Source organism: Thermodesulfobium sp., assembly GCF_053498235.1.
The window spans coordinates 1-57,671 of sequence record NZ_JBRCUV010000026.1 but is presented as its reverse complement, the minus strand read 5'-3'; the positions used below and the strand labels follow the sequence as shown (position 1 = coordinate 57,671).

The 57,671-nt window shown below is 34.6% G+C and carries 63 protein-coding genes and 1 other RNA gene (1 of these 64 running past the window's edge); 38 read left to right on the top strand and 26 right to left on the bottom strand.

The annotated features are described in order from the left end of the window. From trpB to trpE, 6 genes are all read right to left on the bottom strand, one after another. Positions 1–643, bottom strand: the 5' portion of a protein-coding gene (trpB, locus tag ACWIUX_RS03125) for a tryptophan synthase subunit beta (RefSeq protein ID WP_448589281.1). It extends 539 nt beyond the left edge of the window; only the first 643 of its 1,182 coding nucleotides appear in the window; it begins with the start codon at positions 641–643; its stop codon lies off the left edge, out of view. Between the two features lie 32 nt (positions 644–675). Further along, the gene (locus ACWIUX_RS03120; RefSeq protein WP_448589270.1) at positions 676–1,269 is read right to left on the bottom strand and encodes a phosphoribosylanthranilate isomerase; all 594 of its coding nucleotides are present in this window, start codon (positions 1,267–1,269) and stop codon (positions 676–678) included. 30 nt (positions 1,270–1,299) lie between these two features. Continuing rightward, positions 1,300–2,112 carry an indole-3-glycerol phosphate synthase TrpC gene (locus ACWIUX_RS03115; RefSeq protein ID WP_448589269.1) on the bottom strand — a complete coding sequence of 271 codons (813 nt, stop codon included), beginning with the start codon at positions 2,110–2,112 and terminating at the stop codon, positions 1,300–1,302. Further along, positions 2,109–3,140 (bottom strand): anthranilate phosphoribosyltransferase, encoded by a 1,032-nt coding sequence (trpD, locus tag ACWIUX_RS03110; RefSeq protein ID WP_448589268.1) that lies wholly within the window; start codon positions 3,138–3,140, stop codon positions 2,109–2,111. The genes ACWIUX_RS03115 and trpD overlap by 4 nt, the downstream gene beginning before the upstream one ends. 87 nt (positions 3,141–3,227) lie before the next feature. Further along, on the bottom strand, positions 3,228–3,815 hold the full coding sequence (locus ACWIUX_RS03105; protein ID WP_448589267.1) for an anthranilate synthase component II: 588 nt from the start codon (positions 3,813–3,815) through the stop codon (positions 3,228–3,230). Then, on the bottom strand, positions 3,812–5,257 hold the full coding sequence (gene trpE, locus ACWIUX_RS03100; RefSeq protein WP_448589266.1) for an anthranilate synthase component I: 1,446 nt from the start codon (positions 5,255–5,257) through the stop codon (positions 3,812–3,814). Before trpE ends, ACWIUX_RS03105 begins: the two co-directional genes overlap by 4 nt. Positions 5,258–5,664: 407 nt before the next feature. On the opposite strand from trpE, the gene ACWIUX_RS03095 reads away from it, so the two are divergent. From ACWIUX_RS03095 to ACWIUX_RS03065, 7 genes are all read left to right on the top strand, one after another. Further along, complete coding sequence (locus ACWIUX_RS03095) at positions 5,665–6,615, top strand: NGG1p interacting factor NIF3 (protein WP_448589265.1); 951 nt, start codon at positions 5,665–5,667, stop codon at positions 6,613–6,615. After that, positions 6,612–7,364: a ParA family protein gene (locus ACWIUX_RS03090; protein WP_448589264.1), complete on the top strand. Its 753-nt coding sequence runs from the start codon at positions 6,612–6,614 to the stop codon at positions 7,362–7,364. The genes ACWIUX_RS03095 and ACWIUX_RS03090 overlap by 4 nt, the downstream gene beginning before the upstream one ends. Beyond that, positions 7,357–8,256, top strand: a complete 900-nt coding sequence (locus ACWIUX_RS03085; protein ID WP_448589263.1) for a ParB/RepB/Spo0J family partition protein — start codon at positions 7,357–7,359, stop codon at positions 8,254–8,256. The genes ACWIUX_RS03090 and ACWIUX_RS03085 overlap by 8 nt, the downstream gene beginning before the upstream one ends. A gap of 70 nt (positions 8,257–8,326) precedes the next feature. Beyond that, positions 8,327–8,785 (top strand): nucleoside-diphosphate kinase, encoded by a 459-nt coding sequence (gene ndk, locus ACWIUX_RS03080; protein WP_448589262.1) that lies wholly within the window; start codon positions 8,327–8,329, stop codon positions 8,783–8,785. A 24-nt stretch (positions 8,786–8,809) separates the two neighbouring features. Next, positions 8,810–9,961: an aminotransferase class I/II-fold pyridoxal phosphate-dependent enzyme gene (locus ACWIUX_RS03075; protein WP_448589261.1), complete on the top strand. Its 1,152-nt coding sequence runs from the start codon at positions 8,810–8,812 to the stop codon at positions 9,959–9,961. Next, positions 9,958–10,542: a hypothetical protein gene (locus tag ACWIUX_RS03070; RefSeq protein ID WP_448589260.1), complete on the top strand. Its 585-nt coding sequence runs from the start codon at positions 9,958–9,960 to the stop codon at positions 10,540–10,542. Before ACWIUX_RS03075 ends, ACWIUX_RS03070 begins: the two co-directional genes overlap by 4 nt. After that, positions 10,539–11,306: a methyltransferase domain-containing protein gene (locus tag ACWIUX_RS03065; RefSeq protein ID WP_448589259.1), complete on the top strand. Its 768-nt coding sequence runs from the start codon at positions 10,539–10,541 to the stop codon at positions 11,304–11,306. The genes ACWIUX_RS03070 and ACWIUX_RS03065 overlap by 4 nt, the downstream gene beginning before the upstream one ends. Before the next feature lie 5 nt (positions 11,307–11,311). Here the strand turns inward: ACWIUX_RS03065 and ACWIUX_RS03060 are convergent, their stop codons facing one another. From ACWIUX_RS03060 to bioA, 3 genes are read right to left on the bottom strand one after another with little or no spacing between them, the layout of a single operon-like run. Beyond that, positions 11,312–11,914, bottom strand: coding sequence for a pyridoxamine 5'-phosphate oxidase family protein (locus ACWIUX_RS03060; RefSeq protein WP_448589258.1), 603 nt, complete (start codon positions 11,912–11,914; stop codon positions 11,312–11,314). Between the two features lie 7 nt (positions 11,915–11,921). Further along, positions 11,922–12,494 (bottom strand): dethiobiotin synthase, encoded by a 573-nt coding sequence (gene bioD, locus ACWIUX_RS03055; protein ID WP_448589257.1) that lies wholly within the window; start codon positions 12,492–12,494, stop codon positions 11,922–11,924. Further along, the gene (gene bioA / locus ACWIUX_RS03050; protein WP_448589256.1) at positions 12,491–13,813 is read right to left on the bottom strand and encodes an adenosylmethionine--8-amino-7-oxononanoate transaminase; all 1,323 of its coding nucleotides are present in this window, start codon (positions 13,811–13,813) and stop codon (positions 12,491–12,493) included. Before bioA ends, bioD begins: the two co-directional genes overlap by 4 nt. A gap of 229 nt (positions 13,814–14,042) precedes the next feature. Here bioA and ACWIUX_RS03045 point away from each other — a divergent pair, with 229 nt between their 5' ends. Next, positions 14,043–15,191 (top strand): Na+/H+ antiporter NhaC family protein, encoded by a 1,149-nt coding sequence (locus ACWIUX_RS03045; protein ID WP_448589255.1) that lies wholly within the window; start codon positions 14,043–14,045, stop codon positions 15,189–15,191. A gap of 173 nt (positions 15,192–15,364) precedes the next feature. On the opposite strand, the gene ACWIUX_RS03040 is transcribed toward ACWIUX_RS03045, so the two are convergent. After that, positions 15,365–16,045 (bottom strand): DUF4405 domain-containing protein, encoded by a 681-nt coding sequence (locus ACWIUX_RS03040; RefSeq protein ID WP_448589254.1) that lies wholly within the window; start codon positions 16,043–16,045, stop codon positions 15,365–15,367. A gap of 155 nt (positions 16,046–16,200) precedes the next feature. Beyond that, entirely contained in the window at positions 16,201–17,073 is an 873-nt protein-coding gene (locus tag ACWIUX_RS03035; protein WP_448589253.1) for a hypothetical protein, read from the bottom strand. A 432-nt stretch (positions 17,074–17,505) separates the two neighbouring features. Between ACWIUX_RS03035 and ACWIUX_RS03030 the strand changes: the two genes are divergently transcribed. Genes ACWIUX_RS03030 through fliY form a run of 12 tightly spaced genes read left to right on the top strand, consistent with a single transcriptional unit; the run spans position 17,506 to position 29,002 of the window. Further along, on the top strand, positions 17,506–17,781 hold the full coding sequence (locus ACWIUX_RS03030) for a CC/Se motif family (seleno)protein (RefSeq protein ID WP_448589252.1): 276 nt from the start codon (positions 17,506–17,508) through the stop codon (positions 17,779–17,781). Between the two features lies 1 nt (position 17,782). Continuing rightward, entirely contained in the window at positions 17,783–20,167 is a 2,385-nt protein-coding gene (locus ACWIUX_RS03025) for a glycosyltransferase family 4 protein (RefSeq protein WP_448589251.1), read from the top strand. Beyond that, the gene (locus tag ACWIUX_RS03020; protein ID WP_448589250.1) at positions 20,167–20,787 is read left to right on the top strand and encodes a D-sedoheptulose-7-phosphate isomerase; all 621 of its coding nucleotides are present in this window, start codon (positions 20,167–20,169) and stop codon (positions 20,785–20,787) included. Before ACWIUX_RS03025 ends, ACWIUX_RS03020 begins: the two co-directional genes overlap by 1 nt. Positions 20,788–20,836: 49 nt before the next feature. Further along, on the top strand, positions 20,837–22,549 hold the full coding sequence (fliK, locus tag ACWIUX_RS03015) for a flagellar hook-length control protein FliK (protein WP_448589249.1): 1,713 nt from the start codon (positions 20,837–20,839) through the stop codon (positions 22,547–22,549). Between the two features lie 21 nt (positions 22,550–22,570). Then, a complete protein-coding gene (locus tag ACWIUX_RS03010; RefSeq protein ID WP_448589248.1) occupies positions 22,571–22,990 on the top strand; it encodes a flagellar hook capping FlgD N-terminal domain-containing protein in 420 nt (139 codons plus the stop codon). Next, positions 22,987–23,340, top strand: coding sequence for a TIGR02530 family flagellar biosynthesis protein (locus tag ACWIUX_RS03005; protein ID WP_448589247.1), 354 nt, complete (start codon positions 22,987–22,989; stop codon positions 23,338–23,340). The genes ACWIUX_RS03010 and ACWIUX_RS03005 overlap by 4 nt, the downstream gene beginning before the upstream one ends. 53 nt (positions 23,341–23,393) lie before the next feature. After that, positions 23,394–25,073 carry a flagellar hook protein FlgE gene (locus ACWIUX_RS03000; RefSeq protein WP_448589246.1) on the top strand — a complete coding sequence of 560 codons (1,680 nt, stop codon included), beginning with the start codon at positions 23,394–23,396 and terminating at the stop codon, positions 25,071–25,073. Between the two features lie 30 nt (positions 25,074–25,103). Then, on the top strand, positions 25,104–25,871 hold the full coding sequence (locus ACWIUX_RS02995; RefSeq protein WP_448589245.1) for a flagellar hook-basal body protein: 768 nt from the start codon (positions 25,104–25,106) through the stop codon (positions 25,869–25,871). After that, complete coding sequence (locus tag ACWIUX_RS02990; protein ID WP_448589244.1) at positions 25,868–26,095, top strand: flagellar FlbD family protein; 228 nt, start codon at positions 25,868–25,870, stop codon at positions 26,093–26,095. Before ACWIUX_RS02995 ends, ACWIUX_RS02990 begins: the two co-directional genes overlap by 4 nt. 3 nt (positions 26,096–26,098) lie before the next feature. Beyond that, positions 26,099–26,893 (top strand): flagellar motor protein, encoded by a 795-nt coding sequence (locus ACWIUX_RS02985; RefSeq protein WP_448589243.1) that lies wholly within the window; start codon positions 26,099–26,101, stop codon positions 26,891–26,893. Further along, positions 26,893–27,864: a flagellar motor switch protein FliM gene (gene fliM / locus ACWIUX_RS02980; RefSeq protein WP_448589242.1), complete on the top strand. Its 972-nt coding sequence runs from the start codon at positions 26,893–26,895 to the stop codon at positions 27,862–27,864. Before ACWIUX_RS02985 ends, fliM begins: the two co-directional genes overlap by 1 nt. Positions 27,865–27,868: 4 nt before the next feature. Then, on the top strand, positions 27,869–29,002 hold the full coding sequence (gene fliY / locus ACWIUX_RS02975; RefSeq protein WP_448589241.1) for a flagellar motor switch phosphatase FliY: 1,134 nt from the start codon (positions 27,869–27,871) through the stop codon (positions 29,000–29,002). Between the two features lie 45 nt (positions 29,003–29,047). Here the strand turns inward: fliY and ACWIUX_RS02970 are convergent, their stop codons facing one another. Both ACWIUX_RS02970 and thiM read right to left on the bottom strand, forming a co-directional pair. Next, on the bottom strand, positions 29,048–29,317 hold the full coding sequence (locus tag ACWIUX_RS02970; protein WP_448589240.1) for an acylphosphatase: 270 nt from the start codon (positions 29,315–29,317) through the stop codon (positions 29,048–29,050). After that, entirely contained in the window at positions 29,301–30,122 is an 822-nt protein-coding gene (thiM, locus tag ACWIUX_RS02965; RefSeq protein WP_448589239.1) for a hydroxyethylthiazole kinase, read from the bottom strand. The genes ACWIUX_RS02970 and thiM overlap by 17 nt, the downstream gene beginning before the upstream one ends. 173 nt (positions 30,123–30,295) lie before the next feature. Here thiM and ACWIUX_RS02960 point away from each other — a divergent pair, with 173 nt between their 5' ends. Genes ACWIUX_RS02960 through ACWIUX_RS02940 form a run of 5 tightly spaced genes read left to right on the top strand, consistent with a single transcriptional unit; the run spans position 30,296 to position 33,980 of the window. Beyond that, positions 30,296–30,850 carry a class I SAM-dependent methyltransferase gene (locus tag ACWIUX_RS02960; protein ID WP_448589238.1) on the top strand — a complete coding sequence of 185 codons (555 nt, stop codon included), beginning with the start codon at positions 30,296–30,298 and terminating at the stop codon, positions 30,848–30,850. Positions 30,851–30,868: 18 nt separating this feature from the next. Further along, positions 30,869–32,032 carry a molybdopterin molybdotransferase MoeA gene (locus ACWIUX_RS02955; protein WP_448589237.1) on the top strand — a complete coding sequence of 388 codons (1,164 nt, stop codon included), beginning with the start codon at positions 30,869–30,871 and terminating at the stop codon, positions 32,030–32,032. A 1-nt stretch (position 32,033) separates the two neighbouring features. Beyond that, entirely contained in the window at positions 32,034–33,014 is a 981-nt protein-coding gene (locus ACWIUX_RS02950) for a molybdopterin-binding protein (protein WP_448589236.1), read from the top strand. Then, positions 33,011–33,361, top strand: coding sequence for a DsrE family protein (locus tag ACWIUX_RS02945; protein WP_448589235.1), 351 nt, complete (start codon positions 33,011–33,013; stop codon positions 33,359–33,361). Before ACWIUX_RS02950 ends, ACWIUX_RS02945 begins: the two co-directional genes overlap by 4 nt. A 19-nt stretch (positions 33,362–33,380) precedes the next feature. Further along, on the top strand, positions 33,381–33,980 hold the full coding sequence (locus ACWIUX_RS02940) for a hypothetical protein (RefSeq protein ID WP_448589234.1): 600 nt from the start codon (positions 33,381–33,383) through the stop codon (positions 33,978–33,980). A gap of 2 nt (positions 33,981–33,982) precedes the next feature. On the opposite strand, the gene ACWIUX_RS02935 is transcribed toward ACWIUX_RS02940, so the two are convergent. Next, positions 33,983–35,083, bottom strand: coding sequence for a PocR ligand-binding domain-containing protein (locus ACWIUX_RS02935; RefSeq protein WP_448589233.1), 1,101 nt, complete (start codon positions 35,081–35,083; stop codon positions 33,983–33,985). Between the two features lie 174 nt (positions 35,084–35,257). Here ACWIUX_RS02935 and ACWIUX_RS02930 point away from each other — a divergent pair, with 174 nt between their 5' ends. From ACWIUX_RS02930 to ACWIUX_RS02920, 3 genes are all read left to right on the top strand, one after another. After that, the gene (locus ACWIUX_RS02930; RefSeq protein WP_448589232.1) at positions 35,258–36,502 is read left to right on the top strand and encodes a hypothetical protein; all 1,245 of its coding nucleotides are present in this window, start codon (positions 35,258–35,260) and stop codon (positions 36,500–36,502) included. A gap of 154 nt (positions 36,503–36,656) precedes the next feature. After that, positions 36,657–37,850, top strand: a complete 1,194-nt coding sequence (metK, locus tag ACWIUX_RS02925; protein WP_448589231.1) for a methionine adenosyltransferase — start codon at positions 36,657–36,659, stop codon at positions 37,848–37,850. 24 nt (positions 37,851–37,874) lie between these two features. Next, entirely contained in the window at positions 37,875–38,501 is a 627-nt protein-coding gene (locus tag ACWIUX_RS02920) for a ComF family protein (protein WP_448589230.1), read from the top strand. Here the strand turns inward: ACWIUX_RS02920 and feoB are convergent. The 3 genes from feoB to ACWIUX_RS02905 are packed head-to-tail and all read right to left on the bottom strand — an operon-like array spanning position 38,487 to position 41,006. After that, complete coding sequence (feoB, locus tag ACWIUX_RS02915) at positions 38,487–40,649, bottom strand: ferrous iron transport protein B (protein WP_448589229.1); 2,163 nt, start codon at positions 40,647–40,649, stop codon at positions 38,487–38,489. The two genes, ACWIUX_RS02920 and feoB, sit on opposite strands and share 15 nt — an antisense overlap. Further along, positions 40,616–40,843, bottom strand: coding sequence for a FeoA family protein (locus ACWIUX_RS02910; protein ID WP_448589228.1), 228 nt, complete (start codon positions 40,841–40,843; stop codon positions 40,616–40,618). Before ACWIUX_RS02910 ends, feoB begins: the two co-directional genes overlap by 34 nt. Further along, a complete protein-coding gene (locus tag ACWIUX_RS02905; RefSeq protein WP_448589227.1) occupies positions 40,830–41,006 on the bottom strand; it encodes a hypothetical protein in 177 nt (58 codons plus the stop codon). The genes ACWIUX_RS02910 and ACWIUX_RS02905 overlap by 14 nt, the downstream gene beginning before the upstream one ends. A gap of 292 nt (positions 41,007–41,298) precedes the next feature. Here ACWIUX_RS02905 and ACWIUX_RS02900 point away from each other — a divergent pair, with 292 nt between their 5' ends. The 7 genes from ACWIUX_RS02900 to alaS all read left to right on the top strand — a co-directional run bounded on the left by ACWIUX_RS02900 (position 41,299) and on the right by alaS (position 49,636). Then, entirely contained in the window at positions 41,299–41,862 is a 564-nt protein-coding gene (locus tag ACWIUX_RS02900) for a hypothetical protein (RefSeq protein WP_448589226.1), read from the top strand. Further along, positions 41,859–42,956, top strand: coding sequence for an LptF/LptG family permease (locus ACWIUX_RS02895; RefSeq protein ID WP_448589225.1), 1,098 nt, complete (start codon positions 41,859–41,861; stop codon positions 42,954–42,956). The genes ACWIUX_RS02900 and ACWIUX_RS02895 overlap by 4 nt, the downstream gene beginning before the upstream one ends. Further along, a complete protein-coding gene (locus ACWIUX_RS02890; RefSeq protein ID WP_448589224.1) occupies positions 42,944–44,137 on the top strand; it encodes a DUF3084 domain-containing protein in 1,194 nt (397 codons plus the stop codon). Before ACWIUX_RS02895 ends, ACWIUX_RS02890 begins: the two co-directional genes overlap by 13 nt. 86 nt (positions 44,138–44,223) lie before the next feature. Continuing rightward, on the top strand, positions 44,224–45,444 hold the full coding sequence (locus ACWIUX_RS02885) for an NfeD family protein (RefSeq protein WP_448589223.1): 1,221 nt from the start codon (positions 44,224–44,226) through the stop codon (positions 45,442–45,444). Between the two features lie 45 nt (positions 45,445–45,489). Continuing rightward, positions 45,490–46,296, top strand: coding sequence for a slipin family protein (locus ACWIUX_RS02880; RefSeq protein ID WP_448589222.1), 807 nt, complete (start codon positions 45,490–45,492; stop codon positions 46,294–46,296). 64 nt (positions 46,297–46,360) lie between these two features. After that, positions 46,361–46,999 carry a nitroreductase family protein gene (locus ACWIUX_RS02875; RefSeq protein ID WP_448589221.1) on the top strand — a complete coding sequence of 213 codons (639 nt, stop codon included), beginning with the start codon at positions 46,361–46,363 and terminating at the stop codon, positions 46,997–46,999. Between the two features lie 72 nt (positions 47,000–47,071). After that, on the top strand, positions 47,072–49,636 hold the full coding sequence (gene alaS / locus ACWIUX_RS02870; RefSeq protein WP_448589220.1) for an alanine--tRNA ligase: 2,565 nt from the start codon (positions 47,072–47,074) through the stop codon (positions 49,634–49,636). 49 nt (positions 49,637–49,685) lie between these two features. Here alaS and ACWIUX_RS02865 read toward each other — a convergent pair whose 3' ends face one another. Continuing rightward, positions 49,686–50,102 carry a universal stress protein gene (locus tag ACWIUX_RS02865; RefSeq protein WP_448589219.1) on the bottom strand — a complete coding sequence of 139 codons (417 nt, stop codon included), beginning with the start codon at positions 50,100–50,102 and terminating at the stop codon, positions 49,686–49,688. Positions 50,103–50,320: 218 nt separating this feature from the next. On the opposite strand from ACWIUX_RS02865, the gene ACWIUX_RS02860 reads away from it, so the two are divergent. Continuing rightward, positions 50,321–51,409 carry an HlyD family secretion protein gene (locus ACWIUX_RS02860; RefSeq protein ID WP_448589218.1) on the top strand — a complete coding sequence of 363 codons (1,089 nt, stop codon included), beginning with the start codon at positions 50,321–50,323 and terminating at the stop codon, positions 51,407–51,409. Positions 51,410–51,548: 139 nt separating this feature from the next. Continuing rightward, complete coding sequence (locus ACWIUX_RS02855) at positions 51,549–53,180, top strand: DHA2 family efflux MFS transporter permease subunit (RefSeq protein WP_448589217.1); 1,632 nt, start codon at positions 51,549–51,551, stop codon at positions 53,178–53,180. Here ACWIUX_RS02855 and ACWIUX_RS02850 read toward each other — a convergent pair. From ACWIUX_RS02850 to ffs, 8 genes are all read right to left on the bottom strand, one after another. Further along, the gene (locus ACWIUX_RS02850; RefSeq protein WP_448589216.1) at positions 53,167–53,823 is read right to left on the bottom strand and encodes an endonuclease; all 657 of its coding nucleotides are present in this window, start codon (positions 53,821–53,823) and stop codon (positions 53,167–53,169) included. The two genes, ACWIUX_RS02855 and ACWIUX_RS02850, sit on opposite strands and share 14 nt — an antisense overlap. Then, a complete protein-coding gene (locus ACWIUX_RS02845) occupies positions 53,820–54,413 on the bottom strand; it encodes a riboflavin synthase (RefSeq protein ID WP_448589215.1) in 594 nt (197 codons plus the stop codon). The genes ACWIUX_RS02850 and ACWIUX_RS02845 overlap by 4 nt, the downstream gene beginning before the upstream one ends. Before the next feature lie 10 nt (positions 54,414–54,423). Next, positions 54,424–54,804 (bottom strand): cupin domain-containing protein, encoded by a 381-nt coding sequence (locus ACWIUX_RS02840; protein WP_448589214.1) that lies wholly within the window; start codon positions 54,802–54,804, stop codon positions 54,424–54,426. 11 nt (positions 54,805–54,815) lie between these two features. Next, positions 54,816–55,166 (bottom strand): cupin domain-containing protein, encoded by a 351-nt coding sequence (locus ACWIUX_RS02835; RefSeq protein ID WP_448589213.1) that lies wholly within the window; start codon positions 55,164–55,166, stop codon positions 54,816–54,818. An 18-nt stretch (positions 55,167–55,184) separates the two neighbouring features. Further along, the gene (gene sppA / locus ACWIUX_RS02830; protein ID WP_448589212.1) at positions 55,185–56,054 is read right to left on the bottom strand and encodes a signal peptide peptidase SppA; all 870 of its coding nucleotides are present in this window, start codon (positions 56,052–56,054) and stop codon (positions 55,185–55,187) included. A 17-nt stretch (positions 56,055–56,071) separates the two neighbouring features. Beyond that, entirely contained in the window at positions 56,072–56,518 is a 447-nt protein-coding gene (smpB, locus tag ACWIUX_RS02825) for an SsrA-binding protein SmpB (RefSeq protein WP_448589211.1), read from the bottom strand. Continuing rightward, on the bottom strand, positions 56,515–56,907 hold the full coding sequence (locus ACWIUX_RS02820; RefSeq protein WP_448589210.1) for a PaaI family thioesterase: 393 nt from the start codon (positions 56,905–56,907) through the stop codon (positions 56,515–56,517). The genes smpB and ACWIUX_RS02820 overlap by 4 nt, the downstream gene beginning before the upstream one ends. 58 nt (positions 56,908–56,965) lie before the next feature. Beyond that, positions 56,966–57,232: signal recognition particle sRNA large type (gene ffs / locus ACWIUX_RS02815), an RNA gene on the bottom strand. A 203-nt stretch (positions 57,233–57,435) separates the two neighbouring features. On the opposite strand from ffs, the gene ACWIUX_RS02810 reads away from it, so the two are divergent. Continuing rightward, positions 57,436–57,561 carry a hypothetical protein gene (locus tag ACWIUX_RS02810; RefSeq protein ID WP_448589209.1) on the top strand — a complete coding sequence of 42 codons (126 nt, stop codon included), beginning with the start codon at positions 57,436–57,438 and terminating at the stop codon, positions 57,559–57,561. Positions 57,562–57,671 lie beyond the last annotated feature (110 nt).

Genomic DNA, 57,671 nt, shown 5'->3' with positions numbered 1-57,671 from the left:
TTTTAAAAATTTGATACCTTGCCTCTTCTCCAATTACCCTTTGGAAGTCTCTTACTATGGTTGGGAAAGGATGAGGTCCAGCAGCTGATCCAATCATATAATGAGTAGTATTAATGTTGGTAACCCAATCTCTTAAGGCTTCGTTCATTGCATCTTTTAGAGTTTTTGAACCAACGTCGACTTTATTAACCCTTGCTCCAAGAAGTTCCATTCTAAATACATTCAGTTTTTGTCTTTCGTAGTCGATTGCTCCCATGTATATTTCGCAAGGTATCTTTAAAAATGCGCAAACTGTTGCTGTGGCTACGCCGTGTTGACCCGCTCCAGTTTCTGCAATAATCCTTTTTTTATTTAATCCCCTTGCAATCAGACCCTGTCCTAGACAGTTATTCAATTTGTGAGCTCCTGTATGCAAGAGGTCCTCTCTTTTTAGAAATGTATTAATCCCAAATCTTTTGGAAAAATTTGGTGCATAGGTTAATGGAGTAGGTCTTCCTGCATATTCTTTTAGTAAGCTGTTAAATTCCTTAAAAAATTCTCTATCTCCTCTGATTTTATTATAATAAGTTTCGAGTTCATCGAGTGCATAAACTAAAGTTTCGGGGACAAAGGCACCTCCAAATTTTCCAAAGTTGCCATTAATAGTTTTATCCAAGTTTTTAACCTCCAAAAAAATTATTTTTTAAGCTTTTTGAAAAATTCTTCTAGAAGAGTAATATCCTTTTTATTATCCTTTTCTACTCCAGATGCAAGATCAACTCCACATAGTTGAGGTTTTGACACCTCTTTAATAATTCTTTCAATATTTTTACTATTAAGGCCACCAGCAATAAAGAACGGCGTGTTTAAATTATACCCTTTTAAAACCTTTGTATTTAGACTTGTACAATTTTTTGTCTTATCAAACAAAAAATAATCTGGTTTATACTCTGAAAGGTTTTCTGGCAAATTATTTTCTATCCTAAAAGCCTTTATAGCTAAAAGTTTATTTTTTTTAACTATTTCTATATCTTTTGGATCCTCTTTTCCGTGAAGTTGAACACCAAATAGGTTACAAATTTTTGCAATATTTATCACTTCTTCTATATCGTTATTTTGAAAAACACCTATAAATTTTTCACTACTCAATTTCATTACTATAGTCTTTCCTATTTTTGCGTCTAATCTTCTTGGACTTTCACAAAATATAAGCCCCATGTAATCTGGTTTAAATAAGCTTGAGACGATTGCATCTTCAATACTTCGTATGCCACAGATCTTAACAAGCATTATTTAAAATTCTCCTCTTTCAAAAAAATCCTAAAAATTTTCTCTTGAAAGTAGTCTTTTATTAAATATACTGCTATCAGGATATGAGGTTATATTGCCTCTTAGTAAAGTTAAAGTTAGTTTTACTATTGCTTCTCCTATAAGAACCCCTGAAACACCGCTTTTGGCTAGTTTATAAATTTCTTCTTCAGATTTTATTCCTGATTCTGAAACTATTTTAATCTGTTTTGGTATTGAATTTACAAGTTTAAATGTATTATTTATATCAACTTCAAAAGTTTTTAGATTTCTATTGTTGATGCCAACTATTTTTGGCTCTATTTCTAAAGCTATATTCAATTCTTCTTCATTGTGAATTTCTATTAGGGAGTCTATTCCAAGATTGGTAGCATGATTAAACAGCTCCTTTAATCTTTTCGGATCTAAGATGGACGCTATAAGGAGAATGCAATCAGCACCTACTAGATATGCCTCGTCAATCTGATCTTCTATTAGAATAAAATTTTTATATAAAATAGGCAGGTTGCAAAAGGATTTGATATATGTAATGTATAAAGGGTCTCCTTTAAAAGCGCGTTTGTTTGTTAGCACTGATAGAGCGCTGCAACCGAACTTTTCATAAAAATCTATAAAATTTCTAATCTCCCTTTTTGGATTTTTGATAAAAATCCCTTTAACAGGTGAAGCTGGTTTAAATTCTCCTATAACACTTATGGGCTTTAAAGCGTCAAAAAAAGAGATTATAGGATATGTTCTGCCATAATTTTTAAGCACCCTTAAAAGCTCTCGTCTTTGATTGAATTCTTCTATCTCCTCTTTTGAGATTTTTTCAAGGATGTTCATAGCGTGTTAGTGTAAGTTCTTAACATCTCGAATTTTGATAGTGCTAGTTTGGAATCAATCGAATCTTGTGCCATCGCTATTGCTTCTTGAAAGTCTGAGGTATAATTTGAAGCCATTATTGCTATGGCTGCGTTTAAAACTACTATATCCTTTTCAGGGCAATTCTCTCCACTGAGAACCTTCATTATTTTTTTTGCACTTTCTTCAGAGTTATTAACTGCGAATTCCGATGATGGCACCTTTTTAAAGCCATATTGTTCTGGATCTAAAAAGAACTCTCTTGATTCCCTTCCTTTAATCTCAATTACATAATTTGGTCCTTCAAGAGAGAGTTCGTCCATCCCACCTGCGCCGTGAATTAGATAAATATGTCTAGGATTAAGATTTTTTATAACTTTACTTAGAGTAGGCATTACTGACTTGTCAAAAACTCCAATTACCTGATTGTCTGCACCTGCTGGATTAGTTAGGGGCCCTAAAATGTTAAAAAAAGTTCTGATGCCTAGTTCTCTTCTAGCTGGCGCCACATTTTTCATTGATGGGTGAAGCAAGGGTGCGAATAGAAAAGCTATGCCTATATAGTTCAAACAGTTTTCTATTGCTTCTGGAGTGAGATTGATATTAACGCCAAGTCTTTCTAATACATCTGCTGAACCTGAGGAGCTTGAAACGCCTCTGTTGCCGTGTTTTGCTACTGGAATTCCTGCTCCAGCAACAACAAAAGCGCTTGCAGTGGAAATATTAAACGTTTTTAAGTTGTCTCCTCCTGTTCCGCATGTGTCTACAACAATTGGATGTCTGGTTTTAATCTTTTTTACATGTTCTCTCATTGATTTTACAAAACCAGTTAACTCTTCCGGAGTCTCCCTTTTCATTCTAAGACCGATAAGGATTGCGCCAATTTGACTTTGTGTAACTCTTGCTTCCATTATGTTGTCCATAAGATTTTTTGCTTCCTCTTCAGACAAATGCTCATTGTTTAAAATTTTGTCCAATGCGCTTTTTACCGTATTTCTCTCTCTCACCATATTTCTCTCTCCTTCTCATCTTTTTGTTAATTCACTCTGTTCTTCTTTCTAGAATAATTAAATTTTACACAGTATAGATGTTCGCGATTATTTTAGAGCTAAAAAATTTTTAAGTATTTTTTGACCGCTTGGGGTCATAATTGACTCTGGATGAAATTGAACCCCATAAATAGGTATTTCTTTGTGTTTAAGCGCCATTATTGTGTCATCATCAATGCTTTTTGCTAATATAATGAGATCTTCTGGGAAATCTTTTTCGTTTAAACACAGGGAATGATATCTCATTGCTTTGAATGGATTTTTTAATCCAGAAAAAATGGGATCGCTTATAAAATTTATCATACTTGTTTTCCCGTGCATAATATTTTTTGCTCTTATAACTTCAGCTCCAGAAAGATAGCCAATCAATTGATGCCCAAGACAAACTCCCAAAAGAGGTTTTCTAAATTCCTTTGCATAGTTATATGCTTTTGAAGAAAGTTTACATTCTTTTGGATGACCTGGTCCTGGAGATATAACTAATCTATCAGGATTGAACTCTAATATTTTTTCAAAAGGCTCATTGTCTCGTAATACAAGCATATCTCTTTTCGTTTTTCTAATTTTTGCGAAGCCTTGAACTAGGTTAAAAGTAAAGGAATCAAAGTTATCAATTATCAAAAGTCTATCTATCATTGGGTTTCACCCCTATTAAGAATAGAAAGGAGAGCCTTTGCTTTATGAATAGTTTCAAAATATTCGGTAGAAGGATTTGAATCGGCCACTATACCCGCTCCTGCTTGTAGGTAGATCGTTTTGTCCTTGAAAAAAGCTGTCCTTATTGCTATGCAAGTATCAAAATTTCCGCTTATATCGAAATATCCAACTGCACCGGCATATGGACCTCGCCTCTCTGGTTCTAATGAATCAATTATTTCCATAGATCTAATTTTAGGCGCTCCTGATACAGTTCCTGCAGGAAATGAGGCAAAAAATGCCTCTAATGGGTGTGTATTTTTTTCTAGTATCCCTGTAACTTCACTAACTATGTGCATTACGTGTGAATAGTTTTCTACCTTCATAAATTCTTCAACTTTTATAGTTGATGGTGCGCAAACTCTACCAAGGTCGTTTCTGGCCAGGTCTACTAACATGACATGTTCGGCACACTCTTTTGGATCTTCTAGAAGTTCTTTTGCAAGGCTTTTATCCTCGAGAGGGTTATTCCCCCTTTTTCTAGTTCCAGCGATAGGCCTTGAAAATAATTTGTTATCTCTTAGGGTTAGAAATGTCTCAGGTGATGAACCAGATATTACAATGTCATTTAATTTTATATGAAATAGGTAAGGAGAAGGATTTAATCTTCTTAAATTCCTATAAAATTCAAAAGGATCCCCCAAAAATTCTGTAGAAAATCTTTGCGAAAGCACAGTTTGAAATGTATCACCATTTCTTATATACTCTTTGATTCTTTTTACGGCTTCTTCGAAATCAGATCTTCTTGTATGGCTTTTTATAATTTTGTTGTTTTCAAACTCTTTATCTGTATGGTTTTGAGAGGCAATAAAATTTTTGTTTTTCGAATTTGTGATGTTTGCTGATATGATAAGCTTTTCTCCCTCATTAAGAAAAAACTCTGCTCTTTTTTCATCAGATTCGTAAAGCGCATGAGTGATAAGATATATGGTATCTGTAAAGTGATCGAATGCAATAATTAATCCTGGGAAAAAGAGCATTGCGTCTGGGAAAATAGCAGGTTTGTAAAATTTTAAAGAACTCTCATAAAACCTTACACATTCATAGCCAATGTATCCAATTAGCCCTGAAGTAAAAGGACATATTATGTCTACTTTTGGCAATTTTTCAAAAACGTCTTTTAGAACTTCTATGAGCGAATTATTAGTGTTGACGTTTTTAATTCCAATTTTTTCAAGATCAATATCTGCAACAATCCTTGTTGTTTCTGTGTTTGTTGATATGAGAAATCTAGGGAATGCCCCTAAAAAAGAATATCTTGCAAGCTTATTAAACGTTTTACTTTCAAGCAGGAAAGAAAAAGGCAGATTTTTCATCTTTTCATAAAGGCTTATGGGTGTTTGTGAATCTGCAGAATAAGTTCTGACAAACAATTTTGACATACTCGGCTCCTCTCTTCTCAACTAAATTTCCTTAACCTTAACCCTAATCTAAAATAGCTCTAACAAATTAGTATTTTTTATAATAGCAAAAAATCTTATTTTGTCAAATTTTCGACATTCCTCAAAAATAACTATAGTAACGCGAGCATCTTGCTCGCGAAAGTTTTTTTTTATTTTGTAATCTATTCGAAATGCCCTTGTTTCCTCATAATTGACAATAAAGAACCATCCCTTAAAACATATATAGTTATAAACCAAAAACTATAAAAGGAGGTTATAAGGGATGGTTGCATCTATTCCTAGAATATTGTATAACTTGAAGAAAGCCATATTATTTATTGTTTGAATAAAGTCTTATTTTGTTTTATCATAAAAATGTTTCTTGAGAAACTTTTTGGAGGTTCAATATGAAGCTGGGCGAAATTTATAGGCTTGCGATTAAAATGGGCATTGAAGCAGATCCAAGGGGGAAGGAAGAGGTTTCTAAATATCTTGAAAAAGTTAAGAGGGATTACGATGAGCTAAGCGAAAAGAAAAAAGCAAGATTTGACAAGGAACTTTTAGAAAATCCATATTCTGACAGTCGAATTCTTAATGGCAAAGAGGATCAAATAATAAAGAGAATTCTTGTTGGGATTGACATGGAAGTGCCAGAAATTATTTTGGCCGATAGATTAAGAGAAAAAGGAGAGAGAATTGATTTAATATTAGCTCACCATCCTGAGGGTAAAGCGCTGCCAGGCTTGGAAGGGGTTATGCGTTTACAAGAGGATATACTATTCTTACAGGGTATACCAATAAATGTAGCTGAAAATCTAATGGGGGATAGAATTGCAGAGGTTTCGCGCTCTGTGCACCCAGCAAATCACAATAGAGCGGTGGACGCTGCTAAACTTTTAGGATTTGCATTTATGAACATTCACACTCCAGCCGACAATATTGTTACAAAGTTTTTAACAGATCTCTTTGTTGAAAAGAAGCCTGAGACTGTAGGGGAAATTATAGATATTCTGCTTGAAATTCCTGAATATCAGGATGCTCAAGCGCACAATTTTGGACCAAAAATTGCAAGCGGATCAGAGAAAAGTCGTTGTGGAAAAATTTGGGTAGACATGACAGGTGGCACATCAGGCAGCAAGAATAGCTACGAAAAGCTCTCAGTAGCTGGAATCGGCACAATTGTTGGAATGCATATGAAAGAAGATCATCTGGTAGAAGCTAAAAAATATGGTATAAATGTCGTTATTGCTGGGCACATGCCATCTGATTCAATCGGAATGAACCTTATACTTGATGAAATTGAAAAGGATGGAATCAATATTATACCAACATCTGGCCTTATTAGGGTAAAACGTTGAAAAGAATTATTGTATTTGCGAACCAAAAAGGTGGAGTAGGTAAAACCACCTGTGTAATTAATTTAGCTGCCTCATATGCTGAGCGCAACAGAAACACTCTTATTATAGATTTAGATCCACAGGGCAATGCTACTACAGGTTTAGGAATTGATAAAAGAAAATTAACATCCTCATCTTACGAACTTTTAGTTTCAAAAGAGTATGTAATGCCTGCTGAAACTGGAATTGACAATCTTAAGATTATTTGTTCACACCCAGATCTTGCAGGGGCAGAAATTGAATTGGTTGAGGATTCCAAAAGAAATTTAAGATTAAAAGAAAGATTGAGAGATTACAGTAATTTCGATGTAGTAATCATTGATACTCCGCCATCTTTAGGCATACTCACCCTTAATGGACTTTGTGCTGCGAAGGACTTGATTATTGCAATGCAAGCTGAATTTTATGCTCTGGAAGGACTTAGCATGATAATTAACACTTATGAAAGGGTTAGATCTAGACTCAATCCTGAGCTTAATTTGCTGGGAATTCTTGTGAATATGTTTATGCAGCGATTGGTCGTTTCCAATGAAGTATTAAGGGATTTAAAGTCGCACTTTAAAGGCAAAGTCTTTAATACCATAATTCCTAGAAGCATTAGGGTAGTAGAGTCGCAAAGTTTTGGCAAACCAATAATAATTTTTGATCCTAAGTCTTCAGTTAGTAATGCTTTTAGAGAACTTTTACGGGAGATAGAAAAAGATGTCTAAAAGAGGTATTGGCAGAGGTCTTGATGCCTTATTGGGAGATGAAAGCTCTGATAGAACTTTGAAATTCGTTTCAATTTCTAAAATACTTCCGAATCCATATCAGCCGAGGAGAACTTTTGACGAGGAGAGCATTTTGAAGCTTTCTGAATCAATAAAGGTACACGGAGTACTTCAGCCAGTAGTACTAAGAGAAAAGGGCGATTTTTATGAAATAATTTCTGGAGAAAGAAGGGTTAGAGCTTGTGAGAAGATAGGAATTTCAGAGATACCTGCAGTAATTAAAGAAGTAAGTGACGATCAAATGGCTATACTTGCTTTGGTTGAGAACCTGCAAAGGGAAGATCTCTGTGCAATTGACGAAGCAAAGGCATACCTTGAGCTTCAGGACAAGTTTTCAATGACTCATGAAGAGATAGCAAATTCAGTTGGTAAGTCTAGATCTTATGTTACAAACACTATTAGACTTCTACAGCTTCCTGATGAGGTAATAAAATATATAGAAAATAATAGCTTAAGTCCAGCACATGGTAGGGTATTGCTCTCTTTGAAAGACAAAGAGGAAATTTTAAATTTTGCTAGAAAAATTGTAAAGGAAAACATACCTGTAAAGGTAGCTGAGGAATTAAAGATAAAATTTCTTTCGAATAAAGAGAAGTTTAGTACCCAATCAAAAGGTATTAAAAGTAAAACACAGTCTTTAAAAGATGCAGAAGGAGTGAAACAAGATGAAGAGCTTAAGTTTATTGAAATTGAGGTCTCAAAAAAACTTAAAACTCCAGTTCATATATCGTTCTCCGGTAATATTGGACGTTTTACAATCGAATTTTACTCGAAAGAAGAGCTCAACACTCTTGTCGAAAAAATTTTTAGTATTTATGGGCTCGAGGATTAGTCTGTTATAATTTTTGGGTTAACTAAGGCTTTATTAAATTGACTTCACAAAGAAATAGGAGGAAGAAATCTTGGAAAGAACTTTAGTATTAATTAAACCAGACGCTGTTAAGAGACAGCTTACCAGTAAAATACTTTCAAGATTTGAAGACAAGGGTTTAAAGATAGTTGGTTTGAAACTTATGCAATTGTCTAGAGAGAATGCAATAAAACACTACGAAGAACATCAGAAAAAACCCTTTTTTGAAAGCCTTGTTTCTTTTATTACTTCTGGCCCAATAGTAGCCATAGTGCTTGAGGGGAAAGATGCTGTTACTGTAGTAAGAACAATGATGGGCACAACAAATCCTCGTGATGCAGCTCCAGGTACAATTAGAGGTGATTTTGCAATGGATTTGGGAAGAAACGTTATACACGGTTCTGACTCAGTTTATTCAGCTGAAAGGGAAATTAAGATCTTCTTTGAAGAGGATGAAGTGCTTGATTATGAAAGGGTAATTGATAAAGATATATATGAGAATTTAGAATAATACTTGAGCTAAGAAAAATTAAATATGGATTTCGTTAAAAATCTTGAACTCAAGATTATAAATCTAAAGTCTGAGTTTGGATATAGGTTTATAAAACCAGTTTTTAATGGATCTGAGAAGTATATAATCATAAATGGGAAAAAACTATTAAATCTCGCATCTAATAACTACCTTGGTTTAACAACCAATAAAATAATAAAAGATGCAGCGATTGAAGGAATAAAAAGGTATGGAACAGGTGCCTCTTCTTCGAGACTCATTGTGGGAAATAGTATATTATACGATGAACTTGAAAGAGAAATTTCAGATTTTAAATGTAAAGACAGATCTTTGGTTTTAAATAGTGGATACTGTGCTAATCTTGCAGCTTTATCTATTACGAAAGATTGCGATGTTTTCATGGATAAATTGTGTCATGCAAGTTTGATAGACGGAGCAATTCTTGCAGGAAAGAAATTTTATAGATTTAGGCATAATGATTTAGAGCACCTTGAAAAAATGATGAAAGATTCAGTAAATCCAAAAGTAGTTATCACAGAAAGTGTATTCAGCATGGATGGAGACTTATGTGATTTAGTTAATTTAGTTATGCTTTCAAAAAAGTATGACTTTTTTATAATTTTAGATGAAGCTCATGCTACTGGGATTTTTGGACGTGGAAGGGGTTTGGCACACGAGTATTCTCTAAGCCAAGATATTCATCTTAGTGTTGGAACCTTTTCAAAGGCACTGGGCAGTTTAGGAGGGTATTTGTCTGGTGATAGCGTTGTAATTGATTATATTACAAATTTTGCTAGATCTTTAATATACACTACTGCCTTGCCTCCTTCTGTATTATCTGCTAATATTGCGGCATTGAAATTTGTAAAGGAGAATCCATCTTATGGTTCCTCTCTTTTAAAGATGTCAGATGAAATTAGAAACTATTTAAAATCTTTAGGTTTTGATACGTTAAATTCGTCTTCACAGATTATTCCTGTATTATTAAAAGATAAAGAAAGAACTTTAAAGGCTCAGGAAATTCTATCAAATATGGGTGTGTATGTAGCAGCTATAAGAGAGCCAACTGTTCCAAAAAATTCTGCGCGGCTTAGAATCTCCCTAAGGTCTGACCTGAACTTTGATGAAATAGAACTTATAAAACAATCTTTCTTTGCACTGGCAGGTCAAATTTGATATTTTTGTCAGGCTGGAGCGGTTTTAGAGAGATATATCCTGAAATATCTAAAAAATGTAAGTACATTGTTCCGTTTGAAGACGAGGGTTTTTTAGAAAGATATCTTAACGAGATAAAACAGGAAGAAGACCTAATAGTTGGCTGGTCACTAGGGGCTAATCTAATTATAAGAGAACTTGATAGACTAAATGCAAAAAGAATAATTCTGATTGCACCCTTTTTTAATTTTACCGATTACGTTAATAAAAGAGTTATAGATCTTATGATTCGATCTTTTGAGAGGAATAGAGAAAAGTGCGTAATTGACTTTTGGTCGAAAATAGGGATTAGGACAGATCTACAAACAAAGGTAAGCCACTCTCTTAAGGATGGTTTAATATTTCTTAAGGAAAGAAATAACTTTAACGAGGTCTATCATAAAAGAAATATTCTGGTAATTGCACCAACAAATGATAGAATCTTGCCGCTTAATGCCTTTATTGAGGTTTATAAAAGAATTTTTGGAAGTATTATCAAGATCTATTCAAATCACTACATTGAAGAATCAATTTTAGAAAGAATTATTTTTGATAATATATGATGCAAAAGCCACAATCAGTAAAAGATTTTACTAGAAAATCATTTGACAGGGCATATCTTTATGAGGAATTTACTCCAATACAGAAAGAGATGGCTTATTTAATTTCTTTGAATCTCGGTTTTGAGAGATTTGATAGCGTTTTGGAAATTGGTTCTGGTTTAGGTTATTTAACTCGGTCTATAAATATTAGTTTTAATGACTATACATGTATTGATATTTCGAATAGGACTTTAAACAAACTTAAGGAGAAGCTTAAAAATCAGGAAAAGTTCAATTTTATAGTTGGCGACGTTGAGAAATACGATTTTTCTGGAAGGCAATTTGACTTAATTTTATCTTCTTCTTGTATACAATGGTTCCTTTATCCTGAAAAAACTCTAAAAAATCTAATCAGGTTGCTAAAAAAAGGCGGTCAAATACATTTAGGCGTCTTTATTGAGCCTACCTTTAAGGAAATGCAACTTGCAAGTATAATTTCTGGATTTGGTTCCAGATTGGAACTCAAAGATGAAAACTTTTATACAAACATCTTCAAAGAATTAGACATGATCTACAAGTACGTTTGTATAAAAAGATTATATTTTCAAAGTCCTGCTGATTTTTTGAAGTTTCACAAGGCTTCTGGTGCAAGATTTACGAATTTTGACTCACTTTGTTCTAAAAAGAGATTCAAAAAATTTTGTGAGTTTTATAAAGAAAACTTTGCACATAACGACAAGGTTTATGCAACCTATAGCTATCTTGTTGCAGGATTTACTATGTAGCGCTATTAAAGAAATTTTTCAATCATTTTTATAGTTTCTTCGTCAATTTTTGAGCCTCTAATTCTTAATTTTGAAATTAAATTTTTGTTGTTTTCATGACTCCTGTGCTGTTCAAATTTAAATTTTGCGCTGACGTAAGAAGTTTTTAACTGGAATAAAACTACGTTTTCTATTGTCTTTGCGTAATTAACATTTTCGTATTCTATAGGATCGTAGCCACCTTCAGGCTGGTACTTCTTCATCAAGTTATTTAAGTATTCACATTTTTTAGCTTTGTCATTTATCTCGTTTATCTTTCCTTCAAAATAAACTGAGGCATAAGCTTGTCCTGCAAAACAAGCAACCTTTTCATTTTTAAAATAAGATGGCAAAAAGGCATAAGGCTTAACTGCGACAAAACAGGCATAAGGATTTTTTTTGATAATGTCAATCTTTTTACCATTTGTAGCACTGTGAAAGTATATGTTGTTTTCATAATAAAAAAAGCTTATTGGCACTGAATATGGTTTATTATTTAGATCAACTAAAGATAACACTCCATATTCACAACTATCTAGCAATTCTTGTATCTCTTTAGCATCGAAAATTTCAAATTCTTTTCTTCTCACGTTTACCTCAGGAATCAATTATGGAATTTTTAAATCTATATTTTATTTTTTTACCAGTAAGATTGTTTAAAGCCTCAAAGTTATCGTATTTTTCTAGGAAGAAGTCATTTAAAGCGAAGCCATACAAATCTATACCTTCCCTTTCACAATAGTACAGGTTTAATAGCGTTTGATTTATGCACCCTAACTTATTTGGTACAACTATTATTGTTTTTAAACCCATCTTTTTAACAATATCAACCATAAAATACTTTTTATCTAACGGAACCAAAAGACCGCCTGAGCCTTCTACAATCGTGAAATCTACTTCTTCTTCGCTTTTAATTTTTCTAATCGCATCTTCTAATGGGAAATTTTCAAAAATAAAATATGGGGCAAGGGGTTCTTTGCCGAAATACAAAGTTTTTGTTTCAACTCCTGAGTTTGCGACAAAAGAGCTGTCGTCGTCTTCGGGGTAGCCCGTCTGAACTACTTTAATGTATTTTGTTTTTTTCCCCTCGCTAGAAAATTTCTTTGCCAGTAGATATGAAAAATAAGTTTTTCCGACTCCAGTGTCGGTAGCGGTTATAAAGAAGATCATCTTTTTAAGACCTCCAGGTATGACTGATGTGCTGCATTAACCAAGTCTTCAATTTGGTGAGGCTCTATTATGTATGGGGGCAGAAAATATATTATATCCCCTAAATTTCTAAGTAAAGCCCCTCTTTTAAGCGCTTCTCTATATATGCTAAATCCTATTCTCTTTTTCCAGTCAAATGGCTTTTTTGTTTTTTTGTTCTCCACAAGCTCTATGGCGCTTATAAAGCCAATGTGTCTTATTTCGCCTACGTGCTTTAATTCTGTAAATTTGTTCTCGATTATTTTTCTCATATATTTAAATTTTTCTTCGTTTTTTTCCAATACGTCTTCTTCTTTGAATATCTTTAACGTTTCAACGGCTGCTGCACAAGAGAGGGCGTTGCCATTGTAACTGTGACTGTGTAAAAATGCTTTCAAGGTAGTATAGTCGTCATAAAACGCGCTGTATATTTTATCAGTAGTAAGAACCACAGAGAGAGGCAGATAGCCACTTGTAATTCCCTTGGAGAGACACATAAAATCGGGTTTTATCCCGGCCCATTCACAAGCAAACATCTTTCCTGTCCTGCCAAATCCAGTTGCAATTTCGTCTAAGATTAGATGGATGCCAAGTTTTGATGTAAGCTCTCTTAACTTCACTAAGTACTTTGGCGGATATATCTTGAAACCTCCAGCAAATTGTACCAGGGGCTCGACTATTACAGCGCATATCTTTTCGTTATTTGAAATTAATATCTTTTCGATATCTGTAAAACACTCTATGTTGCAAGATTCTCTTGATTGTCCAAATTTGCATCTGTAGCAATCGGGAGAAGGGGATATAATATTAACCGGCATAATCTTTTTGTACGCACTTTTATAAAGATCCTCTCCACTAACGGAGAGAGCTCCTATGGTTTCGCCGTGATAGCCATTTTTTAGGGACACGAATTTGCATCTTTTTTTCTGGCCTATATTTTGAAAGTAGTGATAGCTCATCTTAAGAGATATTTCAACAGCACTAGAGCCAATTTCTGCAAAGAATACCCTTGAAAGATTTTCTGGTACTACCTCAGAGAGCAATCTTGTAAGCTCAAGGGCTTTTTCGTGAGTAAAACCGGCAAAGATTATTTGTTCCATAACGTTTAATTGATCTGCAATGGCCTTGTTCAATCTTTCGTTTGAATGTCCAAAGAGATTAACCCACCAGGAAGATATGCCGTCTATGTAGGAATTTCCTTCAAAATCGTATAGATAAACCCCTTTTGCATTCTTTATCTTTATTAATGGGTATTTTTCATGATCCTTCATTTGTGTGCAGGGGTGCCAAATTTGTATCAAGCTTTTACCTCCTTAAATTTTCAATACAGCATTGATTTATAATATTTTTATGTTTAAGATATTTAATAATTATAAATCAGAATTGATCTTGCTCGGCCTCGTTCTAATTATCCTGTTTAGTTTAGGTTTTTGTATAATTTATTCTTTGCCTCTATTTTTAGGATTACTGCTGCCCTATTTTATATTGTTTGTATATCTACTATTCTTGAAAAACAAAGTGATAAATTTATTGTCTATCTCATTAAACGGCATAATTGTGGTGAAAGAGGTTGTGGGCATACTTTTAGGAGTAGGTATAATGCTTCCTTCTTTTGCTCTATCTGGGACCCTTAACGAAATACTCAAAATTTTTATGTTTATTTTGGATCCTAGATATTTAGCCCTTTTTTCTTTTATTTTTGCATCTTGTCTTTCTATGATAATTGGCAGTGTAACTGGTACACTTTGCATTCTTGCAGCACCCATAATGGCGCTGTCAAACAGCGTGCACTATCCTTCATATATAGTAGCAGGTGCCCTTGTTTCTGGAGCGATGTTGGGAGATAGGACTTCTGTATTTTCTTCTGCTCTGAGACTTACTGCAGTATGTGTGGGCGTTGATATCAGATCTCATCTAAAGGCAATTTTGCCTAACGCGATAATATCAGCTACGCTAATTGTAATTTTTTATTTAGTATTTTTGCCTCTCTTTTTCACTATACCGATAAATTCAACGCACATAAATACTAGCTATTTATCGAAAATTAGCTATTTTAAACTGCTTCCTATCATAATCCTGGTTGTCCTTTTTATGAAAAAGGTGCCACTTTTCTTTTCATTCTTCCTTGCATCTTTATTTGCGCTTGTAATAAGCAATGTTAGTTTTGATTTTAATCTTTTGCAATCTGTTTTTTATGGCATAAGTATTTGGCCATTTAATCATCTAAACGGAATATTTTCTATGCTTCCTTTAATAGCCCTCGTTTCTATCTCTTCAGCTTTTAATTCACTGCTTCAAAAAAGTCAGCTTTTAAATTCCTTTGTGAAAAGAATAATAAATCCAAAAAGCTATCCTAAGTCAGTTTTTAATGTAGTAGTTCTGAATTTAATATCTTCGATGCTATTTTGTAATCAGGCCCTGCCCTTGATGTTGGCCGCTCAGCAGTTAAGATCTGAATGGCAAAAATACTTTAAACTTCCAAAGCTCTCAGGGATTCTTGCAGATAGCGCGGAGGTTTTTCCCGGACTCATTCCCTGGAACTTATTATCTCAGATATGCGCCATCTTATTAGGAGTTAAGCCAATGTATTATATCCCATTTGCACTTCTTTTATGGATTTTGCCAATACTTGCACTTTTTTTTAGTTTTTTCCCATCACAAGTAAAACAAATCGAATAAATTTTGTTTGATTCACGTATTAGTAAAATCAATATACACATAACTACATTTTTTAGAAAAACAATATTATTTTATGGTATTTAGTCTATAATGTTTAATTAAGAACTAAATATAAGTACACCCCCCCTAATTATAATTAGTCTTGTTCCAAAGATTCTGGACAAGACTAATTTTTATTTTTTATTATTGGTATTATTAAATTTAAAATAACTTGCTATAGCTCTCCATTTCAGCAAGAGGTGTAAGATTGCGAAAATGCAAAAAGCAATCCCAAATTCTACATGTAGGAACAAGACCCATGACGGCAGATATACATCAACTAGGCCATCGTATTTAAAAGACAAGATCATTCCAAGGGTTCCAGATATCACAAAGGATATGGCTAAAATAATATTGCATATCTTTAAGAGCGTTTGTTTTTCAATAATTTTCGCTCTTACCAGGAGCATTGCAAACAAAGAAAATAAAATAGCCAATATAGATATTGTGCCTGTATTATAGCTCTCTATAATTGAGCGTCTTCTTTGTCTGGTTGCGGCCTCTGCTATATCATCACCAATTATAGGGTGGGAGTTATTAAAGTTTTCAGCTGCTTTGGGCGAGGAAGATGAATCTAAGTTGGACGTATTTTTTGGTGGCGGTTCTGAATAGTCGCAATAGCCATCGTTGTTTGTGTCTATGTATCTTGAACATTTCCCGGGATATGGGTCATACTGAAGTCCCTTTGGGCATTGACCCCATACGCTGCTCATAGAATCTGCAAATGAATTTGAGCTAATTGACAGCACTTTGAAAGCAACGATAGCTCCAATGAGCTTTTTAATAAATGATCTTCTACTACACATATCGCACATTTTCTTGCTCCTGATTTAGGATCTAGTTATGTATAATACGCTAACAATAAACTTAAAGTAACAAAAAGAGAAGGGAAAATTTTTCTCTTCTCTTTCTTAAAAATTTATCTAATTAATCTATCTAACCCTTGAACCAAGGGTTAGCAGCTTGGACCTCAGGAACTTTGTGGAGGAGCAAATATCTCGTTAATTTTTGTCAACCAAAATTCTGCTTCTTCAGTTATTCCGTATGTGTTAAAAACATATTCTGATTCTGTTTTAAATTTCTCCATTTTGTCTGGCAATATAAGACCAGATCTAGCCATAGAGAGTATTGAGTAGTAAACTAGCCTTGAATACAATCCCACAAGTTCAGGACGATCTTTCAAAGAATCAATCACAATGTCTATGCTTTTTCTAAAATCATCAAGAGAATCCTGAGTTTTAGATGCTTCTACGTTATTTATTCCTCTATTCATATAGGTTACAGCAAGGTCTAGATTTAAAGAGTTGTTTATTTTTACCTCTTTTTCAAGTAGTTCTATAGCTTTGTTAAAGGTATCAAATGACTGATCAAAATTATTCATATTTTTTTGAGTGATTGCAAGCTGATTTAAAGCGTGTGTGTAGAGCCCTAAATTGGAAAGGGAGCCATCATTGTAGCACTCATCATATAACTTAACTGCTTCTTTGATTTGAAGGAGAGCCTCATCAAGTTTGCCTAACTGTCCTAAATTTATTCCTTTATGTGTAAGTAACCTTGCAATGTCTTCCTGATTTTTTTTAAAATTTTTATCATTGAGGCCCTTTTTAAGAGATATTGATTCGTCAAGATCTCTCATTGAACCTTCAAAATCTCTGCCATAAGCTCTAATAAGACTTCTTATGTCTAACGCAGTTGCAAGAACGTCCTCTTCTTCGTTTGATAATTGATTTTCGTGAAGAGTTTCAATTACTTCTTCTAATATTTTTCTTGCTTGATCTAACTCATTTTTGTTGACGAGGTCAACAGCGTTTTGAAGCTTTTCTTTTAAATCAGTTAATGACATAATGCCTCCAAAAATTTTTATTTACTAACTTTATAAATATTAGCTCATTTTTTAAGATTTGTGTAGAACTATTTTGTGCCATTAATCTCAGGTCTTCACTGTTATGTGTTTATGTGCTTTAATATACAATATATATAATGATATCTTTAACTGCTAAAGCTACTAAATTAATAAAAAGTAATGGTGGTGAGATTTATATCTTGCCTTCGAGAGATCTTTTGTGTAGTACATGAGGAACAGGGTCTGGGATCCCGTCAGTTAGATGGGGAAAACCAAAAAAGGATTGTGATGATTATAATCGCATGTATTTAAATGGAGTTGTTGTTTATGTTCCAACTAATTTTTCCTACGACAAAGATTTAGTTATTGATGCAAAGACGAGCTCTTATGGAAAAGAATATATTTTTATATACGCCTTAGATGGAGGTAAGAATGTCTAGGTTTGACATTGATAAAGAAGCGAAAGAATATATTAAATCAAAAGGTTCAAAGATTTATTTTATGAATGTATCTTCATGTTTTTCTTGAAGCAGATTGCCTTTACCTCCCTCAGTTAGAGTTGGAGAACCGTTAGAAGGCATAGCTTATAAAGTTTTTGAACAGGAGGGAATTGAGATTTATATACCAAAAGATTTGAATCTTAAAAGTAAGGTAAGAATCAGTTTAAAGAAATTTCTCTTTTTTAAAGAACTTGTAGTGGTGGCTTAAAATGTTTAAAGGCTCTCTCTTTAAGAGTTCACTGGCAAGATATATCTCTTTTAGAAAGTCTTTAAAAGACTATAGAGAGAAAGGCCTTGCTCCATCGTTAATAAAAGGTATTGACAGAATAAAATATGAGATTTTTAAAGCTAAGGATTTGTGGCAAGGTCTAAGGGTTGTTAAAATAAATTTTGATTACTCGCCTAAAATACCAGTTCAACATAAAGATGTTGCTTTTACTATAATTAACAAAGACGAGATGCACTATGCTCTTAACTTGAGACAAAGTTTTCTTAAGCATAATCCTGATATTGATTTTGTAATAGTAGTTGTAGATCTTTTAAAGGACATTAGAGAATATAGATTATTTAATGAACTTGTGTCGAAAGGTATTAGGTTTTTCTTTTTATGTGAACTTCTATCGGAAATTTCATGTAGAGATATGCACAAAGTGCTTTGGACGTCTGATAAAGAGGTAGCAAAAAAATGGGTTCTACCGTATGTTTTTGAATACTTTGCTTATGTTGGTTTTAAAAAAAGCCTCTACTTATCTAAAAATATTTTTTGCCTTTCCGAAGTAAGTGGTTTGTTCGATCTTTTGGACGATTATGATGTAATTTCCTTTAAGGAATCGATATTTGCTTTGAAAAATACTGAAATGAATATTGATTATTTCCACAAAAAAGAGATTTCAAAGTTAAAGAATTTGGAGCTAGATGACCCACAATATACAGCGACCTTTTATAATGTAAAAAAAGAAGATATCGTATGTAAAGACTCTAACTATTATATAAGTAGGAAAAATCTCTTTAAAAAGATATCGCTCTTTGAATTCAGTGGATTTTATCTTGATGACTTGTTTTTGTTCGATCATGTAAGCTTTTTTGGTTCAATAAATAAATCATATGTTAGGTTAGTAAACGAATATTATAATAAAGACTTTTTTTACAATAAAAGGAAGTTTGAGGAGTTACCCTACTATTTCGAACATCTTCCTTTGACGAGAATAAGAGTCCCTATTGAAGTTAGGCAGAGATATTCCGAAGACATATTCAAAAGATTTAGGAATCCCTATTTGCCTGACAGCAAAAATGTAAGAGCAATACTTTCTTTTCTACATCCAAAATACAGTTCGATAAGTAGGTTTGCCAGATGTGTAATTGAATCAAGGCAAGATTTAAGGTTGGCCTTTTCCAAGAGTGGAATAATAGATACGCTGGCGTTAAGGGAAGTTTTAAAAATGGACTATAACCTCACTACTACTTCTCGTATTGAACGTAATCCTTTTGGAATAAACATTGTGGGTTTTTTTGAATCAAAAATAGGGCTTGGCGTTCAAGCGAGGTCATTTTTCAGAAAGGCCTCTTCAGTTGGAATCCCATGTTCGTTATTCTTCTTGCCCGTTTTGTCTAATTTAAGGGTATCTCCTGAGGAGATTAAAAATATTGCGTGTTTTAGTGTTGATAATCTCTCATTTAACAATACAATATTTTTCATTAACTCTCAGGATCTAATTTATCTCAAAGATGCATCAGGCGACCTTTTTAAAGGCAAGACTTCTGCTATTTGGAATTGGGAGTTTGATAAATATTTTGATGATACTAAAGCTTTTTCTTGTGTAGATGAAGTTATGTGTTATTCGGATTTTGTTAAAGGTGCTCTGATAAAGGCTGGAGGAGAAAGGGTATACAAATTCCCTTATCCATTTACTTACGATTGGAGAATATTACAGCACAGAAAAAATCTCCGAGCAACCTTTGGTTTTGATGGCTCTTTTGTTTTTATGTTTATATTGGACTTTTTTAGAGACTTTGAAAGGAAAAAGCCATTTTTGTTGTTAAAAGTTTTTTCTAAAGTTGTAGAGGAGTGCCCAGATGTGTATCTTATATTCAAAACATTTCAAGCTGCAAAATATTCTGAAAATCAGGTAAGACTTACCAAATACATTAAAGAATTAGGCATTGTTGACAACATTGTTTTTGTAGATGAAACAACCAATAGAGATGGGTACATTACTATTCTTAATGCAGCAGATGCCTATGTTTCGACTCACAGCTGTGAAGGTATGGCTCTTCCTCTAATAGAAGCCATGTGGCTTGGGAAACCAGTTATAGCAACAGCTTATGGGGGGAACCTTGAATTTATGAATAATGATAACTCAATTCTTTTAAATTATAAATTTGAGAAAATAGGGCAAAACAACTTAGGATATAACCCAGATTGGGAATGGGCAGTTCCTGATGAAGAAGAGTTGTACAATGCTATGATAAAATTGGTTAAGGACAGAGAATTTGCTAAGGAGCTTGGTGAAAAGGCAAGGGCATTTGTAATGGAGAAATTTTCTATTCAAAACTTTTCTAATGAGCTGCTTAGCTTTTTTGAAAGGGAAAAGTGATGATTTCAAAAGAGGAAATAAAAAGATCTATTTCTGAGTCTATAGAGTTGAAAAATAAAATTCTTTCCGATGATAAAGTTTTAGAAGCTATAATCATGAGTTGTAAGATGATATCTGCAGCTCTAAAGTCGGGGAAAAAACTTTTAATTGCTGGTAATGGTGGTTCGGCTGCTGATTCTCAACATATGGCAGCAGAATTTGTTGGAAGATTCCTTTTAGACAGAATGCCGCTAAGGGCAATAGCTCTTACTACTGATACGTCGATAATTACAGCAATTTCGAACGATTTTGGTTACGAAAATGTGTTCGCGAGGCAAATAGAGGCATTAGGTGAGACGGGTGACGTCTTTTTGGCAATTTCAACGAGCGGAAATTCTAAGAATTTAATTAAGGCTTTAAGAATTGCGCAACTTTATCGTATAAGTACGATTTCGCTAACTGGTATGAGCGGAAATGAGATGGAAAAGCTATCTGATATCTGTATAAGCGTTCCGTCAAGAAAGGTCCCTAGAATACAGGAATGTCATATTATGATTGCACACATTATTTGTGAGATGGTCGAAAAAAATCTTGCAACATTTTCCTTAAATAAGTTAAATAATCTTGTCGATAAAGATTAAAGCAGTGTATGTTTACAATCTAAGATGCGGGTAGAAAGGAGGTGAGGAAGTGAATTCAGTGCCCTTAATCAACCTGCCCATATCGCAATCTGGCAATTCTGTACCTAATCCGAACCAAGCGGTTGGGCTGCAAGATGAAGGTTTCTCTTTGTTATTAGAACAACTTGTCAATGAGGTATCTCAAATTGAAGCAAATTTAGGACAAACTTCACAGCCCAGTTCTCAGACGCTTGCGTCCAAATCTCAATTACAATCCGACAATAACAACAACAATCAAAGTATATCTAGTCAGGAAACAGCTTTATCTGCGCCAACTCTTATTTCGAATCAGATGCCGCCTATAAACTTGCAGACTCTGCAAACCCAACCTCCTTTAGCAAAGAACTTAAGTTCATCTCAGTTTCCTACACAAAGTCAGGATGATTTAATGCCTCAAAGCAATATAAATATTCCAATTGTAGTTCAAACAAGTTCCCAAACTTTAGCTTCTCTACAGAATGCACAGTCAATTTCTGCAGAATCTTTTTATACACCAATTATAACTCAGGGTCAAATAACTAGTAGTTTTATAAACAACAACAGCGATTCAGTAACAGATAGTAGTTCTGAAGAAAATCTTATAGATGAGATTCTTTCTAATCCTTTAAATTTAACTAGTGTTAAAAGCTCAAATTTTACTCAAGCAACTAGTGAGAATGTAGTATCATCAGTTTCTCAGGCAAACATTCCTCAAAAACAGGTTTTGACTACAGCATTATTAAATCAATCAGATCCTTCTATTAACATAGCTAATTCTAATGACAAATTAGATCAAGGTAGTATTTTATCTGATTTGAGCTCGCAATCGCCTTTACAGAAATTCACTAACATACTTGGAAGTAACCCTGAAACTAATACTCTTCCTTCAAATACACCTTCAAATCCTACTTCAAATTTACAAATTTCTTTTACTAAATCTATAGATCCTCAATTTATGACAAAGCCTGAAGCTAGTGTAAATCAATCGATCTCAACAAACTTTATGTCTAATAATCCAATCCTATTTCAAAATGCGTCCAATCAACAAGGTGTTGGTTTACAGAACCAAATTGTTGCACAAGATGTCTTAAATAACCTTACTTCTCAAATATTCGGCAATACAGCTCAACCAACATTCAGCTCTCAGGTCGCAACAAACAATGCTCTTTCATATCAAATAATATCTAATTTAAATCAGACAAACTCTTTATCAAGTTCTTTTAACAATAAAACTTCGAACTCAAATGAAGCTGTACTGTCTGGTTTATCCGGTATTCCTGTGCCAAGCAATAGTGTTCTTTTAATACCCAATCAGGGCATATCATATCACTCTATTTCAATAGATGCTTATCAAAAGATTCAAAATATGATGCAAGATTTGAGGTTTAATTCCCCTAAGGATATAGAATTTCTACTAGAACCGCCAGATCTGGGCAAGGTTAAGTTAAACGTATCCCTTGATAAGGCAACAAACGCTGTAAATATGACGTTCTTTGTTGTGGATGAACTTGCAAAACACGCTATTTTATCTAACATGCAAGATTTCAGACAAATTTTGCATGCAAACGGTTTTGAAACGAATAATGTAAATGTTTTTGTTGACTCAGAGCAAAGAGGGCAAGGATTCAACCAAGGTTTCAATCACGTAACTTATTCTTCAAATAACAATGATAGCACCTCTCTAGATACGGCGCTTATAACAGGCCTTCAGAGCCTTAAAAGCGGTGTAGACGTAATAGTTTGAGAATAAGGAGGTATAAAAAGGGTGTCAATTTCAAGTGTTGGTTCAACAAGTAGCGGTACAAACGTTAATCCTACAACTAGTTCGAGCCAGAGTTCTAATAGTTTGGCAAATACTAATGCCTTTTTAACGCTGTTAATTGCACAGTTAAAAAACCAGGATCCTCTCAATGCAATGAGCACAAGCGATTTTATGAATGAATTATCAACCTTAACTACAACACAACAAATGATAAACATGAGCAACGCAGTTCAAAATTCTATGACGAACATAAATAACCTGTATGCTACCAGCTTATTAGGGAAAAATATCCAATATAAGGATGCTAATAATAACACACAAAGCGCTACGGTTACTCAGGTCACTATAAGTAATGGTAATCCTTCTCTATTGTTGAATAATGGTTCTACAATAAACCTTTCAAGCGTAATAGGCGTTTCATGAAGGTAGACAAGGTTCAAAGTCAAAGTATAGTTAATAATATTCGTTTAAGCACACAATCAACCTCTGATTTTGCTGATATTCTTAACAGCGAATTAAGCAGCATAAATCTTTCAAACCATGCCTCAAAACGCCTGGAATCGAGAGGTATAAGTTTGAGTCCTCAAGATATTTCAAGAATGAACGCAGCAATGGAAAAGCTTTCAAAAAAGGGTTCAAAAGAATCTCTTGTTCTTATGGACAACAAGGCTTTTGTTGTTAACCCGAAAAGCAAGACAATTATAACTGCTGTAAGTCAAGAAAAATTGAAAGATAACGTTTTTACAAATATTGACAGTGCAATAATATTATAAATAAGGGCTGGACCGCACGTCGGAGGCCCTCAAATTTGAAGGAGGGTAAAAATATGTTAAGAGCTATGTCTTCTGCTGTTAGTGGTTTGCAAAGTAACCAAACAGCAATGGACGTAATTGGTAACAATATTGCAAACGTTAATACTATTGGTTTTAAGGCAAGTATGGTTACCTTTTCTCAGATGCTTTCTCAAACCTTGAGCGGTGCTTCCGCACCTCAAAATGGCTTGGGCGGTATTAACCCAATGCAGATTGGTTTGGGAACCCAAATTGCCGCTATTACAACACCCTTTGGTAGCTCCTCTACTGAAAATACCGGAGTAAATACCGACCTTGCTATACAGGGTAATGGCTTTTTTATAGTTAACAACGGGTCTCAAAATTATTATACGAGAGACGGTTCATTTAACGTGGACGCAAATGGCAACCTTGTAAACAGCGCAGGTCTTAAGGTCCAAGGTTGGCAGGCCGATTCTAGCGGCGTAGTAAATCCCTCTGGTCCTGTGTCCGATTTAAAGATCCCTATAGGCCAATCTATGCCTGCAAAACAGTCAAACAACATCACTATGACGGGCAATCTGGATGCCTCCCAGTATGCTAACACCTCCTCTTCTGCTACTCCATACGCAGTTACCTCATCTGGAGCAATATATGATTCGCTTGGTGTGTCTCACTCTGTTACTACGGTGATTACTCCAACCGGAACCCAAAATGTATGGAAGTGGAGGACATTAACCACTCTTCCATCAGCAGATGTCCCAAGTAAGACTGCTACTCCTCCCACAGGACCTGCAAGCACAACTGGTAATATAATTTTATCCTTTAGCGGTTCTGCAATTCAAAGTATTGTTGGTGATAATGTGCCATACAACCTAACTATTACTGTTCAATCAGGCGATACCCCCTCTACAATAGAGCAGAAGGTTATAAACGCTATAAACAACGATCAAATACTGAAAAATTATTTTGTGGCTTCTGATAATAATGGTAGTGTTAACCTTCAGTCAAAATTGGTGGATCCCACAGGAATTTATGGCGCTAATTGGTTAACCATTTCTGAAAATGATGGTAATACAGGCGCTACTACAGGGCTTAATAATTTTTCTTATGCTTCTACTGATGTAGGTACAACGCCTGTTTCGAATGTATATGCCACATCTGGTTATGGTACCCTTACTTTCAATTCAAACGGTTCTTTATCGAACGTTACAACTACTTATCCAGCTCCATCAAGTTCTACAGCAACACTTTTAATAAATCCATCAACTGGTGCATCTACTCCTTGGACCCCTACAATTAACTTTTTTGGTATGACACAGTATGGTGGCTCATCAAGTCTAAACTTTGCCAGTCAGGACGGATACTCTTCTGGATCTTTACAGAGCTACTCAATTGATCAGTCAGGTGTAATTACAGGAACTTATTCTAACGGTTTAACAAATGCTATTGGTCAGATCGCACTGGCCAACTTTCCCAATCCCTCAGGTCTAACTAGCAATGGATCAAATATATATAGCTCATCTTCAAATTCTGGAACTGCCCAAATTGGCGCTGCCGGTTCTGGAGGTATTGGAACTATTATTCCAAGTGCTCTTGAGATGTCAAATGTAGATCTATCACAACAGTTTACGAATTTAATTACTACTGAAAGAGGTTATGAGGCTAACGCAAGGGTTATAACAACTTCTGACCAGATGCTTCAAGAGCTCTTGTCATTAAAGGCTGCTCCTTAGAAGCCTTTGAACTTTTAGGAGGTTAAGATTATGGATAATTCTATTTTTACTGCTGTAAATGGAGCTCTATCAAGTCAAAGTGCACTGGATGTGGTAGCGAATAATATATCAAACTTCAATACTACAGGTTTTAAAGAAAGTAATGCTACCTTTGCTGATATTTTGTCACAAGAACTTTCTTTTGCAACCTCAAAAACCAACCCACTTCAAGTAGGGATTGGTTCTAAACTTGACTCTACTTCACCTTCTTTTACTCAAGGTCCAATTTTGGAAACTAACGATCCAGCAAATCTTGCAATTAATGGAAATGGTTTTTTCGTGGTTTCTAATGGAACCAATACGTATTACACTAGAGACGGTTCCTTTAGTCTTGATAGCAATGGCAATTTGGTAACTTCTGAAGGCTTTTATGTGCAGGGTACAAATGGAAATATCAATATAGATACCACTGCAAAAAACTTCTCAGGTTTTACGGTAAATCCTGACGGTTCTGTTTATTCTAATTTTTCAAATGGGCAATCTACCTTTGATGGTAAGATTATGATAGTTGATTTTATAAACAAAAACGGACTTATAAACGTTGAAGGAAATAACTTTAGTCAGTCAGCAAATTCCGGAAGTCCTAAAGTGCTAAGTAGCGGTTACACGATAATCCAAAATGCTTTAGAGGGTTCGAATACTGACCTTTCTACCCAGATGGCAAACTTGATCGATTACGAAAGAACTTATCAAGTTAATGCTCAAGCTATAACTACGAGCGATAATATGCTTAAAACTGCGATAGGGCTTATTGTATGATAAAATTAACGAAGTTGAACGATGCAGAGTTTATTTTGAATTCAGATTTGATTGAGTCTATCGAAAGTTCGCCGGATACTACTATAACCCTTTTTACAGGAAAAAAATTTATGGTAAAGGAGTCTCCAGAAGAAATAGTTGAAAAGATAATCGATTATAATAGAAAAGTAGGATTAAGGTTCGCTCAGGCTAGAATGCAAAATACATCTGAGAATAAAACTTAATATATGGATATAGCAACAGTTGCGGGTTTTGCCATTGCTTTTGGCTCTATAATATTGTCGGTAATTATCGAAGGCGGCTCTTTTTCTCACTATGTGAGTTTGCCTGCCTTTGTTTTGGTGCTTGGTGGGACTACTGGAGCTGTAGTTATAAACACAACCTTAGACCAATTGAAGATGGTTCCAAAAATAGTAAGAAAGGCCTTTTTTGCTCCGAAAGATAATCCTGTAACGGTTATAGATCAAATTGTAAGACTTGCAGAAAAAGCCAGGAGAGAAGGCCTTTTGTCACTTGAAGCCGAGCTTGAGGGCGTTGATGATATGTTCATGAAGCGAGGAGTTCAGCTGGTTGTAGATGCTGTTGATCCAGAACTTGTAAGGGCTATTCTTGAAAACGATTTAGAAATAATGGAGGCCAGACATAAATTAGGAGAAAACTTCTTTATCGGTTTGGGAGGATTTGCCCCTACTTTAGGTATTCTTGGAACAGTTATGGGATTGGTACATATGCTTGCTAACCTCGAAGATCCAAGTGGCGTCAGTCAAGCGATTGCTGGCGCCTTTATAGCAACTCTTTATGGTGTTGGAGTAGCTAATCTTGTTTTTTTACCTATTGCTGGCAAATTAGGAGTAAGGAGTAAAGAGGAGACGCAAATTAAGACAATGATAATGGAAGGTATACTTTCAATACAGGCTGGGGATAATCCAAGAATAATAGAAGAAAAATTAAAGGTTTTTTTGCCGCCTTCATTGAGGTTATCATATGAGGCGCAAAAAGAAAAGGAAAGAGCTGGCGCATAATGGCTGATGTACTAAGTCAAGATGAGATAGACGCAATTTTAAATGCCTTTAATACGGGCCAGGTTAGCGCTGATCTGCTTGAAAAGGAACCGCAGAAAACTGTAAAAACATACGATTTCAAAAGGCCAAGCAAGTTTTCAAGGGATCATCTTAGAACTCTCGAACTAATACACGAAACTTATGGAAGGCTGGTATCAACTTCTCTCTCAAGCCTGGTGAGAGGGAGTATGAGATTTGATTTTTCTGCTATAGATCAGGTTCCATATGAAGAATTTATAAATTCTTTAATTCCTCCAGCAATGATTGTCATCATTAATTGGGAAAGCACAGGACTTTCAATGGTTTTAGAGATGAATTTAAATATTACTTTAGCGCTAGTAGATAGGTTATTAGGTGGTTCCGGACTTCCACCGCCAAGTCCAAGAGCCCCTACTGATATAGAGACAGCTTTGATTGCAAAGCTTGTTGATAGACATCTTGTTGCGCTTGAAGAGGCGTGGAGGACGGTGTATCCTGTAAGTCTATCTTTTGTAGGAACAGAAACTAATCCTGAGTTTGCCCAAATAGTTCCTGCAAATGAGATGGTTGTTTTAATCACAATGGACGTAGGTATTGGTGATCTTAGTGGTATAATGTCTTTAGCGATTCCATATAGTTTATTGGAACCAATAGTCAATCATCTTTCTGCTCAAAGATTTTTTGTAAAAAAGAAAGCCGAAAACGAAATTGAAAAGGAATACGTTTATGAGCACGTCTTAAATGTAACAGTAAACTTGCAAGTTTGTTTGGGTCATATGCATATTCCTTTGAAAGACCTTATCAATCTAAGGGTAGGCGATACACTTTTGTTAGATACAAAAGTTAATAAACCTCTTGATGTTAAAATAGAAAAAAAGCAAAAATTTTTAGGAATGCCTGGAAAGGTTGGTAAAAATTTGGCAATAAAAATTACTGATGTGTTGAGGGATTAAGAGCATGAACTTAAATGACGAACAAATAGATGCGATAGGCGAAGTCTTAAATATGGCGATGGGTTCTGCTGCCACCACGCTTTCACAATTAGTTAATAAAAAGATATCGATTACTTCACCTATGGTTGATATAACAGATGTGGAGCAAATTGCGGCTGATTTTGAAGATAACTCTATTGGCGTTATGATAGGTTATGAAGGCGAAATTGAAGGCTCTTCTTTGCTTGTTGTAAGAAGAACAGATGGTTCGATTATTGCTGATCTTATGATGGGTGGTGAAGGTAATCCAGAGCTTCCATTTGATGATCTTGCTGAGTCTGCATTGCAGGAAGCTATGAATCAGATGATGGGAGCTGCCTCAACAGCTCTTGCCAGTTTGTTGGGAGGCAGAATTAATATAATGCCTCCTCAAGTTATTAATTTTGATGAACAGCCAATTGCTGAATCTTTAAGACAAATAGCGTCAGGAAATGAAGCGGTTGAAGTATTTTTTGATTTTACTGGAGAAAATGTTTTCCAGACAAAGTTGGTTATGATATTGTCTGAAGCTGTAGCTCAAAAAATGGCACAGATGGCAGTTAGCAAGGCAAAAGCTATGGTCAACACACAAGATGATACTATTTCTATGGGTTCTTCTCATTCTGAAAGCCAGAGTACACTTTCGCAGAGCGCATCACAAAATATTAACAATATAAACCAGCAAGCTACAACCTCTTCTTTCCCTCAATCAAGCTTTCAACAATCTTCTTCATATCCACCACAAACGCAGCAACAAAATCAGTATAATTATCCACCGCCACCACCAACATATCAACAGCAACCTCAAGTTCAAGCTTTCCAAGCCCAATTTCAACAGTTACAACCTTCACCACAAGGAGATTCAATAAATATTGAGAACCTCTTAAATATTCCACTTGAACTTAGCGTTTCTCTTGGCAATGCTAAGATGACACTTAAGGAAGTCTTAGAGCTGCGTTCGGGATCGGTTATCGAATTGAATAAATTAGCAGGAGAAGCTCTTGAGGTTATGATCAACGATGAGTTGATAGCTAAGGGAGAGGTTGTAGTAATAGATGAAAACTTCGGCATCAGAATTACGGAGATTATAAGTCCAAGAGAGAGACTTGAAAAGATTTAATGCGTTTTTAAAAAGTAATTAAAAGTGAATAAAAGTATCTAGATATTAATAAACAATTCTAAAATCATCAAAAGCTAAATCGCTTTTCTCCTTTTTAATTTCAACGTTAGTTACATTAGAACCAGGAGACCCCCTTTTTAATAATCTTATCAATTCATCTATTGTTTCTTCATTTCCAACTGCTATAACCTCTACAGAACCATCGGGAAGGTTTCTGACCATTCCTGTTAAGCCTAATTTTCTTGCAACCTCCTGAGTGTAGGCTCTGAAATATACTCCTTGAACCTTTCCAATCACCTTAGCAAATAAGGTCATCTCTTTCCCTCCAAGTAGCATTTAGTTTTTCTGCACCATTAGCAATTAAATAGGTTGAATCTATTAAATTATTTCTAAATGAACCAGGTAATGAGCTCTTTTGTTCGGCTATATTGCCAACTGATTTGAAAAAGATGCTGGCTCCTAGAGTAGCATTTAATATGTCTTCCTTTTTTACTGCAACAAACGACGCAACAATAGATCCTAACATACATCCACAACCTGTAACTTTAGACATTAAAAAACTGCCACCTTCAATTTCAAATATCCTTTTGCCATCGCTTACGATGTCTTTTTCTCCAGTCAAAAGAACAACGGAGTTGTATCTCTCTGCTGCTTCTTTGGCGATATTTGTATAATTTCTGTTTGTGGAAACGGCATCTACTCCGATACCTTCTGCGGGCAAATCGCAAAGCGTTGAGATTTCAAAAGAATTGCCCTTTATAACGTCGATCTTTAGATTGTGTAGAAGATTTTTTGCTGTCCTTGTTCTAAATTTACTTGCGCCAGCACCAACAGGGTCAAGAATTAGTGGAATATTTTTCAAATTTGCGTACTTACCAGCAAGTAGCATTTGATTTATTTCATCCTGTTTTAGTGTACCTATGTTTAATAGAACAGCAGAGGCCATATTCGTTATGTCATCTAATTCGGCTTCCTCTTGCGCCATTATTGGGAGAGCTCCGATCGCAAGTGTTATGTTTGCGCTATCATTCATTACAACGTAATTGGTTAGGTGATGTATAAGAGGCTTTCTTTCTTTTATAACATCTAATATTTCTTTAATCCAAAGATAATCTAACATCTTAACTCCTTAAAGTTCTGTATGAAATAATAACATTATATAATACTATAACCTAACTATTTTATGACTTAAAAATTACTTATAGAATACTAAAATATTCGAGTGAAATTTTCTATATTAAAATTGTATTAGTTACAATTCTTTAAGTAAAGAAATTATTTAGGAGGGCAGAATTGCACAAAGATATTTCAGATTTTATAGATGTAAACAAGGTTTTAGATGAGATAGTAACTAGAGATGACCTAGTAGTACTAGATTCGGGTTGTGGAACGGGAGCTATTGCTATACCATGTGCCAAAATAATCCCTAATGGCACCTTATTTGCTGTTGATAAAGACTCTAAGGCTTTAAATATAATGTTAGAACGAGCAAAGATAGAAAATATAAACAATGTTGTTGCTCTTAGCTCAAATATAGAAGATTTAGAATTTCAAGAAGAATATTTTGATCTTGTAATAATGTCATCCGTATATCACGAATTAGAGGATGCCCCGTTAACTTTAAAGAGAATAAACAAATGGTTGAAATCTACAGGTATACTATCTTTAATTGAATGGAAGAAGGAAAGAAAAGAAGATATCGGGCCTCCAGCTATAGTTAGAGTAGAAGAAGATCTTGTATTGGGGGCACTGGTGTTTTCTGGGTTTGATCTAGTCCATATGGAAGATTTAACTGATTCAATTTACCACATTGTATTAAAAAAGTCAGATAGAGTTTGCAATATTTAAGAGAAAGGGTTTATTAAGATGGTTGATGTTGAAAAAGCTAGATTATTAATATTACAAAATGCTAATGAATTGGAAACAGAGTATGTGTCTATAAAAAATGCTATTGGTAGAGTACTTGCAGAAGACGTTATAGCAGGGGAAGATATTCCAGCTCAAAATTTATCTGCGATGGATGGCTTTGCCATAAAATTGCCTTGTAATGATGAATGCAAAATAGTTGGCGAATCCAAAACAGAGAGTCCATTTATGGGAGAAATTTTCCAAGATGAAGCAGTGAAGGTTTCTACAGGTTCAATTCTTCCCAAAGGCAGTAATGCTGTAGTTCGTAATGAAGATGCTGAAGTGAGTGGCGATGTAGTTTATATTAAAAGGATGCCTCTAGAAGGGAGAAATATATTTACAAAGGGTGAGGAATATGAGGCTGGCTCAATAGTTTCTTATAGCGGTACAAAAATTTCTCCTTTTGATTTTTCAGCTTTTTGTAAACTTAATAAAACTACAATAAAGGTTGTCAAGAAGGTAAGGATTTCTTTACTTGCTATAGGAAAAGAGCTTGTAAATTGTGATACAGAAGGTATGTATAAAAATTTTTTAACTCCTGCATTCGAATCAATTTTAAACAGGCCTCATATTGAAATTCAAAGAAACTTGATATGTAGAGATAGTTTTGAAATAGTAGATGAATTGAGAAAATCTTTGAATGACTCGAATATTATAATTTCTTTCGGTAATGCGTCTTTTGATTCAACTGATGGTTTATTTCCTCTTGCGCAGAAGATATTCGATCCGATTTTCTGGCGTGTAAAGATGCAACCTGGCAAATCTATAATGGCTTTCAAAAAAAACAAGACATTTTATTTTGGTTTGTCTGGTAATGCTTGGGCGGCTACCTTAGGATTTTATTTATTTGTAAGACCCTTAATACTTTTACTTTCTGGTCAAAATTATAATTTCAGACCATTTGAGGGCATACTTGGCGAAGCTTTTAGCAAAGGTTCTAAAGAGACTAGATTTTTAAGAGGGACTTTGATTGGCAATAAATTTTATTTCAGAAGATTCTCTCAACATAGTCACTCGGTTAAAGGCTTTCGTGATATGACTCACATTGCCATGCTTAATCCTGGTCCGCCACAAGAGGAGGGAAGCAAGGTAAAAGTTTTCGAATTTTCTTTGGAGGTATGAAATGTATCCCTCAAAAAGGATTCCGGTTGAAAAGAGTATTGGAATGATTTTGGGTTATGACCTAACGAGGATTATTCCTGGCAAGCATAAAGAGGCCGTCTTCAGAAGGGGGCATAAAATAACTGCTGAGGATATACCCGTTCTAAAAGAAATTGGCAAGGATTTTATATGGGATTTGAAGATTGCTGAAGATGAGCTTCATGAAGATGAGGCTGCTTTAAGGCTTGCAAGTGCAATATCGGGAGATAACCTGATCGTAGAAATGCCCGGAGAAGCGTGGGCAGATGTTATCGCGGCTAAAAAGGGGCTGTTTAAAGTAAGAGTACGGCAACTTGATGCTATTAATTCAAGAGGTGATACCCTTGTTGCTACACTTAGAAATAATACTGTGGTGGAGGAAGGCAGAGTTGTTGCGAAAGCAAAGGTGCAGGGTCTAGTAATAAAAAAAAGGGAAATAGAATTAATTGAGGGGGAATGTAAAAATCTTGGGAAGGTGCTGACCCTTCATCCATTTTTGAATATGAAAGTTGGTTTAATTGTTACTGGGTCTGAAATTTTTTATGGAAGAAAGGAGGACTCCTTTACTCCTTTAATTGTAAGTAAAGTGACAAAATTTAATTCCGAGGTAGCTCTAAGGGAATGTTTGCCTGACGATCCCGATTTAATTTCGAACACAATTTTAAAATTTATACAAAACGGCATCCAAATTGTAATCGTAACGGGGGGTATGAGCCCTGACGATGCATCTGCTGAGGGCATAAGGAGATCTGGAGCCTCTGTTGTAAGTTATGGAGCACCTCTTTCACCTGGGGCAATGTTTCTTGTAGCGTATAGAGGTGATATACCAATTTTTGGTATTCCAGGTGGCGCTTTAAGATTTGATCCTGGGGCGTTTGATCTTTTTGGCCAAATTGCTTTTGCAGGTTTAAGAATTACCTATGAAATGATTAGACATTCTGGCCATGGAGGTTTATTAAGATGAGCAAACTGAAAGTCTGTTTTCACATTTCAAAGTTAGAAGATTGGGTGGTTGCCTTAAAAAATATTAATAACTTTATAAATGATATACTAAATGATTATGAATACGAAATAAGGGTTGTAGCTAACTCAGCAGGAGTATTGATATTAACAAGTGATTTAAAGAATGAACTTGAAACTACTATGAAGGAGTTATCGGATAAAGGTATAATATTTGAGTTTTGCAACAATGCACTAAATTTTTATAAAATAGATAAAGGTCTTGTTTTTGATTGGGCAAAAGTGGTTAAAGCTGGAATTACTGAGATAGTGAGGCTTCAAAGTTTAGGTTTTGCTTACATAAAGCCATAAATATTACAAGGGGGACAATGTGAAAAAATTAATATTACTTAGTTTGTTTTTTTTCTTAATTTTTAGTTCTGTTTCTAATGCACAGGGATTTGATCCAAATGTGTATAAGTGCAGAGATTTTGTCCAAAATTATTCAAATGATTCTGGCAGCGTAGCTTTACAGACGTTATGGGTATGGGGATTTCTAACATTTAAAGACGAAAGTTTGCTATCTTTAAATAGTGATATGTTGAAATCGCTTACATCGGACTTGAATGAAGGTTGTGCTCAAAATTTGGATGTAACTTTGCTTGAATTTGTAAGAAAATATTTTACTTTTAATTATGTTAAAAAATCAAAACAAAATACAAGTGTGATTTTTAATCCTAAAAACTATTCTTGTAAAACATTTTTGAACTCTCTTAACACAAATGACACTACTTCGGATGATCTTGTTGGATATGCACTAATATGGGCTCTTGGATATACTGCAGCATATAGACCGGATGATGTTGATGTGGTAGACGATCAAAGTGCTGGGACAATAGCTGGTCTTATGAAAAGTTTGGTTTGCAAAGACCCAGATGAGAATTTTTATAATTCATTGCATGACTTATATAACAAATTGGAAAAAGAATAATTTTAATTATTTACATCTCTTATCTTTAAGAGTTTTTCTGAAATCGCGTGCAAATCTTCTGCAACTCTTGATATCTCATTTATAGATAATGCTTGATTTTCCGAAACTTTAGCTATATTTTGAGAGCTCTCTAGAATTTGCTTAATAGATATACTTATTTCGTTTAATGTTTCGTTTATTTTATTTGCAAATTTCATTGATTCAGTTGCAAGTTTTTGTATTTCGCTAGCTACCACTCCAAACCCCTTGCCATGCACACCTGCTCTAGAAGCTTCTATTGCGGCATTTAAACCAAGAAGTCTTGTTTGATTTGCAATTTTTTTAATAAACGTGTTTATTGCGTCGGTCTCATTTAACTTATTTCTTGTTTCATTCACAATGGCAGCAGTTTGTTCGCTTGAGGCAGCCAACTCTTCAGAGCTTGCTGATAGAGAACTAAGAGTTTGGGTTAATGAAAGTGATATCTTTTGATTCTGGTTTATGGTTTCAAACAATTTCATTTCTTCTATTTTTGCTTCGATCTGAAACATAAGGTAATTTGAAATAATTTTTCCTAGAGCGTCAAACATTACGGTAAAGTTTCCAATTCTTTCTTTGGGATTTATGTGTGCGGTTTTTAGCGTGTTAAGAGCTTCTTCTATATTTGGTACTCCTATTTCAGCGAAATATTTTCGAAAGTGCTCTATCGTTTGTTCGTCTGGTTCTTTTGGTAAGCACTGACCGCCAGCTATATTTCCTATTCTTCTGCCATAGAGTAAAACTGGAACAATAAAGTCTTGTATATTTGCATGGCAGAAATAATATTGTGGCTTACCTTGCTCCATTGCATCTTTACCACGTTTTACTGCTTCTTGTTTACATCTGGCTAGGCCTTTTTCTGTGCCTCGTATAACTTTACCACATAAATCTGAATGATTTATCACCGGTATAACGGGAGTGCCCTCTGGATCAGAAACTGTTACAGCAAAATCAAGCTCTCTTGAAAGTTTATCAAAAAAATCATATATCCATTTTTTCTCTTCCTCGGTAAGAAGTTTTGATAATTTAAGGGCGTCTTCTCCAAAATAATTAATTGCTTCTTGTAATCTCTCTTCTGCAACCATGACTTCCTCCTATTCTTAAATTAAAGATATCACAAATCATTTGTTTAATAAATTTTAACATTCAAATTGGTATATTAAGAAAAATAAAGTTTTCTAAATTTTCAGAATAGATAATATATATCTTAAGTATTTTTAATCTTTTTCTGATAGAATACTACCATGAGATTAAAAATTTTGCTAATATCTTTTTTATTTTTATATATATCATTTTTCTTTATTTTTAAAGCTCAGGCAAATGCTGTTGGCCAAAAAAGTGCTGTAATTTTACCTTATCTTGCCGAGACTACGTTTTTAAACGAAGACCCAGGATATTCTGGATCGCAAATAAGAGCATTTGACTCTACACTTCCTGGCTATTCACTTAAATATTTAGATACAGATGATGTAGAGCTTCTAGACAAAAAATTTAATGGAATAAATAAAGAGTTTATTATGTCTTGTGCATATCTAGCATTAGGTAACGTTACCAGCGATGATATTGTAATTTTACCCATTATCCATCTTGTTGACATCGTTACACTTCCCAACTTGATTTTGGATAAGTATGAAATTAATGTTTGGCTTGAAATTAGGATTTACAATGCTAAAACGGGGGATTTAATTTATGGAGTTTCACAAAGAAATATAAAGACCTTCGACGCTGGTCCTATAAAATATTTGCCGGGTGGTTTTCCACAAAGATTTAGAGAGATTCAATATTTTAAATATTTACATAGTGAAATAGAAACCGCATTAAAACCTTTTCTATCCGGAACCAGAGTATTGAACGCACCTTATTATCCTCTTGGGAAAAAGATTCCAGGGATAATACCCTCTATTATAGTTTTTCCTCCTCAAGCAAAGAATGGTATATATCTTGCTTCTTATGAAGAAATTCCATTTCCTATGAGAATGTTCGTAGATTCTCTAAAAGAATACAAAAAAGACGTTGTGCTTTTGTCTTTCCAGGATGTAGCTGCATTTAATCCTGCAGATATGTCTAGTGATGCAAGGGCCTTTATAGCAACCAAAATGGGATTTAAACCTGAAGAAACCCTGTTTTTACTTACTACGATATCCCATATCCCTAACTTTCCACAACCTCTTTTATTACCTCAGCCTATTGCCTCAAGCCCAGGTGCAATTCTTGATCTTTTGAGTTTGCCATCTTTTGGAGGATCTTGGTGGATCGGGCGTTTTCTATCAATTTCCCCAAAAAAGAAGATTTTAATGGATGTGGACTTTAAATTAATTGATGTGGAAGGTAAAACGATATGGTCAAAAGATTTTAAGAAAAAAATATCATTTCATCTACATCAAAATGAAACGTGGGTTACTAGAAAGCAAATTCTTTATGAGGAGGGGAAAGTTCTCTCTGATCTAGTCCCCGAGATTTGGCCTGATATAAATAATGCTCTTAATAATTGGCCATCAGAATAGCATTCTTTATTTTAAGTGCAAACTAACTCTTCGATATTAAATAATTTAAAATTCTGTTCTTTTGTATCAATACAAAAATTATGATACTTGCAATTTTGAAACAAATATTTGATAATGTGAATTAAAATACTTAATCTTCAGGAGGTAACAAAAGTTGATTCAAAACAAGCATTATTTTTTCACCTCGGAATCTGTAACAGAAGGCCACCCTGACAAGATAGCGGATCAAATTTCAGACGCTATTTTAGATGCAATTATAGAAGATGATCCAACAGGTAGGGTTGCTGCTGAGACTACTGTAGCCACTGGTCTTGTATTGGTTGTTGGACAAATTACAACAAAGACATACGTAGATATTCCTAGTATTATTAGGAAAACGGTAAAAGAGGTTGGATATACGAGAGCGAAATATGGATTTGACAGTGAAACGTGTGCTGTTTTGACGTCAATAGATCCACAATCTCCTGATATAGCACATGGGGTTAACGTGGCTTTAGAAAAACGTGGTGAAAAAGTTAGTGCGCCTGAAGAGGAGCTTGGAGCAGGAGACCAAGGAATGGTGTACGGTTTTGCGTGTGATGAAACTGAAGAATATATGCCGCTTCCAATTACACTTGCGCATAATCTAGCTAAGAGACTTGCTTTTGTGAGAAAAAATAGAATTATTCCATTCTTGAGGCCTGATGGTAAAACCCAGGTTACTGTAGAATATGAAGGTTTTAAGCCTATAAGAGTTGATACTGTTCTTATTTCTGCACAACATAAACCTGATGTTGAAAATGAAGAGATAGAAAGAGAGATTATAGAAAAGGTTATTATGCCTGTAATTCCTGAGAATCTGAGAGATGATTCCATGAAAATTTTAATAAATCCATCGGGTAGATTTGTGATTGGTGGTCCACAGGGTGATTCTGGTCTAACAGGAAGAAAGATAATTGTGGACACATACGGAGGTATGGCTAGACATGGTGGTGGTGCATTTTCTGGCAAAGATCCAACAAAGGTTGATAGATCTGGAGCATATTATGCCAGATATGTAGCAAAGAATATTGTAGCGGCAGGGCTTGCTTCAAGAGTCGAAATTCAGGTTTCATATGCTATAGGTAAGGCAAATCCTCTTTCAATAATGATTGACACATTTGGTACTAATAAAGTGCCAGAAGAGAGAATAGAGGAACTAGTTAGAGATATCTTTGATTTTAGACCAAGATCTATTATAAATCAGTTAGATCTTAGACGACCAATTTATAGGCCGCTTGCTGCTTACGGTCATATGGGAAGAGTTGACCTTGGAGTTACGTGGGAAAGATTAGACAAAGTCGAAGAGTTAAAGAAGGGATTAAATTAGTTTTATTTATTGAATATGTCTTTAATGTTCTTAAAAGAACTTTTTGCCCTCCTTTTTGGAGGGCATTGTATTTTATGTGACGACCTTAGTTTGGATTATGTTTGTAAAGGTTGTAAGGCATCCTTTGGAAGTGGACTTGAGTTTGTTTGCCCTCCATTTGATAAATCTTTTTCTGTTGGTATATATAAAGATAGATTTAAGGATTTAATAATAAAGGCAAAGTCAAATCCTATAGCAATGGAGGAGATATCAAAAATAGTTTTGAAATTTATAAATAACAAAAAGTTTGACGGTTTTTATATTTCTCCTATTCCTGATGATAAATTTGGACGCTCTCATCTGGATAAAGTTGTAAATACTATTTCAAAAAAGAAGAGTATACCAATATATAGGTTCCAGAAGATAAAGGAAACAAAAAAACAGCATCTTCTTTATTTTAAAGAAAGGCAACAGAATGTTGAGAATTGTTTTTATGCCGAGGCAGCACCAGAAAAGGTTTTGCTACTTGATGATGTGGTAACTTCAGGTGCAACTTTAAGAAGTGCTTATAAAGAATTGTCCAGATCAGGTTCTAAAGTAATCTTTTTTCTTACTTATGCAGTATCTCCGGTTTTTTGGCAGAATTATAAAGATTCTTCAATGTATAAATAATTTGCCTATTTGATAGACCAATGTGGATACGCTATATGATATGGTAAGTAGCATACAAATTTCAAAAACAGTCCACTTCATACCGTATTCTTGTATAAATACGCTAATGGTAACCATACATGGCACGAAAAGCAATATGAATATCATAAATGACAAAGCCGATAGTGGCGTGAACAAAGTTCTTAATCTATTCATAAGGCTTTCATTTTTTTCTTTCTCTTGAAATGAATTTATCGTAAAGAAATTCAGAAGACTTGTACCTGCTTCAATAAATGAATCTTTAAATTGTTCAATTACCTTTGAGGTGTCATCTGCAAAATTGTATTCTTCAGCGCTTTTTGCTTCAGTTGTACTGTTTTGTTCGCCCTCGAGTATCTGGCCAAGCGTTCCAATAACCGCCTCTTTTGCTACTATGCTGGGTAAAAGGGTTGCAACTGCTTCCCATTTGTCAAAGCCTGCGGGAGCGAATACAAAAGCAATAGCTCTTGATCCCTGTGCGAGATAACTTTCTCCTACAGGAGCATTATACGGCAGAGAATTTATGCTCCATACAAGTATCATTGTAAATAGTATTACAGAACTAGCCTTTCTTACAAAAGATTTTACCCTAAAACCTGTAAGTTTTAAAAGAAATTTTAAAGGAGGAATCCTATATGGTGGTAGCTCTAATATAAATGGAGTTGAATCGGTTTTCAAAGACGGGACAGCTAATTGTAATAGTATGACAAGTAATATAGCTATGAGTGCACCAAGAAAATATAGCCCAAGAATTATTAGTTCTTTAAAACTTTTGAAAAATGCAGCAGTAAACAAAAGATAAACTGGCAATCTTGCTGAACAAGACATTAGGGGTATCATAAGACCTGCAAGAAGCCTGTCTTTTTGAGAATCAAGGCCTCTAGTGGCATAAATTGCTGGAACATTACAACCAAAACCAAGTATAAGTGGAATAAAGACTTTACCGCTCAGCCCAATTGAACTCATTAACTTATCAATAAGAAAAGCAGCCCTAGTCATATAGCCGCTTTCTTCGAGTATCGAAATGAACAAAAAGAAAATTCCTATTAATGGGAAAAAGCTTATTACTGAACCCACGCCACCTATGATAGCTTCCTTAATAAGGGACTTAAATATGTCTGGTAAAAACCAGAGTAAATAGACTACATATTTTCCAATGTAATCGTTTATAAAATAGCTGGTAAAATCTACAAATGGTTTTGACAGATCGAATGTAAGTTTGAATACTATAAACATCATAATCAAAAAAAGCGGTAAACCTAGAAATTTGTTTAAGAGTATCGAGTCTATTTTCTGAGTTAAATCGTAGGAGTCTTTATGTTTCACCAAGATCTTCTTACATATTGAGGATATGAATTTATATCTTGATTCAATATATGTGCTGTTGTCGACAGTCAAATCCAAAATGCTTTTATCGATGAGTTTTTTATTAATCAATTCGTTGATCATCTGATTATCTCTTTCTAGTACTCTTGCTGCTACAAAAGATAACGGATATCCTAATTGATCTTTCTTGTCTTTCAACATCTCTTTGATTTGCTTGAACTTTTTATCAAGTGATTCTTCGAAGAGTATATTTGGCAATGTTCTTTCATTAATAGCTTTGTATATTGCTTCTTTAAGAGCATCTATGCCGATTTTTTTTACTCCTGATGTAGGAACTACTTCAACCGACAATAGATCCTTTAGTTTTTTAATATTTATTTCTGTTTTATTTTTGACCATCTCATCAAAAAAATTAAGGGCTATTACCATAGGTATTTCAAACTCTGATAACGCAAAGGTTAAAAAAAGACTCTTTTCAAGTTGGTTGCTATCTACTACATTTACTATTAAATCAGGTCTCTCGTTGATTAAAAAATCTCTTGTTATTTTTTCTTCTAAAGAAAAGGGATTTAATGAGTAGGCTCCTGGCAGATCTACCAAAGAAAACGTCTGATTATTTATAACAATATTTGCTTCCTTTTTTTCAACAGTAACTCCAGGCCAATTGCCGACTTTTAAGTTCGAACCAGATAGGGCATTTATAAGAGCTGTTTTGCCTACATTAGGGTTCCCTACAAACGCTACCTTTATAGAATTTTTTTTTAAAACGTCTATTTGTCTTCTTCTATGACGATACCTGAACATACTGAATTCCTTAGTGATATGTTTTGACCGTTAACACAAATATGTATAGGGTCTCCCAGTGGTGCCTTCCTAATCATGTGAATTTTGCCTCCCTTAACTATTCCCAGTTCTTGCAACCTTCTTGCAAGCTTCTCATCTAGTTTTATATCAACTACCCTATACCTTTTGTTTTTTAATGCTTTATTGAGAACCATTTTTTTCCTCCTTAGAAAGATTTTCTAGGTCGCAACAGTTAAAATTCTTTGTTTTGCATGATTTGTTGGGGCAACTATCACAAATAGTCTTTCTTTTGGAAAAGATTTTATACAAAACAAACAAAGAAACAAGGCCTAAAAGCAAAATAAACAAAATATCCACAATATTCCTCCAAAGTTAGTTTTAACTAACATTTAAAGTTTAATATAGCTTATAAATCTTGTCAACTGATCAGAATTTTTAAATAGTAGCTTATTAGAAAAAGCAACAATTCTAGGATTCCATGTGCAGCAAATGTCTTAAATTAAAATATATAATCACTACAATGTATAGGGATTTATTCTAAAATAAATCTAATCTTATTTCATTTATAATATATAATGTAATCAATGTAATTGATAGCTAACATTTACTATAGGCTAAGAAACTTTAAAGAGTGTTGGAGGAGAAGTTTTTGAAGAGCGTAAAGATCCTTTCGTTTTTCCTTGCAATATTGTTTTTCTTTGGGAGGGCTTCATTTGCTGAGGCGCCAAATGTGAAGGCTGATCAGGTTTATCTTGATTTTGGAACTGGTACGTGGGTGGCCGATGGTAACGTTGTAATTACTTATAAAGATTATGAGTTTACGGGTGAAAAGGCTGAATATTATCCTAATAAGTCAGTTCTAGATCTTTTCAACGGTAAATTAAGTGGCAAAGACGTTAGTTTTTTTGCGAAGAAGATTATTTTAAAGAAAAAGAACAATAAAACTCAAGTAGAGGCTTTTAATGTTAAAGACGGGATTTATAAACAATATTCCTTTTCTTGCAATGAGCTTGATTTGTTTGATGATTTGGTTACTCTGGTAGGAGACGCATCGATAGGTTCTTCTACATCTAAGATGACAGGTGATAAGTTTTCTATAGATTTAAAAACAGGAAAAGTTGAAGGAACAAACATAAAATCATCTAATGTTGAAACCTCTTCAAAAGAGGAGTCTGGTAATTCAGCAGAAACCACTACAAATATAGGGCAATGAGAATTCTTTTTAATAAACTTTTTTGGTCTTACATATTAAATGATTTTTTGCCATTTTTTTTCTTTGGTTTGCTTGCCTTTTCTGGCTTAATGTTAGCAGGTGAATCAATGAGAACTATAAAGTTAGTTGCCGACAATCAGGGTTCCTTCTTAACAGGGGTAAAGTTGGCTGCATGTAGTGTGCCGTATTCAATAGCCTTTGCTTTTCCTATGGCTACGCTTTTGGGTGTATTGATGGCTGTGTCCAGGATTTCATCGAATTGGGAGCTTGTAGCTTTAAGATCTGCAGGCCTATCTATTTTTAAGTTTTCACTGCCCTTTATGGTAATTGGTGTTATTTTTTCTGCTGTTTCTTTTTTTACGTTTGAAAAGCTAGCATATCCTTTGTTGAATACAAGCAGATATATTATAGCAGGAGAATTAAAAAAGGAGCTTAATACAGAAAGGCAAAATGTTTTATTTAAATTACCACCTGACAATCCCAAACCAAAATTTATAATCTTTGCAAAAGAATATAAACCTGCTACAATGTCTTTAGAAGGAGTGTATATTCAAGAATTTGATAACGAATTCTTGAAGAGAACTATATACGCTAGTAATCTTGAATTTTCAGGCAATCGTTGGGTGGCATCAAAGGGGCTTTCTTATGAATTTTCAAAGGATGGAATTATTGTGGGTAGGCTAGATTTTGAGAAATTGATTGTTCCGCTTGGAGTTCTGCCTCAAGCTATAAAGACCTTACCGGCAAAAAAGCCTAGGGATATGAGCTTTTTTGAATTGCTTAGCTATCTCTCAAATTCCAAAGATATCGTTGATAAGTCCTTATACGTTGATCTCTACAACAAAATCTCGCTGCCATTTGCCTGTTTTGCATTTGCGTGTATAGGGGTTGCTTTTGGTATTGCTACAGATAGAAAATCATCTGTCTTAGGTTTCGGCATTGCTATAACCACTGTGCTTGTATACTATCTAATTTTTAGTTTGCTAACGACATTAGGTTATATGAACTATATTCCTCCTTTCATTGCATCATTTGGCGCAGATATTTTGCTTACGATTTTTGGAATATTTATGGTTGTCAAGTGGGACACTTAGAGTTTGGTTTTTATTTTATACCGATCATCCTTATTCTGAGTGCAGTAGTTGCTTATATAGCAGACAAATTAGGAAAAAAGGCAGGCAAAAAAAGGCTTTCTATTTTTGGATTGAGACCAAAATATACCGCAACCTTTATGTCGGTTAGTTCTGGAATATTGATAGCTGCAATAACCATTGTTATTATGTTATCTCTTTCTCAGAATGCTAGAATAGCTCTTTTTGGTCTGCAAAGTTTAAAAGAAGAAATTTCTGCTCTAACAAAGGAAAGGAATAATTTAGCTCAAGAGAAAAACAGACTCTTGGAAGAATATAGTAAGAGCTCTGTCGAATTGAAAAATCTTAAATTCGATTTAAATAACGTCAATAAAGAGAAACAGAAGCTCATTTTAGATACAATAAATCTTAAAAAGGAAAATCAACTGGCACTTTCTCATATAAAGGAAATGGAATATCAGAAATCTTTGCTAGATGAGAAGATAGCCTCCCTGAATTCTGAAAAGGAAAGTCTATTAAACGATATTAGTTCATCAAGGGCATTGTTAGATAAGCTCAAAACGTCTATTCAATCCCTCAGAACTGGCAAACTTCAATTTGAAGCACATCAAATAATTGCTCAGACAATAATACAGGGGGGAGATAGATCAGTTTGTGAAGGTGAACTGAATGATTTTATACAAAGAACAAATGCAATTCTTGCTAATGAGTTGGGTTTAGGAAGTACAGAAACTGTGCTTGTTATACCAAAACAAAATGTGCTTGATTCAATAAATACGATGGCGAGAAATGACATTCAATTTGCAGTAAGAATACTATCTGAGGGTAATGTAGTAGTTGGCGAAAAACATATTCTTGCCTCTCTTCAAGTTTTTGAAAACACTCTTGTTTTTAGAAAAGATGAAACAATAGTATCTACTGAGTTAGATCCAAATCTTGATAGCAATTTGCTTCTTGCTAAGCTCGGGCTTTTACTACAGGAGACAAATCATGTAGCAAAGCTAAGAGGGATTGTACCCGATCCTTTAACTGGAACTGTTGGAAACGTATCATATCCTGTTTTATATAATGCAATAAGAAATATAAAAAATTTGTCATATCAGGGGAAGGTTAAAGTTAGTATCCTTGCTGCGGAAGATACTTATGCTATTGGGCCTTTGCATATTCGGATTGTGGTTGATTAACTATGAAACCCTTTAGTTCTACTTTTTTTATTTTTCTAACTTTTCTTGTCCTTTTTTCCTTTCAGAGAGCTTATGCAGGGGATATATTGGTTTTACAAGTAAGCGGCGCAATAGATCCTGTTGTTGCTAGATATATAAAGAGCGGTATAGATAGTGCAAATACCAGAAACATGTCACTTGTTGTGATAGAGCTTGATACACCTGGTGGCCTTGATCAGTCTATGAGAGAAATAGTACAGTCGATCTTGACATCGAAAGTTCCGGTTGCTAGTTATGTTTACCCTTCAGGTGCAAGGGCTGCATCTGCTGGTACATTTATTGTAGAAGCATCATCTTTGGCAGTAATGTCGCCAAATACTTCGATAGGGGCTGCGCATCCAGTTATGATTGGTGGTGGAGGAAATGATAAAATTTTGCTTGAAAAGGCAGCTCAGGATGCAGCTTCATATATCAGGAGTCTTGCAAAGATCCATGGGAGAAACGAAAACTGGGTTCAAAACTCAGTCCTTAAGAGTCAAAGTATAAACGATTCAGAGGCACTTAAAGAACACGTAATAGATATTATAGCTAATGATCTAAATTCTCTTGTTTCTCAGGCAAATGGCAGAACTGTTATAGCTAATAATGCTAAAACGACTCTAAATTTAGAGCCTAATTATGTATATTACAAGATGTCATTTTTCGAATATTTTTTACATCTTATATCAAATCCGACTGTTGCGAGTATATTAATAATGATTGGAATCTATGGGATCATTTTTGAGCTTGCAAGTCCAGGATTAATTTTCCCAGGAGTAATAGGTTTTATATGTATAATATTATCCCTTTTTGCGCTCGGAAATATCCCCTTTAATGTAACAGGACTGATCCTTATAGGTTTTGCTATTGTTCTTTTTATAACTGAGATATTTGTTCCATCTTTTGGCATTTTAACTGCAGGCGGTATAATAAGTTTAATTTTTGGGATGTTCATGCTTTTTGAGCCCTCCGAAAGATTGGGCTATCCATCAGCTCTTACAGTTGCAATTCCTGCAGCTTTATTAACTAGCATATTAATAGCTATACTCTTTTATCTTGTTCTTGGTACTAGAAGAAAAAAGCCTTTTGTAGATTCTTCTTATGTTATAAATAGGGAAGTTGAAGTGAAAGACGTTAGAGAAAACGGCCGATTGCTTTTAGTTTTTTTTGATGGAGAACTTTGGAGTGCAAAACCAGTAGATTCTGAATCTTATAAAGTTGGCGATACAGTAAAGGTGGTTGGAAAGGAAGGTATCCTACTTAAGGTAAAAAGGGTAGAAAAGGATTAGTTTATGTAAGTTAGAACTCAAATATTATTGAATGAGGAGGTTAATATGTACGAGATTGTGAGGTTTGCTTTTAGTTCTGTTTTGATTTTCATTTTGCTTGCAATATTTGTAATTGCGATAGTTTTACCAAGCGCTATAAGGATTACTCAGGAGTATGAAAGAGGTGTTGTCTTTAGGTTAGGTAGATTTGTTGGGGTTAGGGGACCTGGTCTTATACTTTTGATTCCATTTGTTGAAAGGATGGTAAAAGTAGATTTAAGAACTATTACAATGGATGTTCCGCCGCAAGAGATCATAACTAAAGACAACGTCCCAGTAAGGGTAAATGCGGTAGTTTATTTTAGGCTTGTTGACCCAGAACTTGGCGTGCTTAAGGTTGAAAATTTTGTAAGGGCTACTTCTCAAATTGCGCAGACTACTTTAAGATCAGTTTTGGGACAATCTGAACTTGATGAAATGTTATCTCAAAGAGAGGCTATAAATCATAAGCTTCAGCAAATCATAGATGAGCAAACTAATCCATGGGGAATAAAGGTAAGTGTGGTTGAACTTAAAGATGTTGAAATACCCCAAGAGATGCAAAGAGCTATAGCTAAACAAGCTGAAGCAGAAAGACTTAGAAGGGCTAAGGTTATTATCGCTGATGGAGAATTTCAGGCCTCAGAAAAGCTCAAGCAGGCTGCCGAGGTTATGGCTCAAAATCCCTTGACTATTCAACTTAGATTTTTGCAGACGATTGCCGACATATCTCCAGAGAGGAATACGACTACTATACTTCCTATTCCGATCAATTTATTAAGCCAGATTTTTAGTGGTGCCAATCTAAATAGCACAGAAAAAGAGAATAAGTAATAAATAATACAAATTCTAGTTTCGTCTATTAATAAATTAATAAAGTTTCATAGGGAGGATGATGATGCAGCAAGAGCTTATTGATGTAATTTTAAAAAGACGTTCTCATAGGAAATTTTTGCCCGATCCTGTTCCAAGAGAAGATGTTGAGAAGATTATATATATTGCTACTATGTCTCCTTCTGCTACTAATTCTCAACCTTGGGAGTTTGTGGCTGTTTATGACGATTTTGTGAAGGAGGAACTTGCAAGTGCAGTTTTAAAAAAGCTTGAATTTTTAGCATCTACTCTTGATAAAGAAAAAGATTCCAAGCAGATCAAACTTATTTCAAAATCGACTTTTTATTTTACTTTTTTTAAAGAAGCACCTGTTGTAATATTTGCTATTGCAAAGCCGTATAAATCAGTAATGGATTTTATAAATGAATACTTTATAGAGGAGGATGAGCCGCCATTTGCTTATGAAGCGTCAATACAAAGCGTTGCTGCAAGTGTCTTACAGCTTCAGATTGCTGCACACATATTTGGCTACGGTAGTTGTTGGATGACCGCACCAAATATTGCTAGAAAGGAAATGGGTAAGATTCTTAAAATAGGAGAAAATGATAAAATTGTTGCTACAATTCCCTTAGGAAAACCTGCGGTAAAAGATCTTGTTCCACCTAGGCGAAAAAGCGTTAGCGAAGTGCTACGTTTTATTTGATTTTATATATAATAATTTTAGATAAAGTATTTTAAATTAAATCAATCCGATACCGATTGTAGGAGGTTCCCCTTGACTTCAGATGACATTAGACGTCTTTTTTTGAATTATTTTAAAGAAAGAGGCCACACAGTATTGCCGAGCTTTTCTCTTGTTCCCGATGATCCAACTATATTGTTTACAATTGCAGGCATGGTTCCATTCAAACCATATTTTTTAGGGAGAGAAGAGCCTCCATTCAAGAGGGCAGCGACTTCTCAAAAGTGTTTAAGAACTAATGATATAGAGGAAGTTGGTAAAACTGCCAGACACCATACGTTTTTTGAGATGCTTGGCAATTTTTCTTTTGGGGATTATTTTAAGGAAAAAGCTATTCCATTTGCGTGGGTTTTCGTTACAGAAGTTTTGCACCTTCAAAAGGAAAGGCTTTTTATAACAATTTATAAGGATGACGATGAATCTTATGAGATTTGGCGATCTTTGGATATTCCTGCTGAAAAGATCTATAGATCGGGGGAAAAGGATAACTTTTGGTCTGCTGGCCCTGTAGGTCCATGTGGACCTTGTTCTGAGATTTATTATGATAGAGGAGAAGATTTTGGTTGTAAGAGACCGGATTGTTCTCCTCTTTGTGACTGTGATAGATTTTTAGAAATTTGGAACCTTGTCTTTATGCAGTTCAATAGAGATGAAAGTTCAAATTTACTTCCTCTTAGTAAAAAAGGTATAGATACAGGAATGGGTTTAGAGAGAATAGCCTCAGTATTACAAGGGAAAAATTCAAACTATGAGACAGATTTAATTTATCCTATTATTGAGAAGCTGTCTTCCATTATGGGTTTGGAATATAGGGGTAAAGGACTAGTTCCTTTGAGAGTTATGTCTGATCATTTAAGGGGTGCTGTTTTTGCAATTTCTGATGATGTAATGCCTTCAAATGAGGGAAGAGGCTATGTTGTAAGAAGACTGCTTAGGCGAGCCCTTACATTTTCACACCTTGCTGGTTATCAGGGGGCATTTATATATAAAGCGGTACCAACGGTTTGCGATATATACCGTCAGTCATACCCTGAACTTTTGGAAAAGCAGGATAAGATTATTGATGTTATAAGGTCGGAGGAAGAAAAATTTTCTCAAAGTCTTAAAGAGGGGATAAGTATGCTTAATAAACTAATGCCCCAAATTAAAAAAGATGGCATAATTTCTGGCGAAATTGCATTTTTGCTTTATGATACCTATGGTTTTCCAGTAGATTTAACTAGAGAGATGACTGCAGAATTTAACATAGATGTTGATATAGATGGATTTAATAGATTGCTCTTGGAAAGGAAAAATTTATCCAGACAGGGTTCTCAGTTTGTAGATGAAGTTGTAAACACCTCATTTTCTACAGAATTTGTTGGTTATGATAATACCAGAATTAGTTCTAAAATACTCGGAATATACAAAAATAATGTTGAAGTGAACAATCTAGTGGATAAGGAAGAAGGTTGTATTGTTCTCGATAGAACCCCTTTTTATCCCGAAAGCGGAGGGCAGATTTCAGATATTGGTTACATAAAAACAAAAAACGCGGTCTTCAAGGTTGTAAACGTACAAAAAGAAAGGGATGCGATCCTTCATTTTGGAAAAGTAGAAAGTGGTATTTTTAGTAGAGAAGATTTTGTTGAGGCAGAGATTAATATAGAACGTAGGAAACTTGCTTCGCATAACCATACTTGTACTCATATACTACACGCTGTTCTTAGAGAGAAATTTGGAGAAACGGTTAGCCAAAAGGGTTCTTATGTTTCTGATGAAATATTAAGATTTGATTTCTGTTCAAATGCTTTATCTGATGAGGAAATAGCTGATATTGAGAGAAAAGTAAATAAAATAATAATGGAAAATCATAAGGTAACTGTTCAAGAAATGAAGCTCGAGGATGCAATTAAGTCGGGTGCAATAGCTTTGTTTTCAGATAAGTATAAATCGGTAGTAAGAGTAGTAAATATTGATAATGTTTCCTCAGAATTGTGTGGTGGAACTCATGTGAAAATGACAGGAGAAATTGGGACTTTTGCAATAGTAAAACAAGAATCTATTGCAAGTTCCGTTAGAAGAATTGAAGCATTTACGGGAATTAAAGCCTTGCAGTATTTTCAACAAAAGCGTGACGATCTTGATAAAATAGATAAAATCTTGGATGCAAGTGGTTCTCCTGTAAAGAAATCTGTCTTAATTATAAAAGAAATAGATGAAATTAAAAAGTATCTTAAGGAAACGACTATGAATTTTTTGAAGTTAAAGGCTAATACTCTAGAACCAGAAGAAGTTGGAAAATTTTATTTAATTGTTGAAAATTTAAATGTTCGTACAAATGAAGACCTGCTCTTTTTCATAGATGTTGCCAGAAATCGCTTTGATAATTTAATTTTATTTGTTTATTATACGAATAATCGAAGTGCTAATTTTGTGCTTTCAGTTTCTGATAGACTGTCACAAACTATTGGTGCAAACGAGCTAGCAAAAATTATTACGAAAGTTACTGGAGGTGGGGCAGGAGGAAAGAATAGGGTTGCACAAGGTGGAATAAAAGATCTAGGTAAGCTAGATTCTGCTATTAAAGCTTTAAAAGATTTTTTAAGGTTGCTATAAAAAATAAACCCCCGAAGCTATATGTTCGGGGGTAGAAAGATCTATTTTCTTATTCTACAACATAAACAGGACAGCAAGATGCCTTTACTACTCTTTCTGGTACTCCTCCAAACAAGAGTCTTTTTATACCCTTAAGCCCTCTGTTTCCAATAACAATTCGCACTGGTTTTATCTTTTTTGCAACTTCGCATATTATTTCGCTTCTTTCGCCAAATCTTACAAGTCCAACTGCCTCAACGCCTTCCGATCTAAGATAGTCTTTCGCTTTAGCTATCTCACTTTCTGCTTTTTTAAATAACTCTTCTTCAGCGCTAGGGTTATATACACCTAGGAAACCAGAGCGCTCAACTATGTTCAGAAGGTAAACAACAGCATTATTCGATCTTGCGATTCTTGTAGCCTCTTTTAAAACAGATTTATCTATCTGAAAATTCTTAAAGGCTACCAAAACAGACCTCCGATCCATGTCAAACGCCTCCTAAAAATATTTGTTAAGTTTATTATATCATTTTAAATAATTTGTAAATACCCCTTGTTTATTAGAATTTCTTTTAGGTTCAGAAAACAAAGTTATTTATAGATAAAATTAGTGAAATTTGAAAAATTTTTAGTAGTTGACTGATCGGTCAGCATTTACTAAAATAATACTCTATTAATATAATTTTGGATTCTTCAGGAGGAATTATGTCAGAACAATTGAAAGAAGAAAATAAAACTAAGTTTAGATTTTCAAGACCTCAGATAAAAAAGCCTAGTAAAAAGATATTTCTTATATTTATCTTAATTATTCTGGTAGTTGCTTCTCCTTTTGTGTATCAAAAAGTAGTATATTCTCTTACTCATCAAAGCACAGACGACGCTTATGTTGAAGGTACGTATATTTATATTTCACCTCAAATATCTGGCAAGATAGTAGCAGTTAATGTAGAAAGATATCAAGAGGTTAAAAAGGGTCAAGTTCTTGCTGAAATCGATACTGCGGACTATACAAATGCGCTTAACCTTAATGAGGCTACATTAAAAAAGGCTGAGGCTACTATTAATGAAATCGAGAGTTCTGAAAAACAAGCAGAAGCTGCTTTACAGCAAGCAAGGGATAACTACTCGTCTGCTAAGGCTGAGGCAGAACTTGCACAAAAGGAAAAGACGAGGTATGAAGATTTATACAAACAAGACGCTGTTTCTGCTGATGTTTATGATACCTATGTTACCAAGGAAAAGACTGCAATAGCTGCAATGAAAGCTGCTGAGAAGGCTGTTAATCAAGCTAAAGCTGCTCTAGATACTATAAGAGCAAAAAAGGTTACAACGCTATATGCTATTAAAGAAGCTAAGGCAAACCTTGATCAAGCACTTATAAATGTTAGGAGAACAAAAATTTATGCTCCGGAAGACGGTTACATTGCGAAAAAATTTGCAGAAGTAGGGAACTATGCTGTCCCAGGCCAAACACTGTTTATTTTAGTAAAGAAAAATGATTTGTGGGTTACTGCAAACTTTAAGGAGACTCAGCTTGATAAAATGAGAGTAGGTCAGAAGGTTGATATATACGTGGATGCGTATCCAGGTATTAAGTTTGAAGGTCATGTTGAAAGCTTTCAACCGGGTACAGGAGCAGTTTTTAGTCTTTTACCACCCGAAAACGCTACAGGCAATTTTGTAAAGGTGGTCCAAAGAGTGCCTGTGAGAATAGCAATAGACAGTCCTTACGATCCAAAGCATCCTCTTTATCCAGGGCTTTCTGTAAATCCTTACGTAGATACGGGATTTTGAATATTCTAAGTCAAGTTAGATTAAATGATAGACAAGTAATTTTTTGTCTATTCATTTTTCATCTTCTATTATTCGAAAAATTTTAATTTTCTAACTACTTAAACGTTTAAATTTTAAGGATGTGAAAGGATAATTAATAATGTCTAAGGAAACAGCCCCAAAAAATAAGTGGATGATAACTATTACTATAATGTTAGGCACCCTAGTAGCAGCTCTTGATACTAGCATAGTAAACGTCGCACTTCCTAACATGAGAGGGTCTCTTGGCGCGTCGGTTTCTGAAATTACGTGGGTGTCAACTGCGTATATGCTGTCAAACGTTGTTATAATGCCAACTATAGGATTTTTGAGCGACCTGTTTGGCAAAGTAAGGTTTTTTACTTTTAGTGTGGTTATTTTTGGAATTGGATCCTTTTTGTGTGGACTTGCATGGAATTTAGAGTCTATGATAATTTTTAGAATTATTCAGGGGATTGGTGGTGGTGCTCTAATTCCTATGTCACAAGCAATCCTCAGGGAGACTTTTCCGCCAGAAGAGCAAGGTAAGGCTATGGGTGTTTTTGGAATGGGAGTTGTGCTAGGTCCTGGCATCGGGCCAACTCTTGGTGGTTATATAACTGATAATTACAGTTGGAATTGGATTTTTTATATAAATATGCCGTTTATAATATTGAACCTTATAATGATATCTCTCTTTTTAAAGGAATCGCCTGACCGTAAAAGACATGTCGGTAAAATTGACTATATTGGTCTTATGTTGATGACAGTAGGCCTTTCTACTTTACAGATAATGCTTGAAAAAGGACAAGAAAACTCGTGGTTTGAGTCTGACTTTATAGTAAAGCTTGCTATTATTAGTGCTATTTCTTTGATAGCTTTTGTAATATGGGAATTGAAGACTGATCAGCCTGTCGTTGAGTTAAGGGTTTTAAAGGATATATCTTTTACGAGCGCTACTCTACTTGGAGGTATTTTTGGGATGGGATTGTTCGGAAGTCTATTTTTACTGCCAATGTTATTCGAAAATGTTCTGGGATATTCAGTAATGGAATCTGGTTTGGCTTTGATGCCGAGAAGTCTAACTATGGCTTTTGCGATGCCCATTGCTGGAAGGATATATAATTTTATAGGTCCCAAGAAGATGATCTTTATTGCTACAGTTCTGGCTGCAATAAGTTTTTATCCTCTTACAACGATGAATCTAAATACAAATGCTTGGGATATATTAATTCCTCAAGTAATTCAAGGGGTTGCCTTTGCCTTTATTTTTGTATCTTTGAGCACTGCAGCGCTAATGACTGTTGAGAAAAGGTTTATGTTTGGTGCATCTGGTCTCTTTAATCTTATAAGGACTGTATGTGGTAGTATTGGAATAGCGGTTTTTGCTACTATGCTTGAAAACTCCACTACGATAAACAGGGCATATATGGTAGAGCATATTGTTACAAACAATCCGTTTTATACTCAGAGCTCGTTAATTAGCCCTGCTACCACTTCTCCAACGTTAAGTACTTGGTTTGCTGATCTAAGCGGGGCATTAATGATGAATGGCGGTTCTACTCCTGCAGACTTGCCAAATAAGACCTTTGCACTTCTAAGCAATTACATTGATCTGCATGCCGCTATAATGGCTTTCAATTCAACATTTTTTGGGATATTTTTTCTATTTATTATTGCTACCTTGTTTAGTCTTCTTATTAGGGATACACGACCTCATAAGCTAAAGGATAAGAAGGACTCAAGTGTTAAGGAAAGTGTTATAGAGCTTTAATGAAAAAGGGACATTCAGAACACTTTGGCCTTTTTTTACAAAATTCTTTTCCAAGTTTTACAATTAAAGCGTGGTATTCTTTGAAAAGTTTAATATCATTAGGTAGGTTTTTCATAAAAAGAGTTTGTGACTGATGGTATCTGTTCTTTTTGTTACCAAAAAATTTTATATTTAACCTTTCAAGCCACCTTAAAGTATATGTATCGATTACGAATGTTGGATATTCGAGTGCATAGAGAAGAATAGAATCGGCAGTTTCATAGCCAATCCCCTTTATTCCCAATAGTAAATTCCTTGCTTCGTTTAGGCTTAATTTTTTCATTTCTTCTATGCTGTGAAAATTTTTGTGTATCTCTAGTAAAAGATTTTTTAATCTTTTGGCTTTTAAATTGTAGTAACCTGAAGGTTTAATAAGCCTTGCAAGCTCAACTTGATCTATTTCAATTAGCGCTATAAGGTTTATGAGATTATTTTGTTTAAGATTAAATATAGCCTTTTCAACGTTTTGCCATGAAGTGTTCTGGGTAAGAACTGCCCCAATTACAACTTCCAAAGGACTATCTGCTGGCCACCAACCTTGAGGGCCAAAAAAATTATATAAAATTTTATAATTCTCTAAGAGATCGATTCTTTTGTTAATCAAACCTTGTACTTTAGTAAACTCTCAATATACCTCGCTATGACGTCAACTTCAATATTTACAAGCGAGCCTACCTGCTTATCAGCGAGAGAGGTCTCCTTTATGGTTAATGGTATAAGCGCCACATCAAAAAAATTTTCTTTCAAATCAGCTATGGTCAAGCTTATTCCATTTATGGCTATAGAACCTTTGTGCGCTATATACTTCTTTAACTTTGGAGGATATTCTACTGTGAGTATGGTATTTAACTTTTCATTCTTAAGGGAAGTTATTTTTCCTACAGCATCAACATGACCAAGCACAATATGTCCTCCGAATCTTGAGTCATGTTTCATTGCTCTTTCGAGATTTACCCTCATTCCACTTTTAAAATGCTTGAAGGTAGTAACAGAAACAGTTTCTTTTGAAATATCTGCTTCAAAAATCTTCCCAATTATTTTTGTTATTGTTAGACAAACTCCGTCAACTGATATAGAATCTGAAACCTTTAAATCGTCGAATTGTTTATTGAATGCGATTTTTATTTTATAGCCTTGTCCTTCTGGGAAAAAGGAGATTACTTTGCCTACATCTTCAATAATGCCTGTAAACATTTTGCACTATTTACTCTTTTACTGATTGGTACTCTTTTTTTAAATTGTTTGCGAGAAGACACTCATTGCATCCAATCACAAAGGCCTTTAGCGGTTCTCCCCCTTCAATTATGAGCTGATAACTTGAACCTGATGGTAAAAGAATTGACATATCTTTTTTAACATGATAATCAATTTCGTTTATTTTTACTTTTAAACTACCATTCAAAACAACAATTATTTCATCGCCTACTTCTGTGTCAATTATAATTTCTTCGCCTGGTACGCCCTCGTACAGATGTAAAGATAAAAAGTGGTTTCCATCAGTGTTTGGAGAAAACACTATCTTTTTGTTTATACCGTTTTTTCTTTCAAAAGCAAGTTTGTTTAAATTTTTTAGTCTTGGCAACATTCATTTTACCTTTACTTTATAGAATAATTTGGTACCATGCACAAAAAGGTGCAAACTTTTGTGCCAGTATTTTTAACTGTGTGGAATTCACCGGGTTTTATAAAAATAAATGAGCCTTCGTGCACCTTTGTTTCTAAGCCATCTGAGACAACTGTTGCCTCTCCTTCTAGAACAAACATTTCATGTTCAAAGTTGTGTGAATGGGCAGGACTCTGACCGCCTGGTTCAATAGTAATCAATCTCATGGCAAAATTTGGTGCGCCATCTTCTGGCGTTATAAGCCATCTTATGCTTGCACCTTTTGCACCATCTACGTCCATTTTCTTATTTTCTACTTCACTAAAATTTCCAATTTTAGCCACTATACCCTCCAGAATATTTTATTTTAAGATATTATCCTTAAAGAAAGGCAAAATATACATTAAAAAATTACTTTGTTCTAAATTTGTTCTTGAAGAAGCTCCAACTATTTGATCTAAGATGCTTTTATTGTTTAACTTTTCTAATGTAATCGTTTTTGCACCTAATAGGCTTTTCATATAATCTATAGTATCGTTTAACGTGCCAAGTTCGTCAATCAAACCGAGTGATTTTGCCTTTGCTCCAGAAAAAACTCTTCCATCTGCAATAGTTTTTAGTTTATCGAGTGGAATATTTCGCCTTGTTGAAACATCGTATAGAAATTGGCCATATGAATCTCCGATGAGTCCCATTAGGTATTCCTTATCTTTAGGAGTAAGTGATCTGAATATAGAGCCTGTATCTTTGTATTCTCCTGTTTTTAAGGTTTCCTCTTTTATGCCAATGTTTTTCATAAGTTCGTGAATATCAAATATATTGGCAATTACTCCTATGCTTCCAGTAAGAGTAGAAGGCAAAGCAAAAATTTTGTCTGCAGCTATAGATACATAGTAACCACCTGACGCGGCTACATCTCCCATGGAAACAATAATGGGTTTTCCTGTGCTTTCTTTGTAGTTCATCAAGGTTTCAAAAATTTCTTGGCTAGCGCCTACTGAGCCGCCTGGACTATTTACTCTTAATAGTATACCTCTGATGTATGGGTCAGATTTCGCCTTTCTTATCGCTGATGATACGGACTCGCTTGTTTGATCGTTTATTACTCCGTTAATTTCAATATAACCAACTCTTACGCCAGATGGTTTAAACTTTGCTGATATATAGCCCAACGAGAAGGTTACAATCAAAACGAAAAGAAAAATAAAAGCTAGACTAAGCCTTTTAAACATTTTTTGCTCCCTTCAAATTAGTACTCTCCTCTTCTACTTTCCTTTTCTAACGTCCTCTTTTTAATGCTTTCACGCTTGTCGTATAATTTTTTACCCCTTGCAAGTCCAACTTGAATTTTTGCTTTTCCTCTGTGCCAATATAATTTCAGGGGAATTAACGTCAAACCCTTTCGTTTTACAGTATTATATAATCTCAGTATTTCTCCTTTATGGACAAGAAGCCTTCTTTTTCTTTTCGGATCAGGATTAAATATATTACCCTGCTCATAAGGAGATATGTGAAAATCATATATCCAAAGTTCACCATCTTCAACTTGGCAATATGAACCAGAAAAGGAGGCTTTGCCAAGACGTAAGGACTTTACTTCTGTTCCTACAAGTTCTATTCCTGCTTCAAAGGTCTCTAATATTTCATATTCATAACGTGCTTTTCTATTTTCTATTGTAGGGGAATAGTTACTCATCTTACAACCGATAAAGTAGCCTGACCCATAGCATATAATATTTTTCTATCTATACTTTCTATTTGAGATTGTACGTATATTAAACGACCCTTATTTTCAGTTACTTTTGCAGATACTAGTACATATGTATTTATAGGAATCGGTTTTTTAAATTTTACTATTAATTGAGCTGTTACAACATTATGTCCTAGCTTCACTGCGGCCCATGTGCTTAATTCGTCCAAAAGGGTTGTTATTATGCCTCCATGCGCAATGTTATTCCAACCCTGATGATTTTTTTGAAAGTGAAAGGTTGTGTATACTCCCTCTTCGTTTTGATATATCTCAAGATGTAACCCTAACGGGTTGGCTCTTCCACATGCAAAACACCAATCATCAGCTATTAACATAATTCATTTAGATTAACCTTTCTCCGATATGTAAAATTAAGATTAAACAAAATAACCTTTGTGCACCCCAGCTTCGACAATAGAGATACAACCGCTTTCTGTAAGTACAACTCCTGCAAGGGGTACTTACGGCACCCGGTCTGACCGCTTACCGTTGCTACCTTCCGGTCCTGGCGGGGTTCACGGTAGCACCGTCGCGTAAGGCCTTGCTATCAACATTGCACTTTACAGTGCTGCGTTACATCTCTAAGCCTCGGCTGGGGAATTAGGCCCTGCTATGGCGGATTGCAGGTACAGGGCACCGCCAGCTCCCCGCTTAGCACATTAATATTCTAACATGAAGTGAAGGGAAATATATTATGTTTTAAATATTAATTAAAATATAAGACATATGCTTGATATCTTTTTGTGGATATCTTTCACCCTCTTTGAGCGTGTATAAAAATTAATTTAAAACTAATATATAAGTAGTAAAATTAAAAAATTAAAAGAGTTTGTTAATTTGTACTTTAAGGAGGGAGAAATAGGATGGATTTAATTAGCAAAGCTTTATTAATGGGGCTTGGTGTTGTTGATATTACGAGAGAAAAGGCTGAAAGGCTAATTGATGATTTGGTTAAAAGAGGAGAAGTTGCAAGTGAAGAGAGGTATTAGATACAAGTAATTAATCTCATAGACAAATATTGACACAAATAGCCAAAAATGTATAATATAAAAATATGAAACTATCAACCTGGGCAAAGAAAATGGGGATAAGTTATCGT

Excerpts from the sequence above, each read along its gene's own strand:
- ACWIUX_RS03120 (WP_448589270.1), bottom strand. The coding sequence starts at position 1,269 with ATGCTTGTTAAGATCTGTGGCATACGAAGTATTGAAGATGCAATCGTC.
- ACWIUX_RS03115 (WP_448589269.1), bottom strand. The coding sequence starts at position 2,112 with ATGAACATCCTTGAAAAAATCTCAAAAGAGGAGATAGAAGAATTCAAT.
- trpD (WP_448589268.1), bottom strand. The coding sequence starts at position 3,140 with ATGGTGAGAGAGAGAAATACGGTAAAAAGCGCATTGGACAAAATTTTA.
- ACWIUX_RS03105 (WP_448589267.1), bottom strand. The coding sequence starts at position 3,815 with ATGATAGATAGACTTTTGATAATTGATAACTTTGATTCCTTTACTTTT.
- trpE (WP_448589266.1), bottom strand. The coding sequence starts at position 5,257 with ATGTCAAAATTGTTTGTCAGAACTTATTCTGCAGATTCACAAACACCC.
- ACWIUX_RS03095 (WP_448589265.1), top strand. The coding sequence starts at position 5,665 with ATGAAGCTGGGCGAAATTTATAGGCTTGCGATTAAAATGGGCATTGAA.
- ACWIUX_RS03085 (WP_448589263.1), top strand. The coding sequence starts at position 7,357 with ATGTCTAAAAGAGGTATTGGCAGAGGTCTTGATGCCTTATTGGGAGAT.
- ACWIUX_RS03075 (WP_448589261.1), top strand. The coding sequence starts at position 8,810 with ATGGATTTCGTTAAAAATCTTGAACTCAAGATTATAAATCTAAAGTCT.
- ACWIUX_RS03065 (WP_448589259.1), top strand. The coding sequence starts at position 10,539 with ATGATGCAAAAGCCACAATCAGTAAAAGATTTTACTAGAAAATCATTT.
- bioD (WP_448589257.1), bottom strand. The coding sequence starts at position 12,494 with ATGATCTTCTTTATAACCGCTACCGACACTGGAGTCGGAAAAACTTAT.
- ACWIUX_RS03040 (WP_448589254.1), bottom strand. The coding sequence starts at position 16,045 with ATGTGCGATATGTGTAGTAGAAGATCATTTATTAAAAAGCTCATTGGA.
- ACWIUX_RS03035 (WP_448589253.1), bottom strand. The coding sequence starts at position 17,073 with ATGTCATTAACTGATTTAAAAGAAAAGCTTCAAAACGCTGTTGACCTC.
- ACWIUX_RS03025 (WP_448589251.1), top strand. The coding sequence starts at position 17,783 with ATGTTTAAAGGCTCTCTCTTTAAGAGTTCACTGGCAAGATATATCTCT.
- ACWIUX_RS03020 (WP_448589250.1), top strand. The coding sequence starts at position 20,167 with ATGATTTCAAAAGAGGAAATAAAAAGATCTATTTCTGAGTCTATAGAG.
- ACWIUX_RS03005 (WP_448589247.1), top strand. The coding sequence starts at position 22,987 with ATGAAGGTAGACAAGGTTCAAAGTCAAAGTATAGTTAATAATATTCGT.
- ACWIUX_RS03000 (WP_448589246.1), top strand. The coding sequence starts at position 23,394 with ATGTTAAGAGCTATGTCTTCTGCTGTTAGTGGTTTGCAAAGTAACCAA.
- ACWIUX_RS02995 (WP_448589245.1), top strand. The coding sequence starts at position 25,104 with ATGGATAATTCTATTTTTACTGCTGTAAATGGAGCTCTATCAAGTCAA.
- ACWIUX_RS02990 (WP_448589244.1), top strand. The coding sequence starts at position 25,868 with ATGATAAAATTAACGAAGTTGAACGATGCAGAGTTTATTTTGAATTCA.
- ACWIUX_RS02985 (WP_448589243.1), top strand. The coding sequence starts at position 26,099 with ATGGATATAGCAACAGTTGCGGGTTTTGCCATTGCTTTTGGCTCTATA.
- fliM (WP_448589242.1), top strand. The coding sequence starts at position 26,893 with ATGGCTGATGTACTAAGTCAAGATGAGATAGACGCAATTTTAAATGCC.
- fliY (WP_448589241.1), top strand. The coding sequence starts at position 27,869 with ATGAACTTAAATGACGAACAAATAGATGCGATAGGCGAAGTCTTAAAT.
- ACWIUX_RS02970 (WP_448589240.1), bottom strand. The coding sequence starts at position 29,317 with ATGACCTTATTTGCTAAGGTGATTGGAAAGGTTCAAGGAGTATATTTC.
- thiM (WP_448589239.1), bottom strand. The coding sequence starts at position 30,122 with ATGTTAGATTATCTTTGGATTAAAGAAATATTAGATGTTATAAAAGAA.
- ACWIUX_RS02955 (WP_448589237.1), top strand. The coding sequence starts at position 30,869 with ATGGTTGATGTTGAAAAAGCTAGATTATTAATATTACAAAATGCTAAT.
- ACWIUX_RS02950 (WP_448589236.1), top strand. The coding sequence starts at position 32,034 with ATGTATCCCTCAAAAAGGATTCCGGTTGAAAAGAGTATTGGAATGATT.
- ACWIUX_RS02945 (WP_448589235.1), top strand. The coding sequence starts at position 33,011 with ATGAGCAAACTGAAAGTCTGTTTTCACATTTCAAAGTTAGAAGATTGG.
- ACWIUX_RS02935 (WP_448589233.1), bottom strand. The coding sequence starts at position 35,083 with ATGGTTGCAGAAGAGAGATTACAAGAAGCAATTAATTATTTTGGAGAA.
- ACWIUX_RS02920 (WP_448589230.1), top strand. The coding sequence starts at position 37,875 with ATGTTCTTAAAAGAACTTTTTGCCCTCCTTTTTGGAGGGCATTGTATT.
- feoB (WP_448589229.1), bottom strand. The coding sequence starts at position 40,649 with ATGTTCAGGTATCGTCATAGAAGAAGACAAATAGACGTTTTAAAAAAA.
- ACWIUX_RS02910 (WP_448589228.1), bottom strand. The coding sequence starts at position 40,843 with ATGGTTCTCAATAAAGCATTAAAAAACAAAAGGTATAGGGTAGTTGAT.
- ACWIUX_RS02895 (WP_448589225.1), top strand. The coding sequence starts at position 41,859 with ATGAGAATTCTTTTTAATAAACTTTTTTGGTCTTACATATTAAATGAT.
- ACWIUX_RS02880 (WP_448589222.1), top strand. The coding sequence starts at position 45,490 with ATGTACGAGATTGTGAGGTTTGCTTTTAGTTCTGTTTTGATTTTCATT.
- ACWIUX_RS02875 (WP_448589221.1), top strand. The coding sequence starts at position 46,361 with ATGCAGCAAGAGCTTATTGATGTAATTTTAAAAAGACGTTCTCATAGG.
- ACWIUX_RS02865 (WP_448589219.1), bottom strand. The coding sequence starts at position 50,102 with ATGGATCGGAGGTCTGTTTTGGTAGCCTTTAAGAATTTTCAGATAGAT.
- ACWIUX_RS02860 (WP_448589218.1), top strand. The coding sequence starts at position 50,321 with ATGTCAGAACAATTGAAAGAAGAAAATAAAACTAAGTTTAGATTTTCA.
- ACWIUX_RS02855 (WP_448589217.1), top strand. The coding sequence starts at position 51,549 with ATGTCTAAGGAAACAGCCCCAAAAAATAAGTGGATGATAACTATTACT.
- ACWIUX_RS02845 (WP_448589215.1), bottom strand. The coding sequence starts at position 54,413 with ATGTTTACAGGCATTATTGAAGATGTAGGCAAAGTAATCTCCTTTTTC.
- ACWIUX_RS02840 (WP_448589214.1), bottom strand. The coding sequence starts at position 54,804 with ATGTTGCCAAGACTAAAAAATTTAAACAAACTTGCTTTTGAAAGAAAA.
- sppA (WP_448589212.1), bottom strand. The coding sequence starts at position 56,054 with ATGTTTAAAAGGCTTAGTCTAGCTTTTATTTTTCTTTTCGTTTTGATT.
- smpB (WP_448589211.1), bottom strand. The coding sequence starts at position 56,518 with ATGAGTAACTATTCCCCTACAATAGAAAATAGAAAAGCACGTTATGAA.
- ACWIUX_RS02820 (WP_448589210.1), bottom strand. The coding sequence starts at position 56,907 with ATGTTAATAGCTGATGATTGGTGTTTTGCATGTGGAAGAGCCAACCCG.
- ACWIUX_RS02810 (WP_448589209.1), top strand. The coding sequence starts at position 57,436 with ATGGATTTAATTAGCAAAGCTTTATTAATGGGGCTTGGTGTTGTTGAT.